We start from the raw sequence: 57,671 nt of genomic DNA, 5'->3' as shown, positions 1-57,671 counted from the left end.
AAACATTCGGTTCCCTATGCCGTGCCCGCTTCGCTAGATTTCACGCTGTTCTCGCTTTACGGCATCGATTATTCCGCCTACCGCGCGTTCACTCTCGTCGTCACCATCGCGGTGCTCGGCGTACTGTATGGGTTACTCAAAGGCACTCGCATCGGCACGACGGTTCGTGCGTCCCTCTCGCATCCCGAGATGGTCAACGCGCTCGGCCACAACTTGCCGCGCCTGCGCACCAACGTGTTCGCGCTGGGTTCGGCACTCGCCGGTCTGGCTGGCGCACTATCGGGGAACATCATCGGCACAGAGCCGGGCATGGCTGCGCAGCTCGGCGGCATACTGATGATCGTAGTTGTTGTCGGCGGACTCGGCTCGCTTGCCGGAGCCTTCGTGTCGGCGCTGCTAATCGGCATACTTCAGACACTCACCGTATCGACGCCGTTATCGTGGTCCGACTTTCTCATGCCGGTGCAGCACGTATTTTCCGGTATTGCAACAAACGAGGCGCTCACGCAACCCGTCAGCCGGTTCGCTCCTTTGGTTCCGTTTGCCATCGTCATCGTCGTGCTGGCAATTCGTCCGCGCGGATTGATGGGACGTCGCAATTAATGGACTTCGATATGTCGACAATGAATAGTGGGCAACCTGTCGTTGGAACTCCGGTCCAGCAATCTCTTGCATCTTCTGGCAACGCCGAGCGCTGGCACGCGTTTTTGCCGCCTCGACCGAATCGGGCCCGAAGCATTTCATGCTGGGGTTCCGCACTGATTGCGGCAATCGCGTTGCCGTTTATTTTTCCCGGCACGCTGGGCATCTCGGTGCTCACGCAAATCTGCATTGCCGTGACGTTCGCGCTCGCCTTCAACATGCTGCTCGGCGGGACCGGGATGCTGTCGTTTGGTCACGCGCTCTATTTTGGCACGGGTGCCTATGCGACCGCGCATTTCCTCAACTATTTCGGCGAGGCGGTGCCCGTCGTGCTGGTGCCGCTGGTCGGCGGGCTTGCCGCGTTGCTCATCGGTGCATTCATCGCCCTTTTCACCGTGCGTAGCGGAAAGGTGATCTTCGCGATGATATCGCTGGCGGTCGGACAGCTTGCCTATTCGGCGGCGACGATCATGACGGGATGGTCTGGAGGCGACGAGGGTATCCGACTGGACCCCACACAAGCGGCCGGATGGGGCATCGACTTCGGCTCGCCGCTAGCGGTGTATTTCCTCGTGGCCGCGTGGGCGTGGCTCGCGGCGCTTGCGATGCATACTTTTACGCGGACACCACTGGGCCGGCTGATGAATGCCACGCGCGACAACGCCGAGCGAATGAATTTCGTCGGCTTTGATCCGGTGATGATACGCGGCCTCGCTCTCACGCTTTCGGCTGGTTTCGCGGGCATCGCAGGCGCCCTCTATGCACTCGCCTTTCAGGTTGTGACGCTCGATACTCTCAGCATCGCGCAGAGCACCAACGGAATGCTGCATACATACATCGGCGGCCATACGACTTTCCTTGGCCCGGTAGTCGGCGCGGTGCTGATTACGGTGATTTCGGCCCATTTGTCCGCACTGACCGACGCGTGGTCGCTCTACCTCGGCATCTTTTTCGTTGCCATCGTGGTATCGATGCGGCGTGGCTTGACCGGCTGGCTGGCTGATCTGTCGCGCACCGGCGCGAGAGTCTATCGCAAAGGCGGTGCGAAGTGCGTCGTCAAGCAGGCCGCACCGGGCTTGTTCGGCGGCATCGCGGTATGCGCGGGATTCATCATGGCGATCGAGATGACCCGATCGCTCCTGGAAGGCATGGGTGCGCCGGTCGGCGTTTCATTTGGCTCGGTCGGAACGGGTTTCGAGCTTGACCCTCATCAAGCGACGTATTGGATTTTCGCCGCCCTGCTATTCGGCGCCGGCGTCGGAATCATCTGCAAGCGGCATAAGAAACGCAACTAGCCGCTTTACTCATCCCTTTCCGAACCGCGGACGGCGCGAAAACGCCGGCGTGTCTCCGTCTGGCCACCCTGCACTCACGCAGCGCGGCCGCGGAAAGATAAAAGATTTCACAGCTCGCAGAACAAACGTTTCAGCGTTATTTTGCCCACAACTTGACATTGTCAAATTTCCGTTGAAGCCATAAAACGAACAACAGACAAAGGTAAGGAGACGACCTTGAAAAAGCTATACGTTGCAGCAATTGCCTTAGCTGGCGCCGTTCCGCCGTCCAGCTATGCCCAGAGTTCGGTGACCCTTTATGGCGTGGTCGACAGCGGTATTCTATACAAGACGCATGCGGGGCCGGGCGGCTCCGCATGGTCACTGGGAACAGGCATCGATTCGACGAACAGATGGGGTTTGACCGGTCGTGAAGATCTCGGCAACGGCCTGTACGCCACGTTCGAACTCGAAAGCGCCTTTCGCATCAATACGGGCGGTTTGATCAATGGCGGCCAGCCCGCGAGTTCCGGAACCGTATTGTTTGATCGCGGAGCGACAGTCGGTATCAGCAGCAACGTTGCGGGCGCCCTTCTGCTCGGCAAGAACCGCTCACCGCTGTTGCGCACCCTAGCGCGCCTCGATATCGAGGGTTATTCGAATTTCGGTTCATTGAACAACCTTCTTTATCAGAATCTCTCGGGCTATACGGGATATCAATACTCGTGGGTGGACAATTCCGTCGAATATATGAGTCCGGATATCGGCGGATTCCAAGGCTCGGCAATGTACTCGTTCGGCGGCGTGGCGGGCGATATCAAAGCCAGGCAGGTGCTCTCGATCGGCGGCACGTATCATCTGGGCAGTTTCACAGGCGGGGCAGCCTACTTCTCCGGACATGACGTGACCGGAGCCACCGATGCGACCGCGGCGCGCGCGTATACCGTCGGTGCGAATTACGGCTGGAGCCAGTTCAAGTTCATGATCGATTTCGCGAACTTCAAGAACCCCTCGCGCGGCACCAGCGACAACTTCTACACCGCTGAGGTCGCGTACATGCCGACATCTTTCTGGACCGTCACCGCAACGTATATTTATCAGAACGACCGCGTCACCAGCGACCGCAATGCCAGCCTTTACAAGCTTGGGGCGAACTATGCGCTGTCTCGTTCGACATCGCTGTATTCGTTCGTCGGCTATGTGAAGAATAACAAGCTCGCCATGTTGGGATTGCAGAACTCGGCTCCCACCGGAGTCACTGGAAAGAATCAGTTCGGTGCTGCAATAGGCGTTCGCCATCTTTTCTAGTACTGCTTGCCGCCCATCGCCGTCCGATCGTCTTTCGACTAGGCAACTGCAGTCCAGCGAGCGCACATGTGCGTCGAACCTCCAGCACAAGATCCGTTGCAGGATGGGCGAGTTCTCGTGGCTTTGAGAGCTCGATATGCACTACATCGTCTATTACTTTATCGACGTCATCCCCCAACCGACCACCGTCCTGTGACGGACCTCGGCGATATGGAGCGACTGAGCCCGCGACGGGGTCTGCCAAGAACCTCCGGGAATTGGAGGCTTGACATCTCGCGCCTTTTTCTGTGCATTGATTCTGTTCGTATGCGATTCGGAGAAAAGCTTTGGAATACACGCACGTTGGACGATCGGGTCTGAAGGTCAGCAGACTCGCGCTTGGTACGATGAATTTCGGCATGGTAACCGATGAAGCGGACGCGTTTCGCATCATGGACGCCGCAATCGATGCCGGCATTAATTTCTTCGATACCGCTGACGTCTACGGCGGCCCTTAAAAGCCGGACATTGAAAAGGGATACGGGATCTCCGAGGAGATCATCGGCAAGTGGTTGGGAAAATCCAGGAATCGCGGCCGTATCGTTCTCGCCACCAAGGTCTATCAACCAATGGACTATGGCGTCACCGACCGGCGCCTGTCCGCGTATCACATCCGGCGCGCGTGTGAAGACAGTCTTCGCCGACTCCAGACCGACCATATCGATCTTTATCAGATGCATCACATCGATCGTCGCACGCCGTGGGAAGAAGTCTGGCAAGCGATGGAGCTACTCGTTCAACAGGGTAAGGTTTCCTATATCGGCAGCAGCAACTTTGCCGGCTGGGATATTGCCACTGCGCAGGGCGCTGCCAAGGCACGTCATTTCATGGGACTGATTTCAGAGCAGAGTGTCTACAACCTGTCAGCGCGTGCGATCGAACTCGAAGTGATTCCCGCGTGCCGACATCACGGCCTGGGGTCATTCCATGGAGCCCCATTGGCGGTGGTTTGCTGGGCGGCGCATTGAAGAAAGCGTCGGAAAGCACTCGCCGGGGATTCAAAGAGAAAGTAGAGCGATTTCGGCCCAACCTCGAAGCATACGAAGCGCTGTGCGAAAGCCTTGGTGAAAAGCCCGCTGACATAGCGACCGCTTGGCTGCTTCACGATCCGATCGTGACTGCGCCGATCGTCGGACCGCGCGTGGTGGACCAACTTACCGCAAGCCTGCATGCTTTGGAGATCGAGTTGCCGCAGGAGACACTGGATCAACTCGACAAGATCTGGCCGGGTCCGGGAGGCGAAGCGCCCGTTGCGTACGCGTGGTAGCCACGAGCTCGCCGAATCATAAGGCGCGCTGGGCGCTCCGAGCGTCCCAGCCGAACTTGACCAGAAAATGGAGAGAAGAACAGGCATTGTCCCGTTGATTATCAATTGTGACGGGGCGGTCCCGGACACAGAGGGTCCGTCGGGATGTTACGTCAAACCGACATCGTAGTCAGGATGTCACGAACGAGGCGTAGTCGAACATCAATCGTTGGCGCATGGTCCAGTACGGCTTCGACTGTCGCGCATCAGTCAGGATAAGACTCTGACGGGGCGGCACCAGATACAGACATTGCCCGGAACCGCTGCCGCGACCGGGTCCATCCGGCGCGAAGTCCCGGGGTACCTCAACGAGTGGCAGGCGGCGGTTAAGCCTGCCGCGCGGCTTCATCTGGGTAACGCGAAGGCCACCACCCTGCACGCCGCACTGCGTGAGCGGGGTGCCATTTGCGCCCAGCCCCTGCATGCTGTTCCGCCTTCACGCTTCAACTGCCCGTGGACGACACTTTTTCGAGCGCAGCCTCGACCCGTCGCGCAGCCTCCGGATTTCGCTGTTCGCCGAGCACGCGGGCAAGCTGACGCAGTTGAGCGACGTTCAAGCCTGTATTCAGGCTGATCCTGACGTGCGATTGCAATTGCGACTCCACGCCTGAAAGGGCGGCAAGCATGCCCACGGTCGCCAGCGCGCGGCTCTGCCAGTCGAGGTTGTCGCGCTCGAAGATATCGCCGAACAGATGCGTCTTCAGGAACCGGTCGATGGCCGGCGCGAAGTCGAATAACGGCGCCCTTGACGGGCGCACCCACGAGCTTTGTCTGGTTGGCCGTGCCGGCGGCGAGCAAGGCGTCGCCTGTCGCTATCGCGTGACTTTGGCTCGCGTTGCAGCAAATCACCAGGTAAGCCGTCAACGCGACACCGGCCGCCCGACAGGCGCCCTCCCCTGTCGAGCGGTGACGATCACTCGGTCACGACGGCCTTACGCCGCGCCGTCTCAGAACAGATGACGAATACCGATGGTAACGCCCGACTGATCCGCGCCTGGCGTTACATCGTTGCCGGCGCCGCGAATGCCCACGGTCGAGAACGATGCGTTGCTGACGTAAGCGCCTTCAGCATATAGCTCAGTGCGTTTCGACAGCGAGTAATCCACGAGCAGGATGCCCATGGTGGGACCACCGTGCGGATTGCGGTACTGCGTGTGATACACGCCCGCCGAGATCAGCAGCGGCGGCGTCACGCGATAGTTCACGCCGCCCCAATAGAGCATCGAACTCGCTGGGCTCGAAGTGTTGCTGACGTTGAGCCAGCGCAGTCCAGCTAGCACCGTAACGGGACGAAAGTCATACGACACGCCGAACATCGCTCGCTTCTGTGTGTTGCTCTGCGTCGCGATCGACGTGCCCTGCAACTGGTCGTATGTCACACCCGCGCTAACCGGCCCGCGGTCGTACGTCAGCGTGGCGCTCATCTCGCGGCCGACCTTGGTCGCGCCCGGAACGTTCGCGCCGTTCGGGATGGTCGAATCGTATCCGCTGCTGTAAAGCGCCGCGAACGTCACGCCTGCCGCCTGCACACCGTAACGGACCGAGTTATCGGCGCGATTCACCAGTTGTGCGTCCATTGCCTGCGCCGAGTAGCTCGGATTGAGCGTGAGCGGATCGTACCTGTACATTAGTTCGTACAGCAGGTTTTGATGACGCCCGAGCGTCACCGTACCGTACGGCGTCGAGATGCCGGCAAACGCTTTGCGGCCAAACAGACGCCCGCCCTGTCCGAGCGCGCCGTTGTTCACGTTGAAACCGCTTTCCAGCACGAACACGGCCTTATAGCCACCGCCCAGGTCTTCGCTTCCCTTAAAACCCCAGCGCGATCCGGCGAGATTGCCCGACTGCTCCCGCACGGCCGACGCGGACCGCTGAGCCTGGACCACTTGATTCGCGAATTCGATGCCGACATCGAGAATCCCATACAGCGTGATGGAGCTTTGCGCGTTGACATTCGCGGACGCGCAACCGCACCCCGCTGCGATCAGCGAAGCAATCGTCGTTTTTTTCATTGTCGTGATTTGCGATGATGTTGCGCCGATCGATGCACCGGTCTCCACGGCGCATCGGGCGCATTGGGTTGCGACGCGCGAGGCGTCGCCGGGACGCCCTCAAATTTTGAAGCTCTCGAGCGTAGCGGGATGAAAGAGTTCCTCCGGTTGCAGTAGCCGGCTCGACAAGCCCTCGTCATGATGCCGCTTGAGAAAGCGCGACAGCACGTGGCGATTCGGCTCAAAGCCGTACGGCCAGAAGTCGTGACCCATCAGACGGCGCGCGTTGCGCAACTGCTCTTCGACGAAAGGCAGGGTCACCTTGGTCGCAGAGGTATCGCTCAGCTTCGCGAGCGCGACCGCCTTGCTTTTCTCGAAGGCTTTCGCGACCGCGCCGGGCAGCCATGGATGCTGCTCCGCAAACGAACGCCGCACGCCCAGCAAATGCATGATCGGGAACAGCTTCGTGCGGGCGTACCAGTCAGCGGCGGCTTTCTGCGGATCGTCGAAGAGATACCTGACGTTCGGATGGCCGTCCGTAAAACATGACGGAGCCCGCGGACCGATGAGCGCATCGATCTCGCCGGAGGCCAGCATGCCGGAAATGGTCTGGTTGTCCGGAGCATTTTCCAGCCGCACGTCGTCGGGCAACTTGAGACTGATCTTTTCCAGACGTCCCGTTTCTTCATAGCCGCCGCGAATCCAGGTCACGTCCGACGCCTTAAGCCCATGGTCCTCCTCGAGAAACAGGCGCGCCCACACATTGGCCGTGAGTTGATACTCCGGTACACCAATGCGCTTGCCCTTAAGGTCGGCGGGCGACTCGATGCCGCGATCGTTGCGAACGTAGATCGAAGTATGGCGAAACGCACGCGACGGGAACACCGGCACGCCGATGTACGGGCTCGTGCCAGCCGCCGTCTTCACGCTGTAGCTCGACAGCGACAGTTCGCAGATGTCATAGTCCGCGTGCCGGAACGCGCGGAAAAAAATCTCTTCCGGGTCCTGCAGCATGAAGACCGGATCGACGCCGTCGATCTGCACTTCACCGTCGACCAGCGGTCGCATGCGATCGTAGTTTCCAACCGCAATCGATAGGTTAAGCTTGCCCATATTCAATGTTCCTCTGTGATTGACCTTGCGCCGCCGATGAGCACGTCGCGCTGTTCCGCGCTCGAACGCAGCATCGCGAGGCAGATTTCGAGCGTGCCGCGTGCCCATGTGCCGTCGTGCAACGGCGCGATGCCGCCGTGCACGGCACCCATGAGTTCGTCGATGACTTCGGCGCGCGGGACCACGGGCGCCTCGAGTTCGATACGCTCGCGCCGTTCGTCGCCATACACGACGATGCCGTCCGGCATCGGTCGCAAATCTCCAAGCTCACATGACACGATGAGCGGCCCGAAGTGCTGATGTCTGCGCAAAACGGGCGCTTTCGATGCCGGCGTGTAAGCGTTTCCGCCGTATGTGCCTGCTGCCTTGAGCCGTGCCTCTTCTTCTTCCGACGCAACGCCTGAGAGGTTTCGACGCGCGCCGCCGTACTCGTTCGCGTTGCGCGTCTGTCCCATCTCTCCGATCCAGCCGGTCCATTCATCGGAATCGAAATGCGCATAGCCGTTGTACGAAAGGGTCGCGAACGCGCCGTTCTCGAACCACAACGTCGCCGTGTATGCGCCTTCGGTCGGACGCTTGACATCCCAGTTGCCGACGGCAGCGCGAATGCGCGTCGCGCGGCTTCCCGCAAGCATTCGCACGATATCCACCTGATGCGCCGCCTGACTGAACACCGCGCCGCCGCCCTTGTCCGTCTTCAATTCCTCGGGCCGGCGCGGCCGATACAGATAGTCGGTGTAGTTGAGAGCGTGGATCATCTTCACGTCGCCGAACGCGCCCGAGGCGATCAGCGCACGCGTACGCAGATACGGCGTATCGAAGCTATGGCAGTGACCGACGATCAGATGCACGTTCGCTTCCCGACACGCGTCGATCATGTCGTCGCATTCGACGAGCGACAGCGCCATTGGCTTTTCGACGAGCACGTGCTTGCCGTGCGATGCCGCGATCCGCGTATGCGCCGCATGAAACTGATGAGGGCTCGCAATGTAGATCGTATCGATGTCCGGTCTGCGCGCGAGCGCGTCGATGTCGTCGAACGCGGGCGCGCCGAAGTCGGCTTGGAATTGAGCACGCGCCGTTTCTCGCGGATCGCAGGCCGCGACGATCTGCACGCGCGCGTCGGCGAGAAAGGTCGGCAGCATCAGCGAAAACGCGCGGCCCAGTCCCGCGATGCCGAGTCGGATCGTTTGCATCAGGCCTGAACCTGATAGTTCGACTCAAGCGCAGGTGCGGCCTCTTCAGCGTCCCCGATCCAGACGGGATGGGCGGCGTACTGCTTCCAGTCGGTATCTTTCGGCACCATCGCCTGGAACGAGCACACGTTGCGCGGGATCGCCTTGTCGCCCGTGCCGATGGCCGCATCGCCCGATTGAAACTCCTTGAGCGCATCGAGCATGCGACGGCGGAACTCGACGACGGCGACATCGCTTGCGCCGAGCCGTTCCTCAGTGCGATCCGCGATCGAGCCCATCGTCAGCCACATCGCGATGTCCTGGTTCGGGAAACCCTTTATGCCGGTGAAGTTACCCGCCTTCATCGCTTCGCGGTCCTGCCAGAAACGGTTGTCCTGATTGCGTAGCGGCCGGTAGAACTGATCGAGATCGATGCCGACCTGCTGCCCGAGAAACTTGCGCCACGTTTCGGTCTCCGGCGTCTTGTCAGGATGTCCCCACGCCATGAAATAAAACGCGGTGCTGGTGTCGTCGCACGGCACATTGATGTTGGCGACGTTGTACAGGTTGTTCGGCGGAATCAACGTGGTGGCCGGCGCGACGAAGACGGTCGAGCGCACGTAATCGTGCGTGGCGGCGTTCTGAATCGGGCGGCGCAGCGCGGCATAGCGGAAGCCGTAGCTCGTGCGATGCACCTGAAGGCGCGGCGCCTTGTCCGTTGACGGACGCAGCCAGTTCTTCGATGTCGCCTCGGCGCCGCCGACGCGCGCCGGCACGAAGTCCGACGAATGCAGGCTCGAGCTGTGCGCCGAATCAATCGCGCCTTCAAGAATCTGCGCCCAGTTGCACGGCAGAATCGCTTTGGCGATGCTTACGCGCGTGTCTTTGGTCGGCGCCCACGCAGGAGGCACGAACTCGGGAATCGCGTCCTGAGGACCCATGTATGCCCAGACGAAGCCGGCCCATTCCTTCGTTTCATACGCCTTGTGCTTGACCTTTTTCGTCATGTCGCTGCACGAAGGTTCGGAAACCATTTCGATCACGTTGCCCTTCACGTCCATCTTCCAGCCGTGATAAAGGCAGCGCAGACCGCAATCCTCGTTGCGCCCATATACAAGCGACACGCGCCGATGCGGGCAGTATTCATCCATCACGCCGACATTGCCGTCGGTGTCGCGGAACACGACGAGGTCTTCGCCGAACACGCGCGCTTTCACGGGCGCGCCGTCCGGCTCGCTGACTTCTTCGATCAGGCACACGGGCGTCCAGTGACGCCGCATCAATTGACCCATCGGTGCATCGCCTTCAATACGGCACAGCAATTCGTTCTCTTCATGCGTGAGCATTTACGCTTCTCCTGACCAACGTATTTAAAGGGGATTCTTCAGAGGTCCAGCACCAGTTCTTCACTCTTCGCACGCGATACGCAGATCATGATCTGGTCGCGCTTCTCGTCGTCGCTGAGCACCATGTCGCGATGGTCCGCCTCGCCTGCGCACAGCGTCGTGCGGCACGATCCGCAGGTTCCGCTTTCGCATGAACTCGGCGCCCGAATGCCGTTGTCGCGCAGAATCTCGAGGATCGAGCGGTCCTTCGGAATCCCGAAGGACCGGCCGGATCGCTCGAGCTTCACGCTGAACGGCGTGTTCTCCGCCGCACGCGACTGATCCGCGCCGAAACTTTCGAAATGCACGGTGCCGGCCGGCCAGTGCCCGGTCATGTCGCGCACGCCATCCATGAGAGCGCGCGGGCCGCAACAATAAACATGTGCGCCGCTAGCGGGCTTTTCGAAGACCGGCCAGAAATCGAATGCGTTGGCCAGGTCACCGTGATCGTGGTGAATCACGACATGCGGCTTCCATTCGTCGCTCGACAACTCGTCGATAAACGCGGTTGTTTCGGGACTGCGCGATACGTAATAGAGCTTGAAACGCGGGCCGGCAGTGCCCTTGAGGTGACGCATCATCGACAGCACGGGCGTGATCCCGATGCCGCCCGCGACGAACACGAAGCTGCGCGCCCGCTCGCTTAATCCAAACTCGTTGCGCGGTTCCGATACGTCGATGCGATCACCTTCCGCGACGTCGTCCGCCATGCTGATCGAGCCGCCACGGCCCGCCGCATCGCGCTTCACGGCAATCACGTAGCGGTCCGTTTCCGCCGGATCGTTGCACAGCGAATAATTGCGGTTCGCGCCGTTGGGCACGCGCACCGTTATATGCGCGCCCGCCGTGGAAGGCGGCAATTCGCGCCCGGCTTCATCGCGCATTTCAAAACGGAAGATGCCTTCCGCCAGCTGGTCCTTCTTCATCACCACGAGCGTTCTGAATGACAACTCGTTGCGGGCCGACTCGTTCATTGCACTTGCTCTCCCTTCCTGACCAGGTTCCTGACCAAGCCGCTGACACGCTGCGGCAAGGTCGATCATTATGCCTTTTATATTAGAGATCTAATCATTTTGCTGCAAGCGGGTTTTCCCTGGAAGATGCCGGAAACCGCAAATGAAAACGGCGCCTTCGTGACGAAGGCGCCGCCTGTGCTGCGAGACCGATCCTTAGGCGTTCTTTTCAGCGTGTTCGCGCAGCCTGTTGGCCGGCACGCCGATGAGCACGGCCAGGCCGCCGAGCATGACAATCGCCGCGATCGCCGACAGGCCAATTGCGAGGCTGCCCGTCATCGTCTTGATCCACCCGAGCGCAATCGGGCCGCAGAACGCGCCGACCTGCCCGAGGCAGCTAATCGCGCCGATGCCCGCAGCGGCTGCGTCATCGGAAAGATAGGCGGGTGGAATGGACCAGATAATGGCCGCCGCACCGAAGTAGGAGATCGAGATCATCCCCAAACAGATGATGGCGGCCGCAGTGTTGTCCGACAGCACCGGCAGCAGGAAACCGCCGGACGCGCCAACCAACGTGCAGAAAAAAAAGTGCCAGCGCCGCTCCAGCGTCACGTCCGAGCTGCGTGCGACCGCCAGCATGCCGAGCGCGCCGATGATGTACGGCAACGCGGATAGCAGACCCACGTTCAGCACATTCGACACGCCCGCCTGGCGAATGATGGTTGGCGTCCAGTAATTCAGGATCGTGCCGCACAGAGGCACCGTGCCCCAACCCGCCGCGAGGATATACACCCGAGGATCCTTCAACGCGACCAGCAGTTGATGACGCGTATGCGTCGCAGGCTTTTTCGCGGCGCGATCGGCGGCGAGCGCATCGAGGATGATCTTCTTCTGCTCTTCGTCAAGCCAGCGCGCCTGCTGCGGCTGATCGACGAGATAGAAGAAGGCAACGATACCCATCACCAGCGCCGGCAGGCCTTCGAGGAAGAACAGCCATTGCCAGTTCTTGTAGCCGAGCACGTCGACGAAGTTATGCAGAATCCAGCCCGACAACGGGCCGCCGATGATCCCCGCCGCCGCAATCGCCAGCAGAAAGCGCGAGGTGATTCGCGCGCGCCGTGCCCCCGGATACCAGTACGTCAGATACAGAATGATGCCGGGCCAGAAACCCGCTTCGGCCGCGCCGAGCAGAATCCGCGCGGTGTAGAACTGCGCCGGCGTTGTCATGAAGGCCATGGCGGTGGAAATGCCACCCCATAGAATCATGATGCGGGAGATCGTCAGGCGAGCGCCGATCTTCTTGAGCCAAAGCGTGCTCGGCACTTCCAGCAGGATATAGCCGATGAAAAAAAGACTCACGCCGAGGCCGTACGCGGCATCGGACAAGCCGAGATCCTGCTTCAGATGCAACTGGGCGAAGCTGACGTTGACGCGGTCCAGGTAGTTCAGCACCCAGCAGACGAAGATGAACGACATCAGCCGCCAGGTGACTTTGTGATACGTGGCCTCGACGCGCGCCGCCGTCGCGTCAGATTCCGGCATGAATTGCGTGATTGTGGATTTGGCCACCAAACGTCTCCGTTTTCCCTGCTCATAAGGACTATGCACCCGGCACGCACGGACCTCGCCGCACCTTCCGTGCATCCGCGTTTTATTCGATCTCTAATCATTATGGTAAGGAGGGAGGCGTCAGGGAACAAGCTCGGGTTTGCACTGAGGTATCAGCCGCACCTATCAAAGCGGCAGCGTGGCGGGCCAGCCGCTATCATGTCGAATGAACCCGAGTTACGGAAAAAGACACCGCCATGACACGAAAGAAGACTCCGGAGGGCGCGCCGCGCGAAGCCGCCGAAATGCTGCGCCACTGGCACGAATCCGTCCCGAACGACCGCCTCGCGCACCTGGTCAAGGACGCCACGCGCTCGATGGTTCGCGCCTTGCAGATGCGGCTCGCGGAACATTCGGTATCCTTCGGGCACTGGACGTTTCTGCGGATCCTGTGGGAAACAGACGGCCTCACGCAGCGGGAGCTGAGCGAGCAGGCAGGCGTGATGGCGCCGACCACCTTCGCCGCCATCACCGCAATGGAAAAGCTCGGGCTGGTGGAACGGCAGCAGCGTCCCGAGAACAAAAAAAACACGCACGTCTATCTGACCGCCGAAGGTCGCGCGTTGAAGGACAAACTCGTGCCGCTCGCGGAGGAAGTCAACGAAATTAGCGTGACGGGACTGAGCGAGCGCGACATCAGGGTCGCGCGCAAAGTACTCCTCACGATCATCGAGAATCTGGCTGAGGACGAGTCGGCATCAACAAATCCTATGCGACGTGTGCTGTCGACTCGAGAGCTTGGCAAGTTGATCGCTGAGCGCGGTGAGAGCCTCGAAGACACACTACATGATCCGGCGTCTGATCAACGATAAGGTTCTCTTCGCCGAGCAGGTAATGCCCGATGCCCCGTGGCAGATTCGCTTGACCGATCTACGCAGTGAGGCAGTTACTGTTGAAGTTCAGAATTGGTGTTGGCGTTCAGAGTTGGCGCTAGCCAGCGTTCATAGCACCGCTAGCATGTCCATTAATTGTGCTAGCGTGCCTTGCATATGCTGATAAATCATTTCGAGCATCGCGCTAAACCTTGCAGCTACAGCACCGGTCGCATCTGCAAATCCGTTGACGAGCGCCTGGGTGCACCGCGGCCAGAATCGGCATCGTTGTTGTCGGCGTTCCACGCCAAAAACCACACGGTGACTGCGCCGCGATCGATAAGATCGCGCTGCAAAAGGCGCAAGACGGAGGTCTTGCCCTCGCCCCATTGTCCAAACACACCACCGCGGGTCGACCAGGTCTCGGGTACTGAAAATATCGTATCGGCGATTGCGGATGCCACCGGCCAGCGGTCGTAAAAGTCGCCGTTGTTGGAGTTCAGAATTGGCGCTAGCCAGCGTTCATAGCACCGCTAGCATGTCCATTAATTATGCTAGCGTGCCTTGCATATGCTGATAAATCATTTCGAGCATCGCGCTAAACGTTGCGGCCACAGCACCGCTTTTCGAACAGGAAACGTCTCGCGGAAACTGGCCGCGGCCAAACACTACCCTACGTGCCAATCAAAATAGCTCCTTGCACAAGAGCTAAAGTTACAGCTCCTTAAACCAAGTTAGAAACCGCGAAAGCGCTTCCTGACAGCATGCGGGCGGTAACCATACTGAACTCCACCCATGAAAAGTGCCTTTCGGATCGCGTCGACCGTGAGACTTAATATCCACCACCGATGCCGCGCTAGCAGTGTTACTGAGCAAGGATCATTATGATCGTTGTACCGTCGCTACAGGCGTCGAATGGCGCTGACCGCACGCACCGCCTTACGCAGCAAGCCATCCGGCGTTTTGGCCGCTAGCATTCCTGTGAACATGGCTAGCGGCATTTGTGAACACCAACACCGGATAGCGGCAGGGGAAGGCGAAAGCTAGCTCTTGCGTGGGCGCGCCGTCGTGCCGCGCACGATCAGATCGGTGGGTACGATGTTCTGCGCGCTGACCGGCCGACCTTCTATCCGGGCGAGCAGATAATCGGCGCTGCGCGCGCCGATCTCGTCAGCCGCGAGTCGCATGGTTGTCAGAGGCGGCGTTGTGAAGCTGGAAAATTCGATATCGTTGATGCCCGCGATCGACAGTTCGCCCGGGACATCGATACCAGCCTCGTGTGCTTCGGCGAGCGCGCCGATTGCAAGCAGATCGGTGCCGCAGATGACGGCCGTCGGCCGCTCCGGACCCTGCATGAGTACCTTCATCGCCACCGTCCCTTCGATGATCCTGTGCGGCATCTCGATCACATGCTCATGCCGCAGTTGCAGCCCGCGCGACTGCAGCGCGGCGCGCACGCCGACAATTCGGTCGGCGGCACGATCGCTGTGCTGTGTCATCTGCGTGATCATGCCGAAGCGGACGTGCCCGAGATCGAGCAGATACTCGGCGATGCGCCGGCCGACCGCCACATTGTCGAAGCCGACATACGGATGATCGTGATCGACGGTCCACCCGTTAACGAGTGGAATCTGTTCCTTTTCGATCAGCTCATAGAGCGCCGGCGAATGATTGCGGCCGACGAGCATCAGCCCCGCGATACCGTCGGCGATCAACGCGCGCACCTGCTTAAGTTCATCCTGCTGGTCGTAGTATGAACATCCCAGCAGCAGCGTGTAGCCCGCCTCACCAATGCGTTTTTGCAACGCGAAAACGCCGAGCGCGAAGTTCTGGTTTTCAAGCGACGGTATCACCGCGCCAATCGTCTTCGAGCGTTGCGAGGCAAGTGCACGCGCCGCCGCGTGCGGCGTATAGCCGAGTTTTTGCGCGATCTCGCGCACCCGGTTCTGGAGTTCGACGGCGACCGTTGCGTTGCCGTTCAACACGCGCGAGACCGTCGCGGTCGAAACGCCGGCCGCGCGCGCGACATCCATCACGGACACCGCGTTCGACTTGCGGCGCGGCGCCCTCTTCCTTGTCTCTGTGGTCAACTTGCACCCTGCCCGTTCGCGAGGCGCACGATTGCACCCCTCATCTGCTGCGTACTATAACTCGGCGCAAAAGACTATGGCGAACACGGCCGGACGGTGGACTCCGGCTAGTCGATCAGTTGCGGATCGCCGTCGAATTCCACCAGGCAACCGAAGCCGCCGTGAAAAAGCGCTTCTCGCGGATCCTCTTCTTTGCCGGACGACGCGATCCGCGCGGCGTGCAGTTCCGCGTCATCCTGCGGCGCGTAGCCGAGCCGGCGAAGGTTGGCGTTGTCCCACCGGTTACGCGCATTGCCGGACACGCCGTATACGATCAGGAAGTGGTAGTCGGGATAGTCGATGCAGCGCTTCGTCAGTTGCACCGTGTCGCGGTGACTGATCCAGGTGAACAGATGGCGCGGCTCGGTCGGCGTATCGTCCGGACGGAACGAGCCGATCCGCATGCACGCCACCGACAAGCCGTGTTTGTCGGCATACATTCGCCCAAGCGCTTCGCCGAATACCTTCGAGACGCCGTAACGGCTATCCGGACGCGGCGCGACCGTATCGTCGATCATCCGGTCGCGCCGGTGAAATCCCACCGCGTGATTCGAACTGGCGAAGACGACACGCTTCACGCCGGCTTGCCGTGCAGCCTCGAACACGTTGTAGCAGCCTTCGATATTCAGGTCGCGGACCTTTTCCCAGCGATCCTCGTCGGGAACGCCGGCGAGATGCACCACGACATCCACGCCCTGCATGACCGGCAGCAACTCCGCGAGCCGCGTGATGTCGGCACTGAGGACTTCCTCGCCTTCGCCCGCGGGAGCCTGCGGCACGATGTCGGCGAGGCGCAACTGATACTGCCCGCGCAGACCCGCACGCAACGCCCTGCCGATATGGCCGGCTGCGCCGGTGATCAATACCCGTTTCATTCGATGTCTCCATTCGAAGCCGTTGACCCGTATGCCGCAGCCGCCAGCGAGCGCTGGTGATGCGCGTCGAGATACGCATCGCGCGACGGCACGAGATGTTCGCGGCATAACTGGATCAGATGTTCTCGATCGCTGCGCAGCAACGCGTCGATCATCTGATGATGCTCGGCACGCGCTTTTTGAAGGTACTGCGGGAACACGATCGACACGGAACGGATCGCGTGTGTGCGCCGTTCGTATTCGTGAATCGCGTCCACCAGCACCTGGTTGCCCGACAACGCAAAGAAAGCCCGGTGAAACGCCATGTTCACGCGGGAACACGGCGCGCAGATCGCCCGCGATCGCCGCGACATCGTGCCTTGCCTGGATCGCTTCAAGTTCGGCGAGTTTCGGGGCTTCGACGGGAAACAGGATCCGGCCTGCCGCGTCGCTCTCGAGCAGTTCGCGCAACGCATACAGTTCCGTCACTTCACGCGCGCTGAACGACTTCACCAGTGCGCCCACATGGCGGCGCCGCTCGACGAGACCGCGCCGCTCCAGCTCGCCCAGCATCTGGCGTGCGACGTGCCGCTTCAGGCCGAAGCGCTCGCACAGATCGTCTTCGACAAGCCGCTCGCGCGGATGCAGCACGCCGAGCACGATCTGCTCTTCGAGATGATCCGCGACCCGGCGCATCGTTTCGTCGGTGTTGCGGTCGCGAATCGCGGCGCCGCTCGCCTTCGCGAGTTTCATCGTAACAGCGTTGCTCATACCGGAGACGTCCAGTCAGTGGCCAAAACGGCAGATCGTAGCGCAAAACACGCACCACGCGGCGCTGGTTTCAAGTCCCGTCCCCCGGCACCGTGGCGACGGTCCTGACCGCTTTGAGGAAGTCGAAGTCACAGCCTTCGTCGGCCTGCGTGATGGTCGTCAGGAAGAGCTTGCGATAGCCGCGCTCCTCGGGATCGACTTCGCGCGGCGGTAGCGCGGCGAGCCGCGCCGCGATCTCTTCACCGTTGACCAGCAATTCGATGGATCGTTTCGCCACACTCAAACGGATTCGGTCGCCCGTGCGAACGATGGCAAGCGGTCCGCCTATCGCCGCCTCGGGCGTGACGTGCAACACGACCGTGCCCGACGCCGTGCCGCTCATGCGGCCGTCGGAGATGCGCACCATGTCTTTCACGCCGAACCTACCGAGCTTGCGCGGAATCGGGATATAGCCCGCCTCGGGCATGCCCGGCGCGCCGACCGGCCCGATCTGCTTGAGCACGAGCACGTCGTGCGCTTCGACGTCGAGGTCCGGATCGTCTATGCGGCGCGCGAGATCCTCGGCATTCTCGAACACGACCGCGCGCCCTTCGTGCTCCATCAACGAGGGATTGGCGGCCGACTGCTTGATGATGGCGCCGCCGGGCGCGAGGTTGCCCTGCAGCACGGCGATGCCGCCCTGCGGAAAAATCGGCTTGCTGCACGGCCGCACGACGTCTTGCGCAAAGCCCGGCGGCGCCGCGTCGAGTTCCTCGCCAAGGGTGCGGCCGGTCACCGTCAGCGCGTCCAGATGCAACAGCGCCTTCATTTCGCGCATCACCGTGTTGAGGCCGCCCGCGCGATGCAGATCCTCCATGTAATGCTGGCCTGACGGCTTCAGGTCCACCAGCACCGGCGTCTCGCGCGCAAAGCGGTCGAGTGCGGCGAGATCGATCTTGATGCCGAGCCGGCCCGCGATCGCGGTCAGATGGATGATGCCGTTCGTCGAGCCACCGATCGCCAGCAGCACGCGCAGCGCGTTTTCAATTGCCTTCGGCGTCAGGATTCTGGCGGGCGTCAGGTTCGCGCCGATCATCGCCACTGCCTGCGCGCCGGTGCGCTCGGCAATGCGGATCCGGTCAGCGCTCACGGCAGGCGGCGACGCGCCGCCCGGCAGCATGATGCCCAGCGCCTCCGCAATGCAGGCCATCGTGCTCGCAGTGCCCATCACCGAGCAGGTGCCGACGGTCGCCACCAACTGGTTGTTCACCGCATCGATCTCGGCTGCGTCGATCTGGTCGCCGCGAAAGCTGGCCCAGAAACGGCGGCAGTCCGTGCACGCGCCCACGCGCTCGCCACGATGCGAACCGGTCAGCATGGCGCCCGTCACGAGCTGGATTGCCGGCACGTTGGCCGCCGCCGCGCCCATCAGTTGCGCGGGCACCGTCTTGTCGCAGCCGCCGATCAGCACGACCGCATCCATTGGCTGCGCGCGGATCATCTCCTCCGTATCCATCGACATCAGATTGCGCAGATACATGCTGGTCGGATGCGAAAAGCTCTCGGCGATCGAGATTGTCGGAAATTCGACGGGAAGGCCGCCCGCCAGCATCACGCCGCGCTTGATCGCCTCCACCAGTTGCGGCGCGTTGCCATGGCACGGGTTGTACGCGCTCCCCGTGTTGGCGATGGCGACGATCGGGCGCGACAGCGCGTCGTCCGTATAGCCGGCGCCCTTGATGAACGCCTTACGCAGGAACAGCGAAAAGCCTTCGTCGCCGTAGTTGGTCAGCCCCTTGCGCAAGCCGCTGGATTTGCTGTTCTCACCCATGCCGTCGTCCTCGATCAAATTATCAATAATATTGACGATGATTCTATCGGGACTTATAGTGAGCCGCAAGTAAGCGCTTTCTAAAATTTCAACGAGTGCGCCGAACCATCGCCCTTCCGTTCTCAAGGATGTCCTGATGAGGAAACGCATCGTTGCGTACCGAAAGTTGCCCGCCGCCGCTGTGCGGATTCTCGAAGCCCAGTTCGACGTCACATTCGTGGACGCCGACGCCGACCGTGCCGCCTTCTGCGAGGCGCTGGCTGGCGCCCACGGCGCGATCGGCAACAAGCTCAAGCTGGGCGCTGAACTGCTCGACGGCGCGCCGGTGCTCGAGGCCGTCTCGACCGTCTCCGCCGGCTACGACGATTTCGATGTCGCCGAACTCACGCGCCGCGGCATCGTGCTGTGCAACACCCCAGACGAAGTGACCGAAACCACAGCGGACCTCGTATTGGCGTTGATGCTCGCCGCCGCACGCCGCGTCGCGGAGCTGGATGCATGGACACGGCGCGGCGAATGGCGCGCGTCGTCGGGGCCGGCGCAGTTCGGCGTCGACGTGCATCACAAAACACTTGGCATTGTCGGCCTGGGTCGTATCGGCGCCGCGGTGGCCCGTCGCGCGGCTCTCGGCTTCGGCATGAACGTGCTGTATTCGAACCGCTCGCGCCATCCCGCCGCGGAACAGGCGTACGGCGCGCAGTGGTGCCCGCTGCCGGAGCTGCTTGGCGAGGCCGACTTCGTGTGTGTGCTCGTGCCGCTGTCCGCCGCGACCGTGAAACTGATCGGCGCAGCCGAACTGCGCCTGATGAAGCCCAGCGCGATCCTGATCAACTGCGCGCGCGGCCAGGTGCTCGACGAAACCGCGCTGACCGATGCGCTGCGTGAAGGCCGCCTTCTCGGCGCAGGCCTCGACGTGTTCGAACGCGAGCCGCTTCCCGCCGATTCACCGCTTTTCGCGCTGCCGAACGTGACGTTCGTGCCGCACATCGGTTCAGCCACCCGGCAGACCCGCGAAGCGATGGCTCACCGTGCCGCGCTGAATCTGCTCGACGCACTCCAGGGCCGCCACACTGCGACCTGTGTCAACCCCGAAGCGCTCGAATCGCGCCCTCAGTCTCAACACCGCGCGGTCTGACACCGCGCCCATCCGTTCAGGAGGATCAACCCATGAATCCAGCCAGCCGGCCACGCGGCGTCTATTCGCCCGTCGTCACGCCGTTCAGCAACGATCTGCAGCCCGATCACGACCGCTTCTTGCGCCACTGCCGCTGGCTCATCGAACAGGACGTGGGATTGGCCGTCTTCGGTACGAATTCCGAGGCGAACTCGCTGTCGGTCGACGAAAAAAAACGCCTGCTCGACACGCTGGTGTCGGCGGGCCTGCCGGTCGAACGCATGATGCCGGGCACGGGCTGCTCGGCATTGACCGATTCGGTCGAACTAACCCGGCACGCGATCGCATCGGGCTGCCGCCACGTGCTGATGCTGCCGCCGTTCTACTACAAGGGCGTCAGCGACGACGGCATTTTTCGCAGCTATGCCGAGATCATCGAACGGGTCGGCTCGGACGCATTGCGTATCTACGTCTATCACATTCCGCAGGTGTCCCAGGTAGCGCTCGGTCTGCCGCTGATCGACCGTTTGCTGAAGGCGTATCCACGCATCATCGCGGGTGTGAAGGACAGCGGCGGCGACTGGGACCACACGCAGGCGATGCTCGAACGCTTTCAGCCGCAGGGCTTCGACGTGTTCGCCGGAAACGAGACCTTCCTGCTCGCGACCATGCGCGGCGGCGGCGCCGGCTGCATCACCGCGACAGGCAATGTGAATCCCGCCGCGATCGTCGATCTGTACCGCGACTGGCAAGCCGCCGATGCCGACGCGCGGCAGCAGGCGCTCGACGCGATCCGTGCCGTGTTCGCGAAGTTCCCGATGATCCCCGCGTTAAAAGGGGCGCTCGGCATCTATTCGCAGGATGAAGGCTGGGGCGTGGTCAGGCCGCCGCTCGTCGCGCTCAACGACGAGCAGCGCGCGGCATTGAAGGACGCGCTGGCGAACGCGCATTTCGCCATGCCGGGCATCGAGGCCGCGCTCGCCTGAAGCGCGTTGGCCGAATCAGCAAAAGAAACGGACGCGTCGTGCGTCCGTTTCTTTCTCCAGGCTTGTGCGACGACGAACGTGGTGATGAGGCGCGCTGTATCAACCCCACGCGTCGATTGCGTACCGCTCCAGCGCGGTATCGTCGAAACGGAAGCCGAGCCCGGCGCCGGTCGGTACTTTCAGCATGCCGTCCGCGAACTCCAGTTGCGTGTCGACGAGACGCCGGAAGTTCAGCACCTGATCGTCAGGAAAATATTCGACGTAGCGCGCGTTCGCCGTCGACGCGACCAGATGCACGTGCAGGTCGTGGAACCAGTGCGGACACATCGTCACGCCCGCGGCGGCGGCCGCCGCCGCGATCCGCCGCCACTCGCTGATGCCGCCGCACACCGCCGCGTCGGACTGCAGGATCATTGCCGCGCGTTTGTCGAGCAATTCCTGATGCCGCCAGCGGCCCGCTTCGATTTCACCGGTCGCCACCGTCACGGTGCTGCGCCTCGCGAGTTGCGCGTGGCTTTCTATATCGTCGGGGCTGAACGGCTCCTCGATCCAGTAGGGCTCGTAGGCGGCGTAGCGGCGCAGATGCTCGAGCGCCGTGGGCACATCCGACCATGCGTTGTTCGCATCGAGCATCAGCAGCACGTCGTCGCCGATCGCGCTGCGCGCCGCTTTCACGCGCGCCTCCTCCGCGCGCGGGTCGAGCCGCCCCACTTTCATCTTCACCGCGCGGAAGCCCAACGCCACGTAGCTCGCCATTTCCTCGCCGAGATGGGCGGGCGTCTTGCCGTCGACGTAGTAGCCACCGCTCGCGTACGCGGGCACCCGGTCGACGGACATCGCACCGAGGTAACGGCTGAGCGGCAGGCAGGCCGCGCGCGCGTTGCGGTCCCACAGCGCAATGTCGATGATCGACAGCGCGCGCATCACGCATCCCGCCCGCCCCTGCAGCAACGACTCCTGATACATCTCGCGCCACAGCCCTTCGACCTCGAGTGCCGAACGATCGCGAAGCATGGGCGCGAACAACTCGCGCACCGCATACGTGACGAGCATGCCGGCACGGCTGCCGCTGTAACAGAAGCCGATACCCTCATGACCGTCGGCGGTTTTCACGCGCACCACCGTGTAATCGCGCGCGGCAACGACGCGGTTCGAAAAGGCCGTATGGCGGTCGAGCGGAACGCGGATCGTACGCGCGTCGACCGACACGATCCGCGACGCCGACTGATACGCGGTCTGCAAATGTTCAGTGCTTGCCAGATTCATGATGAGGTATGAAAAAAGTAAAGTCATGCGGGTTTGGGACCAGGGCCGGGTCAGTTCGGCGAATGCGCGGCCACGCGCGCCGGCACGGAGGGACGGCTATGAATGAACAGCAGCATGGCGAGCACGCCGGCGAAATCTATCGTTGCTCCGAACAGGAACGCGCTGTGATAGCCGCCGAAGTACTGGATCAGAACGCCCGTCAGCGCCGGCCCGATGATCCCCGACAGGTTGCTCAGGAAATGGATGAAACCACCCACGCCGCCTTGCCGGTGCAGCGGCAGGATTTCGTGCTGGATAGCCCAGATCGACTGACACGAGCCCGTGAGGAACAGCAGCGCGGCGGCGATCAACGCGACCGCCGCCGTCAGCGAACCGGCGGATGTGATGCTCAGCACCGCGACACCCGACAGCGCAAGCGGAATCGTCGCCACGAGCTTGCGCGCCTTGACCGGGTCGTCCATGCGCTTGTAGATGAAATCGCCGAGCAGGCCGCCGCCGAAATAACCAATCGCTCCGCAGATCCACGGGATCGACGTGATGATGCTCATCGACTTCAGGTCCAGATGCATCTCGTTGGTGAGATAGCTGGGCAGCCATGAGATGAATACGTATTGCGTATAGTTGACCGCAAAAAGCCCGGCGCCCAGCGCCAGCGTGCTCGGTCGGCGCAGATACGCGCCCAGCGTCATGCCGTCGTCCTCGACATTGCGCGCTTCGGCAATCGCGCGGCTCTCGTCGATCAGCTTCGCTTCGCTCTCGCCGACCCGGCGGTTTTCGGCGGGCTTGTCCGTCACGAAGAAGCGCCAGCACGCAAGCCACACGAAGCCGAGCGCGCCTATCACGACAAACGACGCGCGCCAGCCATAACCGAGTGCGATCAGCCCCACCACCGGCCCCGCGACCGCGTTGCCGAGCGTCTGACCGGAAAACGTGAAACCGATCATCGTCGCGGTTTCGTGACGCGGGAACCAGTTCGATATCGTACGATTGGTGTTGGAGCTCATCGGCCCTTCACCGATCCCGAAGAACACGCGGCATAACAGCAGCGAAACGAAACCAGTCGCGGCCGCGGTGAGTCCGCAGAACAGCGACCAGACACCCATCGCCCACGTGAAGACGCGCATCGTCCCCCACTTGTCGGAGAAGTGGCCGCCCAGGAACGAGAAAATCGAGTAGCCGACAAAAAAACTGCTGAAGATAATGCCTAGCTGCGATGGTGAAAGCGCCAACGTCTTGCCGACGATCGGCGCGACGATGCCGAGCGCGGCACGGTCCATGTAGTTGATCGCGCCCGCTGTGAATAACAGTCCGGCTACGACGTAGCGGTATTTTCCGGTGTTCATGTGTCTCCTGCCTCCTGGCTCCTGGCTTGATGTTGCGATGGCGAAAACGCCGCGCCTCTCGCGGGCGCGTGCGTCTACAGTTTGGCGCGGCGCTGCCTTCCCTGAGTCGCCGCGTGCTTCGTGGAAACGTTGTTGCGATTATTGGTTGACCAGTCTCGCGGGCATGCGCGCCAGAATGAGCAGCGCCGAAACGATCAGCGATCCCGCGATCAGGAACAGGCTCGAGTCGAGCGAACCGGTCAGCGTCTTCAGCCAGCCGACCAGCGCCGGGCTGACAAAGCCGGCCAGATTGCCGGTCGAATTGATGAGTGCGATGCCCGCCGCCGCGCCGGTTCCGCCGAGGAACGATGTCGGCAGCGCCCAGAACATCGGCAGTGCGGTAATCACGCCCGAAGCTGCCAGCGTCAGGCCGAGCAGCGCAATCCACGTGTCGTGCCCCGCGTAGGCGCACAGCACGAAGCCGCTGGCCGCGACGATCTGCGGCACGACGACGTGCCAGCGGCGCTCACGCGTGCGGTCGGCGTGACGGCCGACAACCAGCATCGCGACGAGGGCGGTTGCATAGGGCAACACGGTAAGGAGACCGATCGTAAATGAATCCGTGATGCCGGAACCTTTGATGATGGTCGGCTGCCAGAAGCCGACCGCGTAGGAACCCATGACGATGCCAAAGAGGATCGCGCAGAGCGTCCATACGTTCAGCGACGTGAACGTCTGCCGCACGGTTGCGTGGCTCTTGGTGCGCGTCTCCGCATCGATTTCCCCCTGGATGAATTCCCGCTCGTGCTGCGAAAGCCACTTCGCGTTCTTCACGCGGTCGTCGAGGAAAAAGTAGATCGCGGCGCCGAGCACGAGCGCGGGCACCGCTTCGAGTACGAACAGCCACTGCCAGCCGGCCAATCCGCCGTGACCGGCCAGCCGCTGCATGATGAAGCCCGACAGCGGTCCGCCGACAATGCCCGACACCGGGTTGCCCGACATCAGGAAGGCAACCATTCTGCCTCGTCGCCGCGCGGGAAACCAGTACGTCAGATAGAGCACGAGGCCGGGGAAAAAACCCGCTTCGGCGATGCCGAGCACGAAGCGCAGCACGTAGAACATCGTCGGCGACGAGACCCACGCAGTGGCGGCGGAAATCACCGCCCACGTGACCATGATCCGCGCGATCCAGCGCCGCGCGCCGAGGCGGTGCAGCAGAAGGTTGCTCGGCACCTCGAAGAAGAAATAGCCGACAAAGAAAATGCCGGCGCCGAATCCGTACATCGCCTCGCTGAAATGCAGGTCGTTGAGCATCTGCAGCTTCGCGAAGCCGACGTTCACGCGGTCCAGATAGGCGACCACGTAGCAGACGAACAGGAGCGGCATGAAACGCCATGTCACCCTTGCATAGATTGAATCGCTCGAGGGCGCGAGTGCGCTCGGCGCTACTGCCGTGCCATTGGTGCTCAAGGTCGTCTCCGTATATTTGGACCTGTGCTGCTGCAGGCGCCGACGCCACTTTCGCGTGGCTTTGCCGTGCGCCTGATTGGCTTCGGGTCGCCGCTATCAGGCGGCGGCGCTGCGCGACTCCTGTGCCGCGCTCGAGTCAGCGTCTCAGCTCATGATGCCGATTTGCCACGGCACGAACTCATGGTCGCCGAGACCGAGCAGTTCGCTTTTCGTGCGCTCGCCGGATGCGACCTTGAGCAGCGCGTCGAATATTTCCCGCCCCATGCTTTCGATCGATGCAACGCCGTCGAGAATGCCGCCGCAATTCAGATCCATGTCTTCCGTCAGGCGCCGATACATCGGCGTATTCGTCGCGAGTTTCAGCGACGGCACCGGCTTCGCGCCGAACATCGAGCCGCGCCCTGTCGTAAAGGCGATCAGGTTCGCGCCGCCGGCGATCTGGCCCGTGGCCGAAACAGGATCGAAGCCGGGCGTGTCCATGAAAACGAGACCGTGCGCCGTGACCGGCTCGGCGTATCGATAGACCTCCATCAATGGTCCGGTGCCGCCCTTCATCGAGGAACCGATGGATTTTTCAAAGATGTTCGCGAGGCCGCCGACCTGGTTGCCGGGGCTGACCCGGCCATTGATCTGGACGTCGCGATTCACCGAGTACTCGTCCTTCCACCAGCGAATGCGCTCTATCAGCTTCTCGCCGACTTCGCGGCTCGCTGCCCGGCGCGTCAACGTATGCTCGACGCCGTAGATCTCCGGGGTCTCCGACAGGATTGCCGTGCCGCCGTGCCGCACGAGGAGGTCCATTGCCGCGCCGAGCGAAGGGTTCGCCGTGATCGACGAAAACCCATCCGACCCGCCGCACTGCAGCCCAACCTTCAGGTGGCTCGCATCGACGGTAGTCCGCGTCACGCGGTTGGCTTCCGGCAGCAGGGCCTTGACGGCTTCGATGCCGTCTTCGATGGTCTTTCTGGTGCCGCCCGATTGCTGCATCGTGAACGTGTGCAGACGCGGGCCCGGCGCCATGTCTTCCTGGTCGAGCAGCCCTTGAAGCTGGTTGCGCTCGCAACCTAGTCCGACGATCAACGCGGCTGCCAGGTTCGGATGCCGCGCGTAGCCGGCCATCGTCCGGCGCAGCAAGGCCATCGGCTCGCCGCTCATCTCCATGCCGCAACCGGTCGAATGGGTAAAGGCAACGACGCCGTCGACATTCGGATAGTCCGCGAGCCGCTCGGCCGTGAACCACTCGGCGATCCGGTGGGCGACCGTGGCCGAACAGTTCACCGTCGAGAGCACGCCGATATAGTTTCGCGTGCCCACCTGGCCGTTGCTGCGCACGATGCCCTGAAACGTTGCGCGCTCCGCGGCCGGAACGAAATCGACGGCGCGAAAGTCGGCGCCGAACGCGTAGTCGCGATCGAAATCGCGGAACTCGACGTTGTGGCCGTGCACGATCGTGCCCGCCGCGATATCGGTCGCCGCAAAGCCGATCACCACGTTGTACTTCCGGATCGGCTCGCCGCGCCGGAGCGAACGGGCCGCGACCTTATACCCCGCCGGCACCTGGCTGCGGCTGCAGAAATCCTCACTGGGAACGGGCGTACCGATCGCGACATCGATGCGCGCGATGACGACATTGTCGGCGGGGTGCAACCGGATCACCGGCCCGCTGACGGTCTTGCTGGACAACTCGATCATGACTGACGGCCTCGGGAAGTCTCGTGGTGGCGCCGGCCGGCAATCGCCGTTCGACACATGAATCGGTAAACGCTTTCTACAAAGTAATTGAAGGCGGTATTCGCCCGATAGAAAACACAGTAATTTCAGGCACTCTAGGGGAAACTCAGGATAATTTCAATAGAAAGCGCTTACTTTCTTCGACTATACTGCGACTTCCTACGTACCCCGCATACCTCGCAACCGGAGACGGCACCCATGTGGCAGCAGGCCGATCGCTATCCCGATCCGCGCATCATTTCCCTCGATCCGTCGTTCGACAGATACCGCGTCGCCTTCTCCGCGGTCGAGCGGCTGGCGACCGGTTATCGCTGGACGGAAGGACCGGTCTGGTTCGGCGACGGCCGCTATTTGCTGTGGAGCGACATCCCGAACAATCAGATGCTGAAGTGGGAAGAGGAAACCGGCACGGTCAGCGTGTTTCGCAAGCCATCCGGGTTCGCCAACGGCAACACGCGCGATCGCCAAGGACGGCTCGTCACCTGCGAGCATGGCCGGCGCGTCACGCGCACCGAGTACGACGGCACCGTCACCGTGCTGATGGATTCCTTCGAAGGCAAACGCCTTAATTCGCCGAACGACGTGATCGTCAAATCGGACGGCTCGATCTGGTTCACGGATCCGCCCATGGGCATAGCAGGGCACTACGAAGGCAATAAGGCCGAGCAGGAACTGCCGCATTCGGTCTACCGGATCGACGGCGCGACGGGCGAGGCGACAGTCGTTACGCGCGAGTTGAGTGGGCCGAACGGTCTGTGTTTTTCACCGGACGAACGGTTGTTGTATGTCATCGAATCGCGAGGCGTGCCCAATCGCCTGATTCACGTCTACGACATGCATGCCGATGGCCGCCGCATCGGGAAAGGACGGATTTTCCACGATGCAGGCGCTGGGACCATTGACGGAATGCGCGCCGACATCGACGGCAATCTCTGGTGCGGCTGGGGCATGGGCAGCGACGAACTGGACGGCGTGATGGTGATTTCTCCGGCGGGCAAGATGATCGGTCGCATTGCGTTGCCGGAACGCTGCGCAAATCTGTGTTTCGGCGGGCAAAAGCGTAATCGGCTCTTCATGGCCGCGTCGCAATCGATTTATGCCGTGCATGTGAACACGCAAGGCGCGATCGGCGGATGATCATTGAGAACGCGCTGTAAATAAATCCACGCACCGAACCAGGAGTCGGTTGCAACAGCCTGGCGCCGCACACCGCCATGCCGGACAAGGAGTCTTGGAGATGACATTCAGCATCGTGCCCATTCGTTGTGGCGATATCGTCAATCACGAGCGCTCGTGCTTTCTGTACCGCAGGAATTGCGGCGGCGCGCATCTGAATGCACCGTGTATTGCGTGGCTGCTACGCAGCGCGACCCATACGATCGTCGTCGATACCGGCCCAGGCGCGCGCGCACGCGCACCGCAGTGCTACCTCGAGAGCGACGCCGGAATCGACGATCTGTTGCAGTACGGACTGGCGCGCGAAGGCGTCGATCCGGCGTCGGTCGAACTCGTGATCCTCACTCATCTGCACAACGATCACGTGGGCGGAGCGCGACTCTTCACGAATGCGCGCTTTCATGTCCAGGAAGCGGAGTTGAAAGAGGCGGTGTGGCCGGTGCCCTTCCAGAGGCCGATCTACGAAACCAACCAGCACGGCCGCGTACCGCCGTGGACGGACATTCTCGACCGCATGGAGGTGGCCTATGGCGACGCCGACGTGGTGCCCGGCATTCGCGTGCTGCGCCTGCCCGGACATACCGCCGGCTCCCAAGGCGTACTGGTGGACACGCAGGAAGGACCGTATCTGGTCGCGGGCGACCTGATTCCGCTCTACGAGAACTGGCCGCAAGACGGCGGCGAGCCGGTGCCGAACGGCAACCACACGGACCTGCGCGCCTACGACGAAAGTTTCCGGCGGATTGCCGCGCTCGGCGCCCGGGTGCTGCCGGCCCATGAACCACGCGTATTCGAACACATGATTTACCCCCCGCAAGCCTATCGCTGAGCGGTCGGGAACTTCAAGGAGACGGAGATGAAACAGAGATGGTTCCGGCTACTGCCGGTGATGATGATCGCGTTCATCATCGGCTTCATGGATCGCACCAACGTCGGTTTTGCGATTCCCACGATGGGTGGCGAACTCGGCTTGACGTCGTCGATACTCGGCTTCGCGTCGGGCGTGCTGTTTGTCGGCTACGGGATCGCGCAGCCGATCTGCGGCTGGATCGCCGATCGCGGATACGGCAAGCCGATGATCGCCCTGATGATGGTGCTTTGGGGTATCGCCGAAATCTCGCAGAGCGCGGTGCATACCGCGCCGCAACTGGTGGCCGTTCGCTTTGCCATCGGCCTTTTCGAAGGCGGGATATTTCCGACGTTCCTGCTGTTCGTCAAGAACTGGTTCGCACCGTCCGAGCGCGCCCGGGCAAACGGGGTGTGGCAGTTGTGCTATCCGCTCGCCGCGTTGCTGAGCGGACCGATCGCCGGCTACATCCTGCAGTTCGGATCCTGGCGCACCCTGTTCATCATCGAAGGCATTTTCCCGATTTTGTGGGTCGCCGTGTGGCTGTGGGGCGTCGCGGATTCGCCGCGCAACGCGAAGTGGCTGGACGCCGGCGAGCGCGAACGGATTCTAGAACGCATCGCTCAGGAAACCCGTGCCCGCGCGCTGCAAAGCGGACCGCAGGTGGCCGCTTCGTTCGGCTCGCAGATCCGGCGACCGTCGATACTGATCTTCATGGCGTCGATACTGCTCTGGAATGTCGGCTTTCTCGGCTTCGTGATCTGGCTGCCGAGTGTGATCCATCAGCAACCCGGCCTCTCTTCCGCCACGACCGGTTGGCTCTCCGCGATCCCTTATGGTTTCGCGATGCTCGTCATGCCCGTGCTCACGTATTGGTCGGATCGCACGCTCGAACGGCGGCTGCTGTGCGCCATACCGCTCGCGATCGCCGGCATTGCGCTGGCGGTGGGCGGGATCACCTACGCTTCGAACGCATTCGCGGTGAATATGGCGCTACTCGTGGTGGCCGGAGCGATGCTGTACGGCTCGCAGCCCGTCCTGTGGTCGATCGCGACCGAACTGCTGCCGCAGGAAGTTGCCGGAGCGCTAACGGGAACGATCAACGGCGTGGGTGTCATCGGTGCGTTTGCCGGACCGTACATTGTCGGTTACGTGCGGTCGTTGACGAACTCATTTTCGTCAGGACTGCTCGCGATGGGCGTTTCGCTTGTCGCAACCAGCGCGCTGCTTTTGCTGATTACGGAGGTGAGCCGTCCACGGCGGGCAACTCGTTCGAAATCCGTAGCGTTGCAGGCGGAAAGCGGCGGGCACTAAGCGAGGTACTGCGCTGCGCGAACCTTGTCGGAACAAACGCCTCCCGAGCCAGGCCGCCGGCGCTTCACCGCAATCCGCTATGCAGCCTCTCCTTATACGCATACGCAGTCATCAACGTGCACGGGCCAGCGCCAATCACGAACCACGCCGGCGAATACAGATCGCCGTACGCGACACGAGATACGTCGCAATGAACGGCGCCGTTCCGCCCAGCAGCGTGACCGGAATGTTTAGGCTCACCGACAGCCCGGTATAGCGCAGCTTGGTCGGCATGGTCTCAGCCATCGCGCAAAGCACCGTGGCCGAACGCGGTGCGAACGCGAGGCTCATCAGGCACAGGCCCGCGACCGTCTTACCGAAGTCATGCGGATGGAGCAGATGAAACGCCGGGTACGTCCCGAGCATGATGGCGGGCGAACCCACGAGCATCAACGGACGACGGCCGACAATGTCGCTTACGGCTCCTCGCCTTCCCGATGCGGACCTGTCCATCCTGCGACAGGCCAGACTGGAGATCTCCCGGTTCCCGAACAAGGAGCGTGCGCACATGCCAGGTTCTACGACCACGCCGGGTCATCCGGGCGCTCGCGATTGCGCGCTCAGACGTTTTGCCTTCCGCTACACAGACAGCGTCGGCACCCGGAATCAGTTTTTCTATCGTGGCTCAATGGCTGGCCTGTACGTACCCCTGCCGACGCTTCGCCGACATCCTCGCGGATGCCTGCGCACGGCTCGGGGCCGATGTGGTTCGCTATTCCTTCATCGCAGTGGACTTGCACCACTTACTCCTTGCCGGTCTCCCGGCGCACCCGTGTGAAAACGCGCGCTGAACGCAGCCTCCCGAAAAATCGACCGTTCAGATCGCGCTGTATTGGCTTGGTAGCCGCTCGCGAAGGGTAAAGCGACACCCGAAAAACGAGTACTCTCGCGTTTTCACACGCCCTCGACCGAAAGGAGATATCTCACCTACACTCGCTCGAGTTCTCGATGGGGTTTGGGAGGAAGTAGGACGCGAAATCTCGTCGCCCGGACAAACGGCGCCACCGGAGATAACGACGCTCATCATACCGGCGTTGCGAATCAGCTTGCCCCTCGGAGAGCGGTTCAGGACAGCCGCAAACAAGCCAGATTGAAACGCATCGATTTGTGAACACGGATTACGTAATCCGGGACAGTCATGACAGTACGGATTCCAAAATAATATCTAATCGTCGAATAGCTCATGAGGCCGCCGCGCGCGTCTGCGTCCACCGCCCGGCCCCGCCGCTGCATGGACCATCGACGGCGGTGCCCGACTGCATGTCAGGACAGTGTCAGCCCCACGCCTCATCGCCCGACTCGCCACGGCGTGGAGCCAGCCATCACGCATGACGTAGTGGGCGTGCGTCGAACAGATCATCTTGACACACGCGTGCCTGCCACCTTGCGGTTTGCGATCCACGCGTCAATCTCGCTTTCGTACCACGCTACCCTTCCGCCGCCAATCTCGACCGGCCTTGGAAACTTGCCTGCTGCCAGATACCGGTAGACTGTGCTCGCCCCAAGGCTCACTCGCATGCGCACTTCGGGAAGGCGAATAAGGCGCGGCTTCGCGCTTTCGTGGCCGTCAATATGCTCGTGGTTCATCACGCTGGTCCTCCTGACGACGTCCGGATGCCACCGGACAGCCCCAGACTAGCGTGCTGCCGTAACCACATCAAACATCCCGTCAGGAGAAACGTTGCTACAGTGCAGGCCGATCCACGGCCGCGAACGTCCCATGGCTACCAAACAGTTCCCACCCGCCAGCGACCACCGGTCGATTCTTGCTCCAGCATTTGGCTCCCAGCAAAAACCTCACTATTTCAGGCAAAGTAGCTCGGACGCACGCGGATCCGGCGCGGCCGTGAATCACCGACAGCGCCCGTCAAATCCGGCGTGCAGTGGGCCCCGCGCACAGACATTGGAGTGGTCCTAGGTCAGCTACCCCTTCACCGCACAGTACGCCGCCCAGTCGTCCATCATCTGCCTGCGACGCTGGAACATATCGCCACGCCGGTATGCGGCCTCGACCTTGTCATCCACGGTGTGCGCCAGCGCCATCTCCGCCATCTCGTTGGGATAGGTCGTACACTCCGCCGCCCAGTCACGGAACGTCGAACGAAATCCGTGCACGGTGAGGCCCGTGCGCTTCATCCGGCGCAGAACCGTAAGCATGGCCATGTTCGACAGCGGCCTGCCCTTCTTCGCCCCCGGGAACAGCAGGTCGCCGTCAGCCTCGTCAAGCAGCCGGCGCACCAGTGCAAGCGCAGAACCAGATAGCGGAATCCGGTGGGCCCTTTTGGCCTTCATCCGCTCGGCGGGCACCGTCCATGAAGCCGCTTCCAGGTCGAACTCACTGCGAACCGCCCCGATGATTTCGTTTGTCCTGGCCGCTGTCAGGATGAGCAGTTCGAGCGCGCGGGCCGCCAGGCCGTCCTGCGCGCGCAGTGCCTTCATGAACGCTGCCGACTCCCTGTACGGCAGGGCGGCATGGTGCTGGACCTTCCGCACCTTTGTGCGCGCGGGCAGAATCTTGTCGAGGTGCCCCTTCCATCGTGCCGGATTCTCGCCTTCCCGGTACCGGTGCACCGTCGCCCAGTCGAGCACCGACTCGATGCGCCCGCGCACGCGGCTGGCCGTCTCGGGCTTCATCTGCCAGACTGGCTCGAGCACGCTCACGATGAGCGTCGTGTCGATATCGCGCACGGCAAGCGCGCCGATAATGGGTGAAGCATAGGTGGCCAGCGTGTTCTCCCATTGCGCCACGTGCTTTTCGTTTTTCCAGCCTGCGCGGTTCGCCTTGATGAATGCCCTGGTGCACTCATCAAACGTACGGCTGCGTGCGGCTATCGCGACCTGCTGTGCGCGCTCCGCACGCCGTGCCTCGATCGGATCAGCACCTTCGAACAGCATCCTGCGGCAGCGCGCTGCAAGTTCGCGTGCCTCAGCAAGTGAGACGACATGCAGTGATCCCAGCCCCATCTCACGCAAGCGGCCTTCGCGCCGGAAGCGGTAGACCCACGATCGCGTACGCGACACCGACACCTGAAGATACAGGCCGCCGCCATCGCAGTAATGGCCGGGCTTCTTCAGGCGCGCGACGCCAAGCGCGGAAAGACGGTGGATGGAGCGCGGATTTGAGCTCATGGCGACCTCCCTGCTACCCATACTACTACCCATACTTCCGGTTGCAATTGGGGGGTATGAAGCGGGAAGGTCCGGCACAAGAAAAAACCCCGGAAGGCGCTTGTGGCGGCCTTCCGGGGTTTAGTCCGGGACATGGTGAGATGTCCCGGGAGGTGCTCCTGGCGGAGACGGAGGGATTCGAACCCTCGATCCAGGTTTTGGCCCAGATGCTCCCTTAGCAGGGGAGTGCCTTCGACCTCTCGGCCACGTCTCCCAAACTTTCGCTCGCGCAGGGAGTCAGCGCGACGAAGCCAAGATAATAGCGGGCCGGACCGCCAAGGTCAATGTCCGACGAACACTTTTTGTGCCAATGTCGTCATTGACGAAGGATTTTTTTCGCCAGGCCACGCATATGTACAACAACGAACGAGGCGCTCCTGCACGCCCCGCCGCTTCTACCAAATCACACCCAGTTACGCCTGATCCAGTTCGAACGCCTTATGCAGCGCGCGCACTGCGAGCTCCATATACTTCTCGTCGATCAGCACCGAAATCTTGATTTCGGACGTCGAGATCATCTGGATGTTGATGCCCTCTTCCGATAGCGTGCGGAACATCGTGCTCGCGATGCCCACATGCGAACGCATGCCCACGCCGACCACCGAAACCTTCGACACCTTCGGATCGCCCAGCACCTGCTCGGCCTGCACGTGACCCTTCACCTGGTTCGTGAGGATGTCCATCGCGCGCTGATAATCGCCGCGACCCACCGTGAACGTGAACGCCGTTTTGCCTTCGACGCTCTGGTTCTGGATGATCATGTCCACGTCGATATTCGCGTCCGCCACCGGGCCGAGAATCTGATACGCGATGCCCGGCTTGTCGGGCACACCCATCACCGCGATGCGAGCTTCGTCGCGCTGGAACGCGATGCCCGAGATGACTGCTTTTTCCATGGTCTCGTCTTCTTCAAAAGTAATCAGGGTGCCCGACTTCATTTCAGCGTCGAGCGGGATGAGCGGATCGGTCAGGCTCGACAGCACGCGCGTCTTCACCTGATATTTGCCGGCGAATTCCACCGAGCGGATCTGCAACACCTTCGAACCCAGGCTTGCCATTTCCAGCATTTCTTCGAACGTCACGCGATCGAGCCGGCGAGCCTCTTCGACCACGCGCGGGTCGGTCGTGTAAACACCGTCGACGTCCGTATAAATCAGGCACTCGTCGGCCTTCAACGCAGCCGCGACCGCGACCGCCGACGTGTCCGAGCCGCCGCGGCCGAGCGTCGTGATGTTGCCGTCCGGGTCGATGCCCTGGAAGCCCGTGATCACGACCACCTTGCCCGCGTCGAGATCGCGCAGCACGCGCTCGCCGTCGATGTCGCTAATGCGCGCTTTCGTGAACGCGCTATCCGTTTTGACCGGCACTTGCCAACCCGCGTAGCTCACCGCGTCGACGCCGGCTTCCTGCAGCGCGATGGCGAGCAGCCCTGAGCTGACCTGCTCGCCGGTCGCGGCGATCATGTCGAGTTCGCGCGGGCTCGGCTGGCTCGTGATCTCTTTCGCGAGGCCGAGCAAGCGGTTGGTTTCGCCGGACATTGCCGACGGCACGACGACCATCTTGTGGCCGGCCTTTTGCCATTTCGCGACGCGCTTGGCGACGTTCTTGATGCGCTCGACCGAGCCCATCGAAGTGCCGCCGTATTTATGTACGATGAGTGCCATTGTCGTTCTGAACTGAAGGAGAAACCGCGCTGGCGCGCTCGCGACGACCGCACAAAAGCACAGGGGCGCAACGTCTTGTGAACGGCGGCGAAGTGTGTGGCGGCGTAGATGCAGCGCGCGTGCAGCACGCGCGGATTTGCCCGTGATTGATCGCTAATGGCTTACCGGAAAACTCGGATCACGATCGGAAAACCGACAAAAGCGAGGGCAAAAGCGGGTCGGGCAAACAAGTTAACGTACCCGATCAGAGGCAAAAAGACAAGCTGCGAAGGCCGTGGCGACGCGTGCCGCGGCGCTTGCGCGGCGTTCCGTAATGCATATTCGCGCTTTAGCTCGCGCTCAGAATCGCGCCCTATTTGGACGACAACCCGTTCGATGAAGCCAGTGCCCGACCGGCCGGTCAGGCGATCAGCAAGTCCTCGCGCCAGACGATTCGCACGCGCGCTTCGTCCGGCGCTACGTCAGCGTGCGACGCCGCGTGGTTCACGCCGAGCAACGGGACGAACAGCAGTTCATCGCCGAGAAAAAGCAGCGGCACGTCGCGCTTCCACGCGGGAATGCCGCGCTCCTGGAACAGGTTCTTCAGCGTTCGACTACGCGCGCCCGGCGCGTCGCTCGTGCGCATGCGTTCGCCGCCGTTGCGCGAACGCGCGCGCAGTGGTGCCTGTTGCAGCAGGCTCATCGGAATGGTGTCGTTGAGCGCGGCGTTAATGGCATTGGTGGCATTCGCCGCGTTCACCGCTAAAGCGTCAACCGCTTCAAACACAAACGTCCCGCGCCATTGCGGCAAGCGCCACGTCGCTTGCCCCTGCCACACCAACTCGCTGATCTCGCGCGCCGCAAGCGAAGTTTCGTCGGCGGGATCGCTGCTGTCGCCCGCTTCCCAATACACCAGCCCGCGATAGCTGCGCAGCGCATGACCCGCATGATCGACGCGCAGACGATGCCCGTCACCGCCCTCGCCCACTTCGCGCAGTTGCCGCAGCGCATCGCCAAGACGCGCGCTCGACGCCGCGATGAAGCCCTGCGAGCGCATCCAGTAACGCATCAGATTGAGCGCGCGGTCGTCATCGAGTGCGATGAGCGCGTCATGCGAGAGCGCGCTGCCGTCGTCGCGCGAGACGGCGTCGAGGTCGATGCGCGCAAGCTCATCGAGCAAGCGCTGCGCCGACGCCGCATGCGACGCCGTGCGCGCGAGCGCGTCGCGGAAACCGGGGAAGTGAACGGCCAACGCGGGCGTGACCTGGTGGCGCAGCGCGTTGCGCGCATAGCGCGTGTCCGCATTCGATTCGTCGTCGATCCAGCGCAGTTCGCGCGCGCTCGCATAGCGTTCGATCTGTGCGCGCAGCAGATGAAGCAACGGCCGCACGCGCGCCGCCGCGGCGCCCGCAGGCGAAAACTCCGGCGCCATCGCCGCGAGGCCCGCGAGGCCCGCGCCGCGCAACAGTTGCAGCAGCACGGTCTCCGCCTGATCGTCCGCGTGCTGCGCGAGCCATAGCCAGCCGATGCGGTGCGCCGCGCACAGTGCGTCGAGCGCGCGATAACGCGCATCGCGCGCCGCGGCCTCCACGCTCACGCCCGCATCGCGCGAAACGTCGACGTAACGCACGACGAACTCGACCTCGCGTTCGCGCGCGAACGCCTCGCAATGCGCGAGCCACGCATCGGCGTTCGGACTCAGGCCGTGATGCACATGAAACGCGATGCAACGCGACGAGCCGGCGACACGCACGGCCGCGTCCAGCAGCACGCTCGAATCGACGCCGCCGCTAAACGCAACGGCAACGCGCGCGCTCGCGGGCAGCGCGGCAAACGCAACACGAACCGCCTCGAGAACGAGGCGGTCCGCAGGCGATTCGGCGATGGGAGTCATGTCGCTAGCGCGGTTGCATTAGTCATGCGTCGCGCCGATGGACGAAAGAAAACGCGCGCGGGCTCAGACGCCCGGCGTCGTTTCCTTGAACTTGCCGTACGACATCAAACGTTCGAAACGGCGTTCGCGCAAGTCGTTGATGCTCATGCCCTGGAACTGACGCAGCGAATCGGCGAGCGCACGGCGCAGCATCGCCGCCATGCCCTTCGGATCGCGATGCGCGCCGCCGAGCGGCTCGTTGACGATCTTGTCGATCAGACCCAGCGCCTTCAGACGATGCGCGGTGAGACCGAGCGCCTCGGCGGCTTCCGGCGCCTTGGCCGCGCTTTTCCACAGAATCGACGCGCAGCCTTCCGGCGAAATCACCGAATAGGTCGAGAATTGCAGCATCAACACGCTGTCGCCGACCGCGATAGCCAACGCGCCGCCCGAACCGCCCTCGCCGATGATCGTCGCGATCAGCGGCGTCTTCAGTTCGGCCATGACATACAGATTGCGGCCGATTGCTTCCGACTGCCCGCGTTCTTCCGCGCCGATGCCAGGATAGGCGCCGGGCGTGTCGATGAACGTGAAGATCGGCAGGCTGAATTTTTCGGCGAGACGCATCAGACGCTCGGCCTTCCGATAGCCTTCCGGGCGCGGCATGCCGAAGTTGCGCAGCGCGCGCTCTTTCGTGTCGCGGCCCTTCTGATGGCCGATCACCATGCAGGCCTGGCCATTGAAACGCGCGAGGCCGCCGACGATCGACAGGTCGTCCGCATAGTGGCGGTCGCCGTGCAACTCGTGGAAATCGGTGAAGAGCTCGTTCACGTAGTCAAACGTGTACGGGCGCTGCGGATGTCGGGCGATTTGCGAAACCTGCCACGGCGTGAGGTTCGCGTACAGATCTTTCGTGAGCTGCTGGCTTTTCTTGGACAGCCGCTCGATCTCTTCCGAAATATCGACGGCCGAATCGTCCTGCACGAAGCGCAATTCTTCGATCTTCGCTTCGAGTTCAGCGATCGGCTGTTCGAAATCCAGAAAGGTGGTCTTCATTGGTTTTAATCCTTGGACTTACCGGCAGCGCGTATTCTAACCGCGCTCGCCGATGTCAAAACCACTTCGCAACTATCAAAATCTAACAATTGATAGTTTCGCCAAGCGGCATTGCTTCTTCTGCTTTCAGTAGTCGACCGGCAACGGGTCCAGACTACGCCACATATACCAGGTGGCGACGGTGCGCCACGGCTCCCAGTTCGCCGCGACCTCGCGCGCTTCGCTGCGCGTGACCGGTTCGCCACTAAAGTAATTCACGCTGATCGCGCGGATCAGACCGAGGTCGTCGAGCGGCAGCACATCGGGACGTGACAGGTTGAAGATCAGGAACATCTCCGCAGTCCAGCGGCCGATGCCGCGAATCTGCGTGAGTTCGGCGATCACCGCCTCGTCTTCCATGGACCGCCACTTGCCGACGTGCAATGCACCCGACACGAAATGCTGCGCGAGGTCGAGCACATACTCCGCCTTGCGCCTCGACAAGCCGCATGCCGTGAGCTTTTCCTGACCCAGCTTGATGAACTGCTGCGGCACGAGCTTCGGACAAGCCGCCGCGACTTTGGCCCAGACGGCCTGCGCGGACGCCACCGAAATCTGCTGACCGACCACCGAGCGCGCGAGCGTGACGAACGGATCGCCGCGGCTCAACAGATGCACCGGACCGAACTTCGGAATCAGCTTCTTCAGAATGCGGTCGCGTTTGACGAGGTCGGCACACGCCTTGTCCCAGTAGTCCGGACGCGTGACTTCGGGCGCAAGCCCGGCGATCTGCACCGGCACCGCGACCTCGCTTGCGCTCGCCGCTTCGCCGCCCGCCGAAGACGACGCGCGCGTCTTGCGCACGATCTCGCCTTCCTGGTTCTCTCGCGTTTTCGCGACGCGCGCGAGCTCCTGCACGTCGCCCGCAAGTTCGGCCGGCAACGCGCCGTTCGCGCTACTCGGCTTCGCACGCGATGCCTTCGCGGACGACGCCTTCGTGCGCCGCGTGGCGGACGAAAGCGACGACGCCGCGGACGAACCCACATGCGCAGGCGCGGACGCGCCGTTCAACGCGCGCTTGACCGCCGTCTTCTTCGAGGCGCCGCCAACGGTTTTTGCCGCCGCTCCCGCGCCTTTCGACGTTGCTGCCTTCACCGCGCCGCTTGCCGTGCGCGCCGACGTTCGAGTCGACTTGGGCGCGGCTGCCGCGTTTGTTTGAGACGTGGCTCGTTTAGCCGGCGTCTTCGTGGCCGTTGCCATCCTGCCTCCTGCCTGGCGAGTCGTTCAGAGGGAAGTACGAGGTGCGCTCACACGCGCCGCCACTCGGTTAGCCCGCCGGGTTTGTCTTCAAGTGCAACGCCGGCCTCGAGCAATTCCGCCCGGATCCGGTCTGCTGCTGCATAGTCCTTCGCCTGCTTGGCGGCCACGCGCTCGGCGATCTTCGCTTCGATCGCGGCGGGTTCCAGCGCGCCTTCTACCGCGGCGCCCGCTGCCTGCTGCAGGTATGCACGCGGCTCGCGCCCGAGCAGCCCGAGCACCGCGCCGAGCGAGCGCAGTTGACGGGCCAGCGCGGGGTCGCGCGTGCGGTTCACTTCAGTTGCCAGCTCGAACAACACCGACACCGCAACCGGCGTGTTGAAGTCGTCGTTCATGGCTGCCTGGAAACGCTGCGCATGCGCTTCGTTCCAGTCGAGCGCGGCGCCGTCCGGCGTCACGTCTTTCAGCGCCGTGTAAAGGCGGCCGAGGGCGTTGCGGGCGTCGTCGATATGCACGTCGCTGTAGTTCAGCGGCGAACGATAGTGCGCGCGTGCGATGAAAAAACGCACGACCTCGGCATCGTACTGCGCCAATACCTCGCGAATCGTAAAGAAATTATTCAACGACTTCGACATCTTCTCATTGTCGATCTGTACGTAGCCGTTGTGCATCCAGTAATTCACGAACGTTTGACCGGTCGCAGCTTCACTTTGCGCGATTTCGTTTTCGTGGTGCGGAACTGCAGGTCCTGTCCGCCGCCATGAATGTCGAAACGTTCGCCGAGCAGCGCGCACCCCATAGCCGAGCATTCGATATGCCAACCAGGACGGCCGCGGCCATACTTCGAGTCCCAGCCCGTGTCCGCGGGTTCGCCCTCTTTCGACTGCTTCCACAACACGAAGTCGAGCGGATCTTCTTTCGCGTCGTTCGCGGCGACGCGCTCGCCCGCACGCAGATCCTCGAGCGACTTGCCGGAGAGCTTGCCGTAGCCCGCGAACTTGCGCACCGCGTAGTTCACGTCGCCGTCGCTCGCCTGATACGCGTAGCCGTTCGCCTCGAGCGTCTCGATCATGCCGAGCATCTGCGGAATGAAGTCGGTGGCGCGCGGCTCGATGTCGGGACGCGCGATGCCGAGCGCGTCCGCATCTTCATGCAACGCATTGATGAAGCGATCGGTCAGCGACTTGATCGTCTCGCCGTTTTCGACGGCGCGACGAATGATCTTGTCGTCGATGTCCGTGATGTTGCGCACGTACGTGACCTGGTAGCCGAGCGTGCGCAGCCACCGCTGCACGATGTCGAACACGACCATGACACGCGCATGACCGACGTGACAATAGTCGTACACGGTCATCCCGCAGACGTACATCCGCACGACGCCTGCTTGCAGGGGCACGAAAGTTTGCTTGTCACGCGCGAGCGTGTTGTAGATGCGCAGTGATTCCATAGAGAACGGTGCGTGGGCCGAAAGAAATCCGCAATGTGTTTCGTGCGTGCCGCCCCCGAACACGACGGCGGGGACGAATTGTTGCCGACTGTTGCCTATTGCCTGTTACCTGTTCGGACGGGCTCTGATCAGACTTCTTGATGACCAGACTATTGCCCGACGTGAAACACGCACAGCGGCGACTGTTGAAACACGCACAGCAGCAAACCGGTGCACCTGGTGCGGCGGTCAGACTGCTATCAAGGCGGAGACGACCACGAGTGGCGAAAAGACAGCCGGCGGTTCGACGGAACGCGCAGACCTTTTGTTAGAATGGCTCGGAGTATAACACCCAGACCCGAGCCTATGAAACCTTCCAGCGGCCGCGCGCGCAGCGCTGCGACCCTCGCCGCGACGGCGTTTGGCGGCCTTGCCGGCACCCTTGTTCGCGCCTCTGTTGGCGGCCTTGTTCGCGCCCCTGTCCGCGCCTCTGTTGGCACTTCGGTGCGTGGCTCAGTGCACGGCGCTGGCGGCAAGTTCGCGCGCGCCGTCACGCTGCGCGTCGCCGTGGCCGTCGCGCTCGGCATGCTGCCGGGCGCCGCCGCCTTCGCGCAGAAAACGCCTACCATGCCGCAAGGGCCTGCCGTGCGCGACAACACGCCGGAGATCGACGCGTCCATCGCGCAAAAGGACTGGCAAGCCTCGCTGACGCAACTCGATGCGCGCATCGCGTCGAATCCGCGTGACGCGCAGGCGAAGTTCAAGCGCGCCACGGTGCTCGCGCATCTGAACCGCGACGACGAAGCGATCACCGCGTTCACCGAACTCACGCAGTTGTATCCGGAGTTGCCCGAGCCGTACAACAACCTCGCCGCGCTCTACGCCAAGCACGGCCGCTACGCGGAAGCACGCGCGGCGCTCGAAACCGCGACCAAGGTCAACCCCGGTTACGGTCTCGCTTACGAGAACCTGGGCGACCTCTATCTGCGCATGGCCAACGAAGCGTATCGCCGCGCGCAAAGCCTCGGCAAGGCGAACGCCACGACCACGCAGCGCATCGCCGACATCCAGAAAATCGTATCGCCGCCGAAGACCGCGAAAGCGCCGAAACGGGCCGCGGCCGCGCCGCAGGAATACACGCCCGGCTCCACCGCGAACATGACGCAAACGCCGAGCTTCCAGTACGGCGGGCCCAACGGCTCGCTCGCCATGCCGCCTTACATGGCACCCTCGCAATAAGGCCGCCGTCGCGGTCATACGTTTTGTCCAACCCTGAGGATTTTCATGAAATGGTTGATGTTGGCGCTCGGCAGCGCCGCCCTGATCGCGAACGCACCCGCGTTCGCCCAGTCCGGTTCGCAAGCCGCGCATCCGTCCGTCCTCCTCAAGACGTCGGAAGGCGATATTCGCGTCGAGTTGTATCCTGAGAAAGCGCCCAAAACGGTCGCCAACTTTCTCGACTATGTGAAGTCCGGCCAGTACAGCGGCACGATTTTTCATCGCGTGATTCGCGGCTTCATGATCCAGGGCGGCGGCTACACGCAGAGCTTCGCGGAGAAGCCCACGCGCGCGCCGATTCCGCTCGAAAGCCGTAACGGTCTGAAGAACACGATGGGCACGCTCGCGATGGCGCGCACCAGCGACCCGAACTCCGCGACCGCACAGTTCTTCATCAACACGGTGGACAACGCGGGCCTCGACTATCCGAATCCGGACGGTAACGGCTACGCGGTGTTCGGCAAGGTGACGAGCGGCATGGACGTCGTGAAGAAGATCGAAGCCGCGCCGACCACCACGCGCGGTCCGATGGGCGACGTGCCGCAAAAGCCGATCGTGATCGAATCGGCTACCGTGGTCGGCGGCAAGTAACGGAACAACCCAGAGCAACACGGAACAACACTGAACATCACGCACGCGTAGAAGCGTCGAACTCACGCCCCGCGCGGCCCGCCGTCAAACGCATCGACGCGCACAGATTGCACAGCGCACGACGGCTCGCCGCGTCTTTTCCACCCACCCCGTTCATCAAAGGATTCCATCATGGTTGAACTGCATACGAACCACGGCGTCATCAAACTGGAACTGGACGCCGAGAAAGCGCCGAAGTCGGTTGAGAACTTCCTCAACTACGTGAAGGCCGGCCACTACGACAACACGGTGTTTCACCGCGTGATCGACGGCTTCATGATTCAGGGCGGCGGCTTCGAACCCGGCATGAAGCAGAAGCCGACGGCCGAGCCGATCAACAACGAAGCGAACAACGGTCTGAAGAACGTGAACGGCTCGATCGCGATGGCTCGCACGAACGACCCGCATTCGGCGACCGCGCAATTCTTCATCAACGTGAACGACAACGACTTCCTGAACCACTCGTCGCCGACGCCGCAAGGCTGGGGCTATGCGGTGTTCGGCAAGGTGGTCGAAGGCATGGACATCGTCGAGAAGATCAAGAAGGTCAAGACGGGCTCGAAGGGCTTTCATCAGGACGTGCCGGTCGACGACGTCGTGATCGAAAAAGCCGTGGTCGTCGACTGATTGCGGACGCGCCTTAACTAGAAAAACTGCGATACAGGCACCTTCAATGCTGCAAGAAAAGCCGCTGCGAAGCGTCGCCGCGGGCGTGCCTGGCGAGGGCAAACGCCCGCACGCCGCACGCCCGTTTTTGTTCCTCTCCGACATTCATTTGAGCGAGGCGATCCCGCGCACGGTCGCCGCGTTCGAACACTTCATTCGCGTCAACGCCGACCAGGCCGACTCGGTCTTTATTCTCGGCGATCTGTTCGAGTACTGGATCGGCGACGACATGCTCGCCGAGCCGTTCGTCGCGCGGATGGCCGCGCTGTTGCACACGCTGACCGAGCGCGGCATTGCGCTCTACATCATGCACGGCAATCGCGACTTTCTGCTCGGCAAGCGTTTCATGAAAGCGGCCGGCGCGATCTGGCTGCCCGACCCGTTCGTGATCACCGCATTCGGCACGCGCATTGCGGTCGCGCATGGCGACCGTCTGTGCACCGCGGACCGCGGTTATCAACTGTTTCGCGGATTCGCGCGCAACCGCCTTGCGCAGATGCTGTTTCTCGCGTCGCCCTTTTCGTGGCGTCAGGCGCTCGCGGAAAACATGCGGGCGAAGAGCGAGGGCGGCCGCATGCGTCCCGTTTCACTCAAATACGACGTGACGCCCAAAGGCGTCGCCGCATTGTTCAAGTGGTCGAAAGCGGCGACGATGATTCACGGGCACACGCACCGCCCCGCGCGTCATCGCGAGCCGGGCGGCATACGCTGGGTGCTGCCCGACTGGGATCTCGATCATGGCGAGCGACGCGGCGGTTATTTGCGCGTCGATTCGGAAGGGATTCGGGCGTTACCGCTCGATTGAGAGCGGTGGTGAGAGGTGGTGCGTTGCGCGGCGTGATGAGGTGGTGTTTCACCCGCGGCGTGACGAGGCGATGCGCCGCCACGGCGGCATGAAAAGGTCGTGTCTTACGCGTAGCAGCGAGACCACGCTGCGCCCCGCCTCCGGCCGCATGATGATGTGCTGTGCCGCCGACGGTGGCATGAAGAGGCGGTGCCGCGCTCACGGCCCCGCGCATCTTCGAGCCTTCAACGCGCGGCCACCGTCCCCTCCACCTTGCCCGCGATCGCCGCGGACAAACGGCGTAAATCGAGCAGCGCGGCATCGGCGCCTTGCAGGCCTTCCAGGCTCGTACCCAGATGCTCGAGCGCCACGACGATTTCATCGATGCGCTTCGCTTGCGTCGCGGCATGATCGATCAGCCCGTGGATGGCGAGCGACACAGGATCGTCTGCATTCGGCGTGATGCCGTACGCGCAAAAATCGCTGCGCCTGGCTGCAACTTTCGCGTGTTCGTCATCGCGCGTCACGCCATTCGACAAAGCGCCGTCGTTCGCCGTGGCATGCGAAGCTACACCCGCGCGACCATTGACCGGCATGCCAACAGCGGCAGCCTTCGCCACGGCAGATACAGCAGCAGCCGCCGCCGGCACGATGATTCGCGCCGGATTGCCGACCGCCGTCCCGCCGGCGGGCACAGGCTTCGTCACCACCGCATTCGAGCCGATCTTCGCGTCCGCGCCGATCGTGAACCCGCCGAGCACCTTCGCGCCCGCGCCCACGATCACGCCGCGCTCCAGCGTCGGATGCCGTTTCGCGCCGCGTGTAAGCGACGTGCCGCCGAGCGTGACGCCCTGATAGATCGTGCAATCGTCGCCGATCTGCGCGGTCTCGCCGATCACCACGCCCATGCCGTGATCGATGAAGACTCGCCGTCCAACGGTCGCGCCCGGATGAATCTCGATGCCCGTCATGAAGCGCGCCATCTGCGAAACGAAACGCGCGAGCCAACGGCGCCGCGCTCGCCAGCACGCATGCGCGAACCGGTGCAGCACCAGCGCGTGCAAGCCCGGATAACACGTGAGCACTTCCCAGGCACTGCGGGCGGCGGGATCGCGCTCGCGGATCGTGGCAATGTCTTCGCGAAGTCTCGTGAACATGGCAGGGACTATGTTATGTGGGGAAAAGCCGCGCGCGAAACGTCATGCGCGCGTGCGCGGCTGCCGCATAGCAGATCGGCAGCTTTGCTTAGAAGGTTTCGAGGATTGTAGGACGGTTCGCGCAAACCTGCCGCAAGTCCATGTAGCGCAAAAGGTCGTCGTGCTAGTCGGTGGCCGCCAGCACGGCCGCTGATTGCTTGCTCATTGGCCGCTCATTGCTCGCTCATTGGCCCTTCATTGCCCGCGCCGCGCGTTAGCGTGCGCTGTCGTCCTTGCGGCCGGTTTTCAGCAGGATGTGCTTCGCAATCCCGCGCACGATATTGACCTCCTCGCGCTCGAGACCCGAACGCGCGAAGAGCCGCCGCAAGCGCGACATCAGCTTCTTCGGATTCGCCGGATCGAGAAACTCGAGTGCGACGAGCGCGCTTTCCAGGTGCGTAAACATGCTCTCGATTTCATCGCTCGCGGCACGCGGACCTGCAGGCTCGGCCGATGCAGCGGCTGCGGTCGATGCAGCCGATGCAGCCGACCCAGTCGACGCTTGCGGCGCGCGGCTCGCCGATGCGTTGACCTCCGCACCGCTCGTCAGATAGATCATGCGCAACTCATACGCGAGGACCTGCACGGCCTGAGCGAGATTCAGGGAACTGTAGGCGGGATTCGCCGGAATGTGCGCGAGCGCGCTGCATCGTTCGACGTCTTCATTCGACAAGCCCGTGCGCTCGTTGCCGAACACGAGCGCGATCTCGCCGTGCAACGCTTCGTCGCGTGCGAGGCTTGCGGCTGCGCGAGGCGTCCATTGCGGCGGGCCGTACTCGCGCTGCCGCGCGGTCAATGCGATCGACCAGTGCACGCCGGAGAGCGCATCGGCAAGCGTCGGCACGACGTGCGCGGAGGCGAGCACGTCATCGGCGCCGCTTGCCATCGCTATCGCCTCCGGATCGCTCTGCACATGAGGCACGCGCGGCGAGACGAGCACGAGCCGCGAGAAACCCATGGTTTTCAGCGCGCGCGCCGCGGCCCCGACGTTGCCCGGATGGCTCGGCTCGACGAGCACGAAACGCGTCGACGTGAAGCCGCCGCGCAAGTCCGCCACGGCGGGATCGGAAGAATGGTGGGTGTGGTCCACGATGAAAGCCTGCGAGTCGGAGAACGCGTATGGTAGCGCCAACGCGCGAAGCCGCCGAACGGCGTGTGTGTGGGCGGGCGCGATCGAGGCTGCAAATGCGTCGTCAAGCGCGGCTGGAAGGCTGCGCGCCGGCGCGTGGGCAAGCGCGGTTGCAAGCAGTTCGAACGCGTCGCCGAGTGCGTGTGCAAGCGCGGCTGCGTGCCCGTGAGCGAGCGCCGCCGCAAGCAGTTGGAGCGCGTCTCCGAGCACGTGCACGAGCACGGCTGGGAGCGCATGTGCAAGCGCGGTTGCAAGCCGCTCAAGCGCGTCTCCAAGCGCGGGGCCGTGCGCGAGCAGCTCAAGCGCGCGCGAAACCGCGGCTCAAGCCGTTGCGCAAGTGGGGTTGCAAGAGGCTCGAGCGCGTCTCCGAGCGCCTCTTCAACATCACATTCAAATCCGCATGCAAGCGCCCACGAACGCCCACGAGCGCCCTCCCCAACCCGAACCCTGCCGCGCCTGGCAGACTCGGGTAAAATACCGGAATTCGCGTCCGGCCTGCGCCACGCCGATCTGCATACCGCACCAGTTCAAAGCAGTGCACGCAGTCAGGCAGAGCTATCAGCCAGAACCCGGCGCCTCGTTCTTATTCAATTCGTCTCCGTTGGCGGAATGCACGCCGGTCCTGTACCGCGTGAGCGTTCCGTGCTGTTTCCGCGCCTCATCGAGGGCGCCCATTAGCGCGCGCGTCGCGCTTATTTACCGGCAAGCAGCCGTGCTGCCCCGGCACAAGGATCCGTCCATGCATCCCATGCTCAACATCGCTGTGAAGGCCGCGCGCCGCGCAGCCCAAATCATCAACCGCGCGTCGCTCGATCTCGATCTGGTCCAGGTCAGCAAGAAACAGCACAATGATTTCGTCACGGAGATCGACAAAGCGTCCGAAGCCGCGATCATCGACACGCTGAAGACCGCTTATCCCGATCACGCTATCCTCGCCGAAGAATCCGGCAAGTCGGACAACGAGTCCGAGTACCAGTGGATCATCGATCCGCTCGACGGCACCACCAATTTCATTCACGGCTTTCCGTACTACTGCGTGTCGATCGCGCTGGCCCACAAGGGCATCGTGACGCAGGCCGTCGTGTACGACCCGACCCGCAATGACCTCTTCACCGCCTCGCGCGGCCGCGGCGCGTTCCTGAACGACCGCCGCATTCGCGTCGGAAGGCGCGATCGTCTCGCGGACGGCCTGATCGGCACCGGCTTCCCGTTCCGCGAAACCGATGGTCTCGAAGCATATGGCCGCCAGTTCGCCGAAATGACGCAAGCCTGCGCGGGCCTGCGCCGTCCCGGCGCGGCCGCGCTCGATCTGGCAAACGTGGCCGCGGGCCGCATGGACGGCTTCTTCGAGCAGGGCCTGAACCCGTGGGACGTCGCCGCGGGCAGCCTGCTGATCACCGAAGCCGGCGGCCTGGTGGGCAACTACACCGGCGACTCGGACTTCCTGCACGTCGGCGAAGTCGTCGCCGGCAATCCGAAGATTTACGCACAGATGGTGCCGATCCTCTCGCGTTACAGCCGTACGCGTCAGCAAGCGGCTTGAGTTGCGCGGCGGGCTGGCGGGTCGGTCCGCAGCCCGAGTGTAGCGGGCGCATGCGCGAGCTGTTGCTGAGTGAGGAGTGCATGAGTTTCGCGGCACGCGCTTCCGCGGCGTAGCGTCTGAAGCTCCAGTCCACAACAGCGCAACGAGTAGCGCGGCACTGCGCGCCTGCAATCACAACAAACACTCGACACAAGCGGCTTCGGCCGCTTTTTCATTAGCGCGCCTGCATCGTGCGAGCGTTCGTGCTACAAAGCGGGAAGCCGCGCCGGCCTACGCTTTTCGCCGGCTGCATTCCGCGTCCCACGCTGCGCCCGCCTGCGCGTTGTGTGCGCAGCGATCCGCGCTCGCATCCGTGCGTCGTTCCTGCGTCCTTCGCGCCTCGCCTCGCGCGCCGCTTCCCATCCGCTTCATGAAAAAAGGCTTCTACACGATCATCGCGGCGCAGTTCATTTCGTCGCTTGCCGACAATGCCCTGCTGATCGCCGCCATCGCATTGTTATCGGTGATCCGCTCGGCTGCGTGGGTCACGCCCTTGCTGCAAATCTTCTTCACCGTCTCGTATGTGCTGCTCGCGCCATTCGTGGGCGCGTTCGCGGACGCCATGCAAAAGCGCCACGTGATGTTCATCTCCAATGCTCTCAAGGCGAGCGGCTGCATGATGATGATTGCAGGCGTGCATCCGATGATCGCCTACGGCGTGGTCGGCTTCGGCGCGGCCGCGTATTCGCCGGCGAAATACGGCATTCTCACCGAGTTGCTGCCCGCCGAAAAACTCGTCAAGGCCAACGCATGGCTCGAATCGGCGACAGTGCTCTCGACGATCGTCGGCACCATGGTGGGCGGCGCGCTCATCAGCACATTCGCCGATAAATTCGTCGCGCGCGCGCATCTGCCGCTGATCGGCTCATCGGCGGATCTGGCGATGTTCGCGGTCATGCTCACGTACGCGATCGCCGCCGCCATCAACATCTTCATTCCCGACACCGGCGCGCGCTATCCGAATCGCCTGACCGAGCCGACGAAGCTCGTCGGCGACTTCTATCATTGCTTTAATGTGCTGTGGGCCGACAAGCTCGCGCAGATCGCGCTGTGGGTCACGACGCTCATGTGGGGCGGCGCCGTCACGCTGCAATTGCTGGTGCTGAAATGGGCCAACGTGAACCTCGGCCTGTCGCTCTCGAAGGCCGCGGTCATGCAAGGCGTGACCGGGCTCGGCATCGCTGTCGGCGCCGCGGCGGCGGCCGCGCTGATTCCGCTGCGCCGCTCGCTGACCGTGCTGCCGGTCGGCATCGTCACCGGCGCGGTCGCCATTGCGATGGCCTTCTACAACAAGAACCTTTTCCCCGCGGGCGCGGGCATCCACATCGGCTCATATGTCGTGCCGGTCTACATCCTGCTCGCGTATCCGCTGATGATCCTGCTCGGCGCGTTGTCCGGCTTTTTCATCGTGCCGATGAACGCGATTCTTCAGCATCGCGGCGCGACCCTGCTGTCGGCCGGACACTCGATCGCGGTGCAGAACTTCAACCAGAATCTCGCCGTGCTGCTGATGCTCGGCGCGTACGCGCTGCTGCTCACGGCGAAGATGCCGGCGCAATGGATCATCGTCGTGTTCGGCGTTTTTATTACGTTCATGATGTGGCTCGCAAAGCGGCGGAGTGCGGTAAACGAACGGTCTGCGAATATGCATGCGCTGCTGGAGGAATGAGGGTGGCGTGACGTCGAATACCCGCATATCGAGATAGCCTCTGCTCTTGCCGTGGGAAACTGGGGTCAGCAAATCCCCAAGACCCGACAGCGAGAAAGAGCTCGATGGCGAAGTGCGAAAACCACCGTTGTCCGGTCTGTTACCCAAACTGGAGAGACGAGGAAGCGGCCGCAAAAAAGCAGTCGGAAGATGACCAGCAAGACTGCATCAACTGTTGGCGCTTCTACCAGAAAAAAGCGGAGGCCCTCGTTGCCATCGACGATCCCATCGCCCGCAATCGACGCATCAACGCCGCGTATGCGCAGTTGTGGCTAGACGATCACCGGTTCCAGTGGGCGGGGCTCGCGGCGTTTGCATCCAAACAGGTCGGGTGCGGCTTGCTCAACGCTGCGGAACTGATCGGCAAGTCAAATCGGGAGCGTAACGCTTACCAACAATGGGAAAGACAAAGCTCTCCGCTTGAACGGATCGCACCGTACGGATCGCCGCGCATGCCGATCCCGGATCAGGTGAACGGTACGGGCGCAGAAAAGGTATATCAGATGCTCGCGAAGGGAAACACGGCGCTATTTCTCGACGTCTGGCCTCTGCACATGTTTTACAGGAAGTTCGGGCTGCAGCGATTTCAGAAATGCCTGACCGAGCGCTCGGGTCTCCGCGGGTCGGTTATCTGGCCGATCGCAGACCGTGTTCTCTTCGCGGAAAGCAAACCCGAGGTGTTACTCGCGTTCCGGGCAATCGATGCAGGCAACCTCGCGGAGGGCGTCAGGCTGCTTGCCCGTCACGAACAGATCAATATCCTGCAACCGGCCATGTACACCGATCCGGCGTTCGCGGTGCTGATGCGCGCCAACCAGTTCGCGTGGGCGTGGCACATTCCGACCGGTTCCGCGCGCGAGATCCAGTTGGCATTTGCGAACCAATGCACACTGGCAGCAACCAGCGCGAAGAACGAACGTTTCAGCAACCAGGCTCTCGCCAACATCGCAGATCCCGATCAGCGCATGGCGTTCGTTATCCGCGCAGCCCAGCGGTTCGACGAGTTGTTACGCGACCCGATCGAAAAGCACTCGGTCGAAAACTCGCTGTATCTCATTGCGCATCCGAGGTGATCATGGTGCGCGGAACAATCAGGTGGTTCGGGTACGCGGCGTGCGCGCTGTTCGGCTCCGCTGTCGTTTGGGGCATATACGCGATGACAAGACCCGTCGACGAAGTCATGCTGACGCTTGGTGAGTCTTATGAACACGTGCGGCAGCACTCGCGATCGACGCTGCCGGCTGCAACCGACGAGAAGTCCATCAACCTTTACGTAACGCGCCCCGCAATCTTCCGCTTCAGCGATTCGCAGTTCGGCTTCGTCACACCGCCTGCCAGGTTCCTGAGTCTATATGCGGATCAGCTTGGCAATGTGTCGCTTGTTACCCTATCGCCACAAATCGAAACACTGCCGCTTGACGCGTCGATCGCTATTCTCACGGACCTGCAAAAGCAGTTCCAGCGGGCGGGCTGGAAACCGTTCCAGTCTCGCGACAACCGCCCTATCGAAGACACTCAGGCAGCCCGAAATGCGATCCGGGCATGCACCGCCCCCACAACGCGCTGGCAAGCCGGTAACAAATATCAGGTTTCAGTCAATATCCGGTGCTTCGGCAGCAGAGGCCATCCAAACGACGAGCGCTATGTGATCACCTTGGACTTGAGTCCACCAGTGTTTGAAGATTCGCCTGCTCGTTGAACGAACGCTCTGCCAACAGCCACGCCATTCCGTAGCCGCACCCGTCGCAACCCGCATCGGCCATTCGGCCAGGGTCCGCTCGCGGCGTCGGCGGGTTAAACTCACGCCCTGAACAGCTAAAGCAGAAAGATACCGAGGATGGGCACTCAAACCGCAGCGGCCAGCGACGTCGCACAACATACCCCGATGATGCAGCAATACCTGCGCATCAAGGCGGAGCATCCGGGCACGCTCGTGTTCTACCGGATGGGCGACTTCTACGAACTCTTTTTCGACGACGCCGAAAAAGCCGCGCGTCTGCTCGACCTCACGCTCACGCAACGCGGCGCGTCGGCGGGCAATCCGATCAAGATGGCGGGCGTCCCGCATCACGCGGTCGAACAGTATCTGGCGAAGCTCGTGAAGCTCGGCGAATCGGTGGCGATTTGCGAGCAGATCGGCGACCCGGCCACGTCCAAAGGTCCTGTCGAACGCAAGGTCGTGCGCGTCGTCACGCCGGGCACGCTCACGGACGCCGCGCTGCTGTCCGACAAGAGCGACGTCTTCCTGCTGGCCATGTGCGTCGCGCACAATCGCCGCGGCGTCGCGACGAGCGTCGGCCTCGCATGGCTGAATCTCGCGAGCGGCGCGTTGCGGCTCGCCGAAGTCGCGCCCGATCAGGTGGCCGCCGCGCTGGAACGCATCGACCCGGCGGAGATCCTGGTCGCCGACACGACGGCCGATTCCACGAGTTGGACGCCGCCCACGGGCGCTCGCGCGCTCACGCGCGTGCCCGGATGGCACTTCGACGTCGCCTCGGGCACGCAGCGCTTGTGCGATCAACTGGAAGTCGCGGGCCTCGACGGCTTCGGCGCGCATCCGCTCACCTGCGCGTGCGGCGCGGCCGGCGCGTTGCTGCTGTACGCGGCGGCCACGCAAGGCCAGCAACTGCGGCACGTGCGCAGTCTGAAGGTCGAGTACGAATCGGAATATATCGGCCTCGACCCCGCGACGCGGCGCAACCTGGAAATCACGCAGACTTTGCGCGGCACCGAATCGCCCACGCTGTGTTCGCTGGTCGACACCTGCTGCACGACGATGGGCAGCCGTTTGCTGCGTCACTGGCTGCATCATCCGCCGCGTGAATCGGCGGTTGCACGCGCGCGTCAGCAGGCTATCGGCGCCTTGCTCGACGCGCCCGCGGGCGCGGGCACGGACGTCGACTCGCTGCGCGGCGTACTGCGGCACATCTCGGACATCGAGCGGATCACCGGCCGTCTCGCACTGCTGTCGGCGCGCCCGCGCGATCTATCGAGCTTGCGCGACACCTTCATCGCGCTGCCTGAACTGCGCGCGAGGCTCGTCGCCGTTTCGTCGAATGCGGAATCGCTTGCGCGCATCGACGCATCGCTCGAGCCGCCGCAAGCGTGCGTCGAGTTGCTCACGCGCGCCATCGCACAAGAGCCGGCCGCGATGGTCCGCGACGGCGGCGTGATCGCGCGCGGCTACGACGCCGAACTCGACGAACTCAGAGATATTTCGGAGAACTGCGGACAGTTCCTAATCGATCTGGAAACGCGCGAACGCGCACGCACGGGCATCGGCAATCTGCGCGTGGAATACAACAAGGTGCACGGCTTCTATATCGAAGTCACGCGCGGCCAGACCGACAAGGTGCCGGACGATTATCGCCGCCGTCAGACGTTGAAGAACGCCGAGCGCTACATTACGCCGGAACTGAAGACGTTCGAGGACAAGGCGCTGTCCGCGCAGGAACGCGCGCTCGCCCGCGAGCGTTCGCTCTACGACTCGCTGCTGCAGGCACTGTTGCCGTTTATTCCGGACTGCCAGCGCGTCGCGTCGGCGCTCGCCGAACTCGATTTGCTCGCCGCTTTTGCCGAACGCGCTCGCGCGCTCGACTGGGTCGCGCCGAGCTTCTCGCTCGATGCAGGCATCGAGATCGAACAGGGACGGCATCCGGTTGTCGAGGCGCAGGTCGAGCAATTCATCGCCAACGACTGCACGCTCACGCCCGAGCGCAAACTGCTGCTGATCACCGGCCCGAACATGGGCGGTAAATCGACCTTCATGCGCCAGACGGCGCTGATCGCGCTGCTTGCGTACGTCGGCAGTTACGTGCCGGCACGGCGTGCGGCATTCGGGCCGATCGACCGGATTTTCACGCGCATCGGCGCGGCGGACGATCTCGCCGGCGGCCGTTCGACCTTCATGGTCGAGATGACCGAAGCGGCCGCGATTCTTAACGACGCGACGCCGCAAAGCCTCGTGCTGATGGACGAAATCGGCCGCGGCACATCGACCTTCGACGGCCTCGCGCTCGCGTGGGCCATCGCGCGGCATCTGCTTGCGCATAACGGTTGCCATACGCTGTTCGCGACGCATTACTTCGAACTCACGCAGTTGCCGGCGGAATTCCCACAAGCGGCGAACGTGCATCTGTCGGCGGTGGAACACGGACATGGCATCGTGTTCCTGCACGCCGTCAACGAAGGTCCGGCGAACCAGAGCTACGGTTTGCAGGTCGCGCAACTGGCCGGCGTGCCGAACGCGGTGATTCGCGCGGCGCGCAAGCATCTTGCGTATCTCGAGCAGCAGTCCGCGGGGCAACCGGCGCCGCAGCTCGATCTGTTCGCGGCGCCGTCGCCGATGCTGCTCGAAGATGCGGACGACGAGCCGCAAGCTGCTAACGCGTCGCCGGCTATGCAGGCGCTTGTCGAGCGTCTGCGCGGCATCGATCCGAACGATCTGCGGCCACGCGAGGCGCTCGATCTGCTGTATGAACTACACGAGTTGGCCGCTGCGCCGGATGCGGATCATTGAGGCACGCGGTCTTGCCGAGCGTCCGCGCGAATTCCGCGCGGGGTCGGCTATAGCTATGGCGCCGAGGGTAGCGAGCAGAGTTGGGCTGCGCGTTGCAGGTCTCGTATCCACACTCGCCTTCGCACTTCTGCTTCCCACACCGCGGGCTCATGCAGCCGCGCCGAATTACAGCTTCGCGGTCATCGCGAACACGATGCAAAGTCCCGCCGACGAGGCCCCGACCCAACGGCTCATCGACGCAATCGGCCGCGAACGCGACGTCTCTTTTATCGTCTACGACGGCAATCTGAAAGGCCCGAAAGAAGCCTGCCGCGATGCGCTGTATGAACGGCGCCACGCGGTGCTGGAAACGTCGCGGCCCGCGCTGTTTTTTATTCCAGGCCAGCACGATTGGGTCGATTGCGCGAGCGCCGAGGCAGGCGGCTTCGACCCGGTCGAACGGCTCGACCAGTTGCGCCAGACGCTTCTCGGCGATGCCAACTCGATGGGCCAGAACCCGCTTTCACTGACGCGAGAGAGCGAGGTATCGCGCTTTCGCCCGTATCGCGAGAATGTGCGTTGGCAGGTGGGCGACACGGTGTTCGTCGGGCTCAATGCGCCGAGCCCCAACAATCACTATCTGACCGCCGGCGGGCGCAACGGAGAATTCGAAGACCGCGTGATCGCCAACGCATTCTGGCTCGAACATGCCGGCGAATTTGCGAAGCGCCGTGACGCACGCGCGATCGTCGTGTTCATTCAGGGCGACCCCGACGCCGAGCGCTATGAACGGCCAGAGCGTTTCGCATGGCTGCGCTTCGGACGCAATCCGCGCCGCGACGGCTTCCTCGAGTTCAAGCGCAGCCTCGTGAAGCTCGCGCAGATCTTCCACGGGCCGGTGCTCGTCGTTCATTCCGACGACGAACACGCGAGCGCCGGCTTCGCAATCGACCAGCCGCTACGCAATGACAAAGGGAATCTGGTGACGAACCTCACGCGTATCGCGCTCGCGCCGCATGATCGTCTTAACCAGTGGATTCAGATTGATGCGGACTTCGGCAGAAAACCGCCGTTCCGCGTGACGGTGCGCGAGGTGCCGCGGCATATGCCGATGCCCACGACGCAGCCTGTGTTGCCGAGGGACGAGCCCGCCGCTTCGATGCCGGCGGTGCCGTCGCTCGGGCCGGCGTCCGACTTGCCGCCGCTTCTTCCTACGCCCGGCCAGTCACAACCGGACTCGCAGCAACTCGATCAGTTGCCGCGCATTCCGGCCGATCAGGGCGGCGGCGGATACGGACCCGCGACATCGACTCCGCCAGGGCAGCGGAGTGCGCCGGGAGCCTCCAGCGCTTCAGGCGCTTCAGGCACTTCAAGCGCTTCGGGTGCGGCCGGCTCAGGCGCTACCGGCTCGCAGCCGCACTCAGTGCAGCGTGGGCCCTGACTTGCCGCTCTCGTCGTCCGCGTCGTCGTCTTCGTCGAGCACTTCCAGGCCATCCGCGCCATGCGCATGCTCGTGCTGGATTTCGTCTTCGGTCGCGGGACGCACGTCTTTCACGGTCAACGCGAAACGCAGCGCCATGCCGGCGAGCGGATGGTTGCCGTCGAGCACGACCTTGTCTTCAGCGACGTCGGTCACCACGTAGACGAGCGAATCGAGGTCGTCATCGCCTTCTTCCGGCGTGCCTTCGAACTGCATGCCGACTTCGAGCGGTTCCGGAAAGCGATTGCGCGGTTCGATCTTCACGAGTTCCGGGTCGTACTCGCCGAATGCGTCTTGCGGCTCCAACTGGATCTGGGTCTCGAAGCCGGCCTCGTGGCCGTCGAGCTCTTCCTCGATCTTGGGGAACGTGCCATCATAGCCGCCGTGCAGATAGACCATCGGCTCGTCGCTTTCTTCAATCAGATTGCCCTGCGCATCCGACAGCTTGTAAGCGACCGACACGACGGTGTTCTTTGCGATTTTCATTCGATTCTCCAGAATACAACTCACATTATACGATGCCCAAGCGGCCCACTGACCACCCGGCCGAAGCAGCTTCGGCACGCAATTCTTCACCGGCTGCAAAGCCGGCTTCCGCGATTTTCCCGCCCTCGCCCGACACGCCCACGCCGCTGCTCGGCAACCTCACGCCGTCGCAATTCATGCGCCGCTACTGGCAGAAAAAGCCGTTATTGATCCGCCAGGCAATTCCCCACGTCGAAGCGCCGCTTTCGCGCGACGAGTTGTTCGAACTGGCGGACGAAGACGACGTCGAGGCGCGCCTCATCACGCACTTTCGCAATAAATGGCAACTCGAGCATGGCCCGTTCGCGCCCGACGAACTGCCGTCGCTGAAGCGGCGCGCGTGGACGCTGCTCGTGCAAGGCGTCGATCTGCACGACGACCGCGCGCGCGCCCTGCTCGACCGCTTCCGCTTCGTTCCCGACGCGCGCCTTGACGATCTGATGATCTCGTATGCGACCGACGGCGGCGGCGTGGGCCCGCACTTCGATTCCTACGATGTGTTTCTTTTGCAAGTAAAAGGCAAGCGGCGCTGGCGCATCAGCGCGCAGAAAGATCTGACGCTGCAGCCGGACTTGCCGTTGAAAGTTTTACAGAACTTTGAGGCAGAACAAGAGTGGGTGCTGGAGCCCGGCGACATGCTGTATCTGCCGCCGCATATCGCACACGACGGCGTCGCCGAGGGCGAATGCATGACCTGCTCGATCGGGTTTCGCGCGCCGTCGGCGGGCGAGCTGACGGCGCAGTTCCTTTACCATCTGGCCGAGCGCGGCGAAGAGAACGGCCGGACCGGCGCGCTTTACCGCGATCCCCAGCAGCCCGCCGTGGACCGGCCGGCGGAACTGCCCGCGGCGCTCGTCGAACGCGTTGGCGCAATCCTTGCTGAGGTCAGATGGAATGAGCAGGACATTGCGTCGTTCCTTGGCACGTATCTCAGCGAACCCAAGCCGAGTGTCGTCTTTGATCCGCCGCAAAGGCCGCGCAACGAAGCGCGTTTTATCAGTGAAGCATCGAAGTTCGGAGTGCGACTGGACCGCAAGACGAGTTTGTTGTACAACCGCCGCTTTTTCTTCATAAACGGAGAGAAATTTCCGTTTGACGGCTCGAAAAAGTGGCTCTTTGATCTCGCAGATCACCGATGTCTGAGTGCGAAACGCTTTGTAACACTCTCACACGATTCGTCGGTGACAGCACGGCTACACGAGTGGTATCGTGCGGGCTGGATACGGATGGGCGAGCTTGCCTAGCCTCGCGTGTCTGTTATACACAGTACAGTGAAATTTTGTATGAGAAAGACAACGTATTGACCCCGGATTTATGGATTGTCAGTACGAAAGTGCATATAATTCCGCCCAAGCCGT

45 protein-coding genes, 1 tRNA gene and 4 pseudogenes (1 of these 50 running past the window's edge) are annotated in these 57,671 nt (G+C 62.6%); 21 read left to right on the top strand and 29 right to left on the bottom strand.

The window, feature by feature from the left end; all coding sequences use genetic code 11:
- The 4 genes and pseudogenes from BGRAMDRAFT_RS24290 to BGRAMDRAFT_RS36175 all read left to right on the top strand — a co-directional run.
- Positions 1–603, top strand: the 3' portion of a protein-coding gene (locus BGRAMDRAFT_RS24290) for a branched-chain amino acid ABC transporter permease (protein WP_006051514.1). 345 nt of this gene lie to the left of the window's left edge; the window shows 603 of its 948 coding nt (coding positions 346–948); its start codon lies off the left edge, out of view; its stop codon occupies positions 601–603.
- A gap of 209 nt (positions 604–812) precedes the next feature.
- Positions 813–1,937 carry a branched-chain amino acid ABC transporter permease gene (locus BGRAMDRAFT_RS24285; RefSeq protein ID WP_157140661.1) on the top strand — a complete coding sequence of 375 codons (1,125 nt, stop codon included), beginning with the start codon at positions 813–815 and terminating at the stop codon, positions 1,935–1,937.
- 216 nt (positions 1,938–2,153) lie between these two features.
- Positions 2,154–3,224 carry a porin gene (locus tag BGRAMDRAFT_RS24280; protein ID WP_006051512.1) on the top strand — a complete coding sequence of 357 codons (1,071 nt, stop codon included), beginning with the start codon at positions 2,154–2,156 and terminating at the stop codon, positions 3,222–3,224.
- A 386-nt stretch (positions 3,225–3,610) separates the two neighbouring features.
- A pseudogene (locus tag BGRAMDRAFT_RS36175) lies at positions 3,611–4,530 on the top strand (aldo/keto reductase).
- 482 nt (positions 4,531–5,012) lie between these two features.
- Here BGRAMDRAFT_RS36175 and BGRAMDRAFT_RS24265 read toward each other — a convergent pair.
- The 7 genes and pseudogenes from BGRAMDRAFT_RS24265 to BGRAMDRAFT_RS24235 all read right to left on the bottom strand — a co-directional run.
- Positions 5,013–5,394 (bottom strand): annotated as a pseudogene (locus BGRAMDRAFT_RS24265) (carboxymuconolactone decarboxylase family protein); the annotation flags it as partial.
- 122 nt (positions 5,395–5,516) lie between these two features.
- On the bottom strand, positions 5,517–6,581 hold the full coding sequence (locus BGRAMDRAFT_RS24260) for a porin (protein WP_006051506.1): 1,065 nt from the start codon (positions 6,579–6,581) through the stop codon (positions 5,517–5,519).
- 99 nt (positions 6,582–6,680) lie between these two features.
- Positions 6,681–7,673 carry an ABC transporter substrate-binding protein gene (locus tag BGRAMDRAFT_RS24255; protein ID WP_006051505.1) on the bottom strand — a complete coding sequence of 331 codons (993 nt, stop codon included), beginning with the start codon at positions 7,671–7,673 and terminating at the stop codon, positions 6,681–6,683.
- 2 nt (positions 7,674–7,675) lie between these two features.
- The gene (locus BGRAMDRAFT_RS24250; protein ID WP_006051504.1) at positions 7,676–8,869 is read right to left on the bottom strand and encodes a Gfo/Idh/MocA family protein; all 1,194 of its coding nucleotides are present in this window, start codon (positions 8,867–8,869) and stop codon (positions 7,676–7,678) included.
- A complete protein-coding gene (locus tag BGRAMDRAFT_RS24245; protein ID WP_006051503.1) occupies positions 8,869–10,194 on the bottom strand; it encodes a Rieske 2Fe-2S domain-containing protein in 1,326 nt (441 codons plus the stop codon). Before BGRAMDRAFT_RS24245 ends, BGRAMDRAFT_RS24250 begins: the two co-directional genes overlap by 1 nt.
- Before the next feature lie 38 nt (positions 10,195–10,232).
- A complete protein-coding gene (locus BGRAMDRAFT_RS24240) occupies positions 10,233–11,207 on the bottom strand; it encodes a PDR/VanB family oxidoreductase (RefSeq protein ID WP_006051502.1) in 975 nt (324 codons plus the stop codon).
- A 195-nt stretch (positions 11,208–11,402) separates the two neighbouring features.
- A complete protein-coding gene (locus tag BGRAMDRAFT_RS24235; RefSeq protein WP_044021842.1) occupies positions 11,403–12,728 on the bottom strand; it encodes an MFS transporter in 1,326 nt (441 codons plus the stop codon).
- 263 nt (positions 12,729–12,991) lie between these two features.
- On the opposite strand from BGRAMDRAFT_RS24235, the gene BGRAMDRAFT_RS24230 reads away from it, so the two are divergent.
- Positions 12,992–13,606, top strand: coding sequence for a MarR family winged helix-turn-helix transcriptional regulator (locus BGRAMDRAFT_RS24230; protein ID WP_006051500.1), 615 nt, complete (start codon positions 12,992–12,994; stop codon positions 13,604–13,606).
- Positions 13,607–13,824: 218 nt separating this feature from the next.
- Here the strand turns inward: BGRAMDRAFT_RS24230 and BGRAMDRAFT_RS24225 are convergent, their stop codons facing one another.
- From BGRAMDRAFT_RS24225 to BGRAMDRAFT_RS24205, 6 genes and pseudogenes are all read right to left on the bottom strand, one after another.
- Positions 13,825–14,070, bottom strand: a complete 246-nt coding sequence (locus BGRAMDRAFT_RS24225; protein ID WP_157140660.1) for a P-loop NTPase fold protein — start codon at positions 14,068–14,070, stop codon at positions 13,825–13,827.
- A 579-nt stretch (positions 14,071–14,649) separates the two neighbouring features.
- Positions 14,650–15,639, bottom strand: coding sequence for a LacI family DNA-binding transcriptional regulator (locus BGRAMDRAFT_RS24220; protein ID WP_006051499.1), 990 nt, complete (start codon positions 15,637–15,639; stop codon positions 14,650–14,652).
- Positions 15,640–15,803: 164 nt separating this feature from the next.
- Positions 15,804–16,610 carry an NAD-dependent epimerase/dehydratase family protein gene (locus BGRAMDRAFT_RS24215; protein ID WP_006051498.1) on the bottom strand — a complete coding sequence of 269 codons (807 nt, stop codon included), beginning with the start codon at positions 16,608–16,610 and terminating at the stop codon, positions 15,804–15,806.
- Positions 16,607–16,915: an FCD domain-containing protein gene (locus tag BGRAMDRAFT_RS35555; RefSeq protein ID WP_232292360.1), complete on the bottom strand. Its 309-nt coding sequence runs from the start codon at positions 16,913–16,915 to the stop codon at positions 16,607–16,609. Before BGRAMDRAFT_RS35555 ends, BGRAMDRAFT_RS24215 begins: the two co-directional genes overlap by 4 nt.
- A gap of 244 nt (positions 16,916–17,159) precedes the next feature.
- Positions 17,160–17,285 (bottom strand): annotated as a pseudogene (locus BGRAMDRAFT_RS35550) (GntR family transcriptional regulator); the annotation flags it as partial.
- 145 nt (positions 17,286–17,430) lie between these two features.
- On the bottom strand, positions 17,431–19,170 hold the full coding sequence (locus BGRAMDRAFT_RS24205) for an IlvD/Edd family dehydratase (protein WP_006051496.1): 1,740 nt from the start codon (positions 19,168–19,170) through the stop codon (positions 17,431–17,433).
- A gap of 136 nt (positions 19,171–19,306) precedes the next feature.
- On the opposite strand from BGRAMDRAFT_RS24205, the gene BGRAMDRAFT_RS24200 reads away from it, so the two are divergent.
- Together BGRAMDRAFT_RS24200 and BGRAMDRAFT_RS24195 are read left to right on the top strand one after the other, a co-directional pair.
- A complete protein-coding gene (locus BGRAMDRAFT_RS24200; protein ID WP_006051495.1) occupies positions 19,307–20,305 on the top strand; it encodes a 2-hydroxyacid dehydrogenase in 999 nt (332 codons plus the stop codon).
- Positions 20,306–20,337: 32 nt separating this feature from the next.
- The gene (locus BGRAMDRAFT_RS24195; protein ID WP_006051494.1) at positions 20,338–21,270 is read left to right on the top strand and encodes a dihydrodipicolinate synthase family protein; all 933 of its coding nucleotides are present in this window, start codon (positions 20,338–20,340) and stop codon (positions 21,268–21,270) included.
- Between the two features lie 99 nt (positions 21,271–21,369).
- Here the strand turns inward: BGRAMDRAFT_RS24195 and BGRAMDRAFT_RS24190 are convergent, their stop codons facing one another.
- From BGRAMDRAFT_RS24190 to BGRAMDRAFT_RS24175, 4 genes are all read right to left on the bottom strand, one after another.
- A complete protein-coding gene (locus tag BGRAMDRAFT_RS24190) occupies positions 21,370–22,536 on the bottom strand; it encodes a mandelate racemase/muconate lactonizing enzyme family protein (protein ID WP_044021828.1) in 1,167 nt (388 codons plus the stop codon).
- Positions 22,537–22,586: 50 nt separating this feature from the next.
- Positions 22,587–23,879 carry an MFS transporter gene (locus tag BGRAMDRAFT_RS24185; protein WP_006051492.1) on the bottom strand — a complete coding sequence of 431 codons (1,293 nt, stop codon included), beginning with the start codon at positions 23,877–23,879 and terminating at the stop codon, positions 22,587–22,589.
- Between the two features lie 138 nt (positions 23,880–24,017).
- Positions 24,018–25,328, bottom strand: coding sequence for an MFS transporter (locus tag BGRAMDRAFT_RS24180; protein WP_006051491.1), 1,311 nt, complete (start codon positions 25,326–25,328; stop codon positions 24,018–24,020).
- 144 nt (positions 25,329–25,472) lie between these two features.
- Positions 25,473–27,020, bottom strand: coding sequence for a UxaA family hydrolase (locus tag BGRAMDRAFT_RS24175; RefSeq protein ID WP_006051490.1), 1,548 nt, complete (start codon positions 27,018–27,020; stop codon positions 25,473–25,475).
- A gap of 237 nt (positions 27,021–27,257) precedes the next feature.
- Here BGRAMDRAFT_RS24175 and BGRAMDRAFT_RS24170 point away from each other — a divergent pair, with 237 nt between their 5' ends.
- The 3 genes from BGRAMDRAFT_RS24170 to BGRAMDRAFT_RS24160 all read left to right on the top strand — a co-directional run bounded on the left by BGRAMDRAFT_RS24170 (position 27,258) and on the right by BGRAMDRAFT_RS24160 (position 30,396).
- Positions 27,258–28,196, top strand: coding sequence for an SMP-30/gluconolactonase/LRE family protein (locus tag BGRAMDRAFT_RS24170; protein WP_006051489.1), 939 nt, complete (start codon positions 27,258–27,260; stop codon positions 28,194–28,196).
- A gap of 100 nt (positions 28,197–28,296) precedes the next feature.
- Positions 28,297–29,064 carry an N-acyl homoserine lactonase family protein gene (locus BGRAMDRAFT_RS33295; protein ID WP_006051488.1) on the top strand — a complete coding sequence of 256 codons (768 nt, stop codon included), beginning with the start codon at positions 28,297–28,299 and terminating at the stop codon, positions 29,062–29,064.
- Positions 29,065–29,091: 27 nt separating this feature from the next.
- Entirely contained in the window at positions 29,092–30,396 is a 1,305-nt protein-coding gene (locus tag BGRAMDRAFT_RS24160; protein ID WP_006051487.1) for an MFS transporter, read from the top strand.
- A gap of 135 nt (positions 30,397–30,531) precedes the next feature.
- On the opposite strand, the gene BGRAMDRAFT_RS24155 is transcribed toward BGRAMDRAFT_RS24160, so the two are convergent.
- The 9 genes and pseudogenes from BGRAMDRAFT_RS24155 to cysS form a co-directional block, all read right to left on the bottom strand.
- On the bottom strand, positions 30,532–30,888 hold the full coding sequence (locus BGRAMDRAFT_RS24155; protein ID WP_232292350.1) for an MFS transporter: 357 nt from the start codon (positions 30,886–30,888) through the stop codon (positions 30,532–30,534).
- Positions 30,889–31,791: 903 nt separating this feature from the next.
- Entirely contained in the window at positions 31,792–32,022 is a 231-nt protein-coding gene (locus tag BGRAMDRAFT_RS24150; RefSeq protein ID WP_006051485.1) for a helix-turn-helix transcriptional regulator, read from the bottom strand.
- Positions 32,023–32,358: 336 nt separating this feature from the next.
- Positions 32,359–33,564: a tyrosine-type recombinase/integrase gene (locus tag BGRAMDRAFT_RS24145; RefSeq protein WP_006051484.1), complete on the bottom strand. Its 1,206-nt coding sequence runs from the start codon at positions 33,562–33,564 to the stop codon at positions 32,359–32,361.
- 159 nt (positions 33,565–33,723) lie between these two features.
- A tRNA-Ser gene (locus BGRAMDRAFT_RS24140) sits at positions 33,724–33,817 on the bottom strand.
- A 199-nt stretch (positions 33,818–34,016) separates the two neighbouring features.
- Entirely contained in the window at positions 34,017–35,267 is a 1,251-nt protein-coding gene (locus BGRAMDRAFT_RS24135) for an aspartate kinase (RefSeq protein WP_006051483.1), read from the bottom strand.
- 400 nt (positions 35,268–35,667) lie between these two features.
- Positions 35,668–37,140: a tRNA lysidine(34) synthetase TilS gene (tilS, locus tag BGRAMDRAFT_RS24130; protein WP_006051482.1), complete on the bottom strand. Its 1,473-nt coding sequence runs from the start codon at positions 37,138–37,140 to the stop codon at positions 35,668–35,670.
- A 63-nt stretch (positions 37,141–37,203) separates the two neighbouring features.
- Positions 37,204–38,175 carry an acetyl-CoA carboxylase carboxyltransferase subunit alpha gene (locus BGRAMDRAFT_RS24125; protein ID WP_006051481.1) on the bottom strand — a complete coding sequence of 324 codons (972 nt, stop codon included), beginning with the start codon at positions 38,173–38,175 and terminating at the stop codon, positions 37,204–37,206.
- Positions 38,176–38,301: 126 nt separating this feature from the next.
- Positions 38,302–39,414, bottom strand: a complete 1,113-nt coding sequence (locus BGRAMDRAFT_RS24120) for an endonuclease III domain-containing protein (RefSeq protein ID WP_006051480.1) — start codon at positions 39,412–39,414, stop codon at positions 38,302–38,304.
- 47 nt (positions 39,415–39,461) lie between these two features.
- Positions 39,462–40,858: pseudogene (cysS, locus tag BGRAMDRAFT_RS24115) on the bottom strand (cysteine--tRNA ligase).
- A gap of 345 nt (positions 40,859–41,203) precedes the next feature.
- Here cysS and BGRAMDRAFT_RS24110 point away from each other — a divergent pair.
- The 4 genes from BGRAMDRAFT_RS24110 (at position 41,204) to BGRAMDRAFT_RS24095 (ending at position 44,216) form a co-directional block, all read left to right on the top strand.
- Positions 41,204–42,076: a tetratricopeptide repeat protein gene (locus tag BGRAMDRAFT_RS24110; protein ID WP_006051477.1), complete on the top strand. Its 873-nt coding sequence runs from the start codon at positions 41,204–41,206 to the stop codon at positions 42,074–42,076.
- A gap of 45 nt (positions 42,077–42,121) precedes the next feature.
- A complete protein-coding gene (locus BGRAMDRAFT_RS24105; RefSeq protein WP_006051476.1) occupies positions 42,122–42,706 on the top strand; it encodes a peptidylprolyl isomerase in 585 nt (194 codons plus the stop codon).
- A 171-nt stretch (positions 42,707–42,877) separates the two neighbouring features.
- Positions 42,878–43,372: a peptidylprolyl isomerase gene (locus BGRAMDRAFT_RS24100; protein ID WP_006051475.1), complete on the top strand. Its 495-nt coding sequence runs from the start codon at positions 42,878–42,880 to the stop codon at positions 43,370–43,372.
- A gap of 46 nt (positions 43,373–43,418) precedes the next feature.
- Entirely contained in the window at positions 43,419–44,216 is a 798-nt protein-coding gene (locus tag BGRAMDRAFT_RS24095) for a UDP-2,3-diacylglucosamine diphosphatase (RefSeq protein WP_006051474.1), read from the top strand.
- A gap of 224 nt (positions 44,217–44,440) precedes the next feature.
- Here the strand turns inward: BGRAMDRAFT_RS24095 and cysE are convergent, their stop codons facing one another.
- Together cysE and BGRAMDRAFT_RS24085 are read right to left on the bottom strand one after the other, a co-directional pair.
- The gene (gene cysE, locus BGRAMDRAFT_RS24090; RefSeq protein ID WP_006051473.1) at positions 44,441–45,352 is read right to left on the bottom strand and encodes a serine O-acetyltransferase; all 912 of its coding nucleotides are present in this window, start codon (positions 45,350–45,352) and stop codon (positions 44,441–44,443) included.
- Between the two features lie 253 nt (positions 45,353–45,605).
- Complete coding sequence (locus tag BGRAMDRAFT_RS24085; RefSeq protein ID WP_044021840.1) at positions 45,606–46,481, bottom strand: RNA methyltransferase; 876 nt, start codon at positions 46,479–46,481, stop codon at positions 45,606–45,608.
- A 778-nt stretch (positions 46,482–47,259) separates the two neighbouring features.
- Between BGRAMDRAFT_RS24085 and BGRAMDRAFT_RS24080 the strand changes: the two genes are divergently transcribed.
- The 6 genes from BGRAMDRAFT_RS24080 to BGRAMDRAFT_RS24055 all read left to right on the top strand — a co-directional run bounded on the left by BGRAMDRAFT_RS24080 (position 47,260) and on the right by BGRAMDRAFT_RS24055 (position 55,749).
- Positions 47,260–48,063: an inositol monophosphatase family protein gene (locus tag BGRAMDRAFT_RS24080; protein WP_006051471.1), complete on the top strand. Its 804-nt coding sequence runs from the start codon at positions 47,260–47,262 to the stop codon at positions 48,061–48,063.
- A 409-nt stretch (positions 48,064–48,472) separates the two neighbouring features.
- Complete coding sequence (gene lplT, locus BGRAMDRAFT_RS24075) at positions 48,473–49,771, top strand: lysophospholipid transporter LplT (RefSeq protein WP_006051470.1); 1,299 nt, start codon at positions 48,473–48,475, stop codon at positions 49,769–49,771.
- A gap of 104 nt (positions 49,772–49,875) precedes the next feature.
- Entirely contained in the window at positions 49,876–50,883 is a 1,008-nt protein-coding gene (locus BGRAMDRAFT_RS24070) for a DUF2515 family protein (RefSeq protein ID WP_006051469.1), read from the top strand.
- Positions 50,884–50,885: 2 nt separating this feature from the next.
- Complete coding sequence (locus BGRAMDRAFT_RS24065; RefSeq protein WP_006051468.1) at positions 50,886–51,509, top strand: hypothetical protein; 624 nt, start codon at positions 50,886–50,888, stop codon at positions 51,507–51,509.
- 138 nt (positions 51,510–51,647) lie between these two features.
- Positions 51,648–54,329, top strand: a complete 2,682-nt coding sequence (gene mutS, locus BGRAMDRAFT_RS24060) for a DNA mismatch repair protein MutS (protein ID WP_006051467.1) — start codon at positions 51,648–51,650, stop codon at positions 54,327–54,329.
- Positions 54,316–55,749 (top strand): hypothetical protein, encoded by a 1,434-nt coding sequence (locus BGRAMDRAFT_RS24055; protein WP_044021839.1) that lies wholly within the window; start codon positions 54,316–54,318, stop codon positions 55,747–55,749. Before mutS ends, BGRAMDRAFT_RS24055 begins: the two co-directional genes overlap by 14 nt.
- Here the strand turns inward: BGRAMDRAFT_RS24055 and BGRAMDRAFT_RS24050 are convergent.
- Entirely contained in the window at positions 55,729–56,274 is a 546-nt protein-coding gene (locus BGRAMDRAFT_RS24050; protein ID WP_006051465.1) for an FKBP-type peptidyl-prolyl cis-trans isomerase, read from the bottom strand. The two genes, BGRAMDRAFT_RS24055 and BGRAMDRAFT_RS24050, sit on opposite strands and share 21 nt — an antisense overlap.
- A gap of 32 nt (positions 56,275–56,306) precedes the next feature.
- On the opposite strand from BGRAMDRAFT_RS24050, the gene BGRAMDRAFT_RS24045 reads away from it, so the two are divergent.
- Positions 56,307–57,557 (top strand): cupin domain-containing protein, encoded by a 1,251-nt coding sequence (locus tag BGRAMDRAFT_RS24045; protein WP_006051464.1) that lies wholly within the window; start codon positions 56,307–56,309, stop codon positions 57,555–57,557.
- Positions 57,558–57,671 lie beyond the last annotated feature (114 nt).

Origin of the sequence: Paraburkholderia graminis C4D1M, assembly GCF_000172415.1 — a bacterium.
Lineage (GTDB): Bacteria > Pseudomonadota > Gammaproteobacteria > Burkholderiales > Burkholderiaceae > Paraburkholderia > Paraburkholderia graminis.
This window is presented reverse-complemented; position numbering and strand designations above follow the sequence as displayed.

Excerpts from the sequence above, each read along its gene's own strand:
- BGRAMDRAFT_RS24150 (WP_006051485.1), bottom strand. The coding sequence starts at position 32,022 with ATGAACCACGAGCATATTGACGGCCACGAAAGCGCGAAGCCGCGCCTT.
- BGRAMDRAFT_RS24205 (WP_006051496.1), bottom strand. The coding sequence starts at position 19,170 with ATGGGTGAGAACAGCAAATCCAGCGGCTTGCGCAAGGGGCTGACCAAC.
- BGRAMDRAFT_RS24145 (WP_006051484.1), bottom strand. The coding sequence starts at position 33,564 with ATGAGCTCAAATCCGCGCTCCATCCACCGTCTTTCCGCGCTTGGCGTC.
- BGRAMDRAFT_RS24050 (WP_006051465.1), bottom strand. The coding sequence starts at position 56,274 with ATGAAAATCGCAAAGAACACCGTCGTGTCGGTCGCTTACAAGCTGTCG.
- BGRAMDRAFT_RS24245 (WP_006051503.1), bottom strand. The coding sequence starts at position 10,194 with ATGCTCACGCATGAAGAGAACGAATTGCTGTGCCGTATTGAAGGCGAT.
- BGRAMDRAFT_RS24065 (WP_006051468.1), top strand. The coding sequence starts at position 50,886 with ATGGTGCGCGGAACAATCAGGTGGTTCGGGTACGCGGCGTGCGCGCTG.
- BGRAMDRAFT_RS24185 (WP_006051492.1), bottom strand. The coding sequence starts at position 23,879 with ATGAACACCGGAAAATACCGCTACGTCGTAGCCGGACTGTTATTCACA.
- BGRAMDRAFT_RS24160 (WP_006051487.1), top strand. The coding sequence starts at position 29,092 with ATGAAACAGAGATGGTTCCGGCTACTGCCGGTGATGATGATCGCGTTC.
- BGRAMDRAFT_RS24055 (WP_044021839.1), top strand. The coding sequence starts at position 54,316 with ATGCGGATCATTGAGGCACGCGGTCTTGCCGAGCGTCCGCGCGAATTC.
- BGRAMDRAFT_RS24175 (WP_006051490.1), bottom strand. The coding sequence starts at position 27,020 with ATGATCGAGTTGTCCAGCAAGACCGTCAGCGGGCCGGTGATCCGGTTG.
- BGRAMDRAFT_RS24155 (WP_232292350.1), bottom strand. The coding sequence starts at position 30,888 with ATGGACAGGTCCGCATCGGGAAGGCGAGGAGCCGTAAGCGACATTGTC.
- BGRAMDRAFT_RS24100 (WP_006051475.1), top strand. The coding sequence starts at position 42,878 with ATGGTTGAACTGCATACGAACCACGGCGTCATCAAACTGGAACTGGAC.
- BGRAMDRAFT_RS24080 (WP_006051471.1), top strand. The coding sequence starts at position 47,260 with ATGCATCCCATGCTCAACATCGCTGTGAAGGCCGCGCGCCGCGCAGCC.
- BGRAMDRAFT_RS33295 (WP_006051488.1), top strand. The coding sequence starts at position 28,297 with ATGACATTCAGCATCGTGCCCATTCGTTGTGGCGATATCGTCAATCAC.
- BGRAMDRAFT_RS24070 (WP_006051469.1), top strand. The coding sequence starts at position 49,876 with ATGGCGAAGTGCGAAAACCACCGTTGTCCGGTCTGTTACCCAAACTGG.
- BGRAMDRAFT_RS24190 (WP_044021828.1), bottom strand. The coding sequence starts at position 22,536 with ATGAATCTGGCAAGCACTGAACATTTGCAGACCGCGTATCAGTCGGCG.
- BGRAMDRAFT_RS24195 (WP_006051494.1), top strand. The coding sequence starts at position 20,338 with ATGAATCCAGCCAGCCGGCCACGCGGCGTCTATTCGCCCGTCGTCACG.
- BGRAMDRAFT_RS24220 (WP_006051499.1), bottom strand. The coding sequence starts at position 15,639 with ATGGATGTCGCGCGCGCGGCCGGCGTTTCGACCGCGACGGTCTCGCGC.
- BGRAMDRAFT_RS24235 (WP_044021842.1), bottom strand. The coding sequence starts at position 12,728 with ATGCCGGAATCTGACGCGACGGCGGCGCGCGTCGAGGCCACGTATCAC.
- mutS (WP_006051467.1), top strand. The coding sequence starts at position 51,648 with ATGGGCACTCAAACCGCAGCGGCCAGCGACGTCGCACAACATACCCCG.
- lplT (WP_006051470.1), top strand. The coding sequence starts at position 48,473 with ATGAAAAAAGGCTTCTACACGATCATCGCGGCGCAGTTCATTTCGTCG.
- BGRAMDRAFT_RS24230 (WP_006051500.1), top strand. The coding sequence starts at position 12,992 with ATGACACGAAAGAAGACTCCGGAGGGCGCGCCGCGCGAAGCCGCCGAA.
- BGRAMDRAFT_RS24110 (WP_006051477.1), top strand. The coding sequence starts at position 41,204 with ATGAAACCTTCCAGCGGCCGCGCGCGCAGCGCTGCGACCCTCGCCGCG.
- BGRAMDRAFT_RS35555 (WP_232292360.1), bottom strand. The coding sequence starts at position 16,915 with ATGGCGTTTCACCGGGCTTTCTTTGCGTTGTCGGGCAACCAGGTGCTG.
- BGRAMDRAFT_RS24255 (WP_006051505.1), bottom strand. The coding sequence starts at position 7,673 with ATGGGCAAGCTTAACCTATCGATTGCGGTTGGAAACTACGATCGCATG.
- BGRAMDRAFT_RS24095 (WP_006051474.1), top strand. The coding sequence starts at position 43,419 with ATGCTGCAAGAAAAGCCGCTGCGAAGCGTCGCCGCGGGCGTGCCTGGC.
- BGRAMDRAFT_RS24125 (WP_006051481.1), bottom strand. The coding sequence starts at position 38,175 with ATGAAGACCACCTTTCTGGATTTCGAACAGCCGATCGCTGAACTCGAA.
- BGRAMDRAFT_RS24105 (WP_006051476.1), top strand. The coding sequence starts at position 42,122 with ATGAAATGGTTGATGTTGGCGCTCGGCAGCGCCGCCCTGATCGCGAAC.
- BGRAMDRAFT_RS24240 (WP_006051502.1), bottom strand. The coding sequence starts at position 11,207 with ATGAACGAGTCGGCCCGCAACGAGTTGTCATTCAGAACGCTCGTGGTG.
- BGRAMDRAFT_RS24260 (WP_006051506.1), bottom strand. The coding sequence starts at position 6,581 with ATGAAAAAAACGACGATTGCTTCGCTGATCGCAGCGGGGTGCGGTTGC.
- BGRAMDRAFT_RS24200 (WP_006051495.1), top strand. The coding sequence starts at position 19,307 with ATGAGGAAACGCATCGTTGCGTACCGAAAGTTGCCCGCCGCCGCTGTG.
- tilS (WP_006051482.1), bottom strand. The coding sequence starts at position 37,140 with ATGACTCCCATCGCCGAATCGCCTGCGGACCGCCTCGTTCTCGAGGCG.
- BGRAMDRAFT_RS24120 (WP_006051480.1), bottom strand. The coding sequence starts at position 39,414 with ATGGCAACGGCCACGAAGACGCCGGCTAAACGAGCCACGTCTCAAACA.
- BGRAMDRAFT_RS24045 (WP_006051464.1), top strand. The coding sequence starts at position 56,307 with ATGCCCAAGCGGCCCACTGACCACCCGGCCGAAGCAGCTTCGGCACGC.
- BGRAMDRAFT_RS24170 (WP_006051489.1), top strand. The coding sequence starts at position 27,258 with ATGTGGCAGCAGGCCGATCGCTATCCCGATCCGCGCATCATTTCCCTC.
- BGRAMDRAFT_RS24215 (WP_006051498.1), bottom strand. The coding sequence starts at position 16,610 with ATGAAACGGGTATTGATCACCGGCGCAGCCGGCCATATCGGCAGGGCG.
- cysE (WP_006051473.1), bottom strand. The coding sequence starts at position 45,352 with ATGTTCACGAGACTTCGCGAAGACATTGCCACGATCCGCGAGCGCGAT.
- BGRAMDRAFT_RS24250 (WP_006051504.1), bottom strand. The coding sequence starts at position 8,869 with ATGCAAACGATCCGACTCGGCATCGCGGGACTGGGCCGCGCGTTTTCG.
- BGRAMDRAFT_RS24135 (WP_006051483.1), bottom strand. The coding sequence starts at position 35,267 with ATGGCACTCATCGTACATAAATACGGCGGCACTTCGATGGGCTCGGTC.